Source organism: Nesterenkonia sp. PF2B19, assembly GCF_001758425.2.
GTDB lineage: Bacteria > Actinomycetota > Actinomycetes > Actinomycetales > Micrococcaceae > Nesterenkonia > Nesterenkonia aethiopica.
This window is the reverse complement of the sequence record NZ_MDSS02000024.1, coordinates 1-51,472: the sequence shown is the minus strand read 5'-3', so window position 1 is coordinate 51,472 and position 51,472 is coordinate 1. Positions and strand designations below refer to the sequence as shown.

At 69.8% G+C, this 51,472-nt stretch carries 33 protein-coding genes, 8 tRNA genes, 10 pseudogenes and 1 riboswitch; of the genes and pseudogenes, 42 read left to right on the top strand and 9 right to left on the bottom strand.

The features are described 5' to 3' along the window. From fmt to BCY76_RS08975, 4 genes and pseudogenes are all read right to left on the bottom strand, one after another. A partial coding sequence (gene fmt, locus BCY76_RS08985; protein ID WP_085437544.1) for a methionyl-tRNA formyltransferase occupies window positions 1-1,118 on the bottom strand: 1,118 nt, incomplete at its 3' end. Between the two features lie 14 nt (window positions 1,119-1,132). Further along, window positions 1,133-1,369 carry a peptide deformylase gene (locus BCY76_RS19905; protein ID WP_201791104.1) on the bottom strand — a complete coding sequence of 79 codons (237 nt, stop codon included), beginning with the start codon at window positions 1,367-1,369 and terminating at the stop codon, window positions 1,133-1,135. 77 nt (window positions 1,370-1,446) lie between these two features. After that, a pseudogene (locus BCY76_RS20705) lies at window positions 1,447-1,755 on the bottom strand (peptide deformylase); the annotation flags it as partial. Between the two features lie 50 nt (window positions 1,756-1,805). Then, the gene (locus BCY76_RS08975) at window positions 1,806-2,726 is read right to left on the bottom strand and encodes a cytochrome (protein WP_070162193.1); all 921 of its coding nucleotides are present in this window, start codon (window positions 2,724-2,726) and stop codon (window positions 1,806-1,808) included. A gap of 281 nt (window positions 2,727-3,007) precedes the next feature. On the opposite strand from BCY76_RS08975, the gene BCY76_RS08970 reads away from it, so the two are divergent. From BCY76_RS08970 to BCY76_RS08905, 14 genes and pseudogenes are all read left to right on the top strand, one after another. After that, window positions 3,008-3,081 (top strand) — tRNA-Gly (locus tag BCY76_RS08970). 44 nt (window positions 3,082-3,125) lie between these two features. Beyond that, window positions 3,126-3,196 (top strand) — tRNA-Cys (locus tag BCY76_RS08965). A 35-nt stretch (window positions 3,197-3,231) separates the two neighbouring features. Further along, window positions 3,232-3,303: transfer RNA gene (locus BCY76_RS08960), tRNA-Val, on the top strand. Between the two features lie 26 nt (window positions 3,304-3,329). Then, window positions 3,330-3,403: transfer RNA gene (locus tag BCY76_RS08955), tRNA-Gly, on the top strand. A gap of 72 nt (window positions 3,404-3,475) precedes the next feature. Next, window positions 3,476-3,607, top strand: a riboswitch (FMN riboswitch). 114 nt (window positions 3,608-3,721) lie between these two features. After that, window positions 3,722-4,491 (top strand): annotated as a pseudogene (gene pnuC, locus BCY76_RS08950) (nicotinamide riboside transporter PnuC). After that, window positions 4,484-5,740 (top strand): bifunctional diaminohydroxyphosphoribosylaminopyrimidine deaminase/5-amino-6-(5-phosphoribosylamino)uracil reductase RibD, encoded by a 1,257-nt coding sequence (gene ribD / locus BCY76_RS08945; RefSeq protein ID WP_237090060.1) that lies wholly within the window; start codon window positions 4,484-4,486, stop codon window positions 5,738-5,740. Before pnuC ends, ribD begins: the two are co-directional and overlap by 8 nt. Then, window positions 5,722-7,848, top strand: coding sequence for a 3,4-dihydroxy-2-butanone-4-phosphate synthase (ribB, locus tag BCY76_RS08940; RefSeq protein WP_085437543.1), 2,127 nt, complete (start codon window positions 5,722-5,724; stop codon window positions 7,846-7,848). The genes ribD and ribB overlap by 19 nt, the downstream gene beginning before the upstream one ends. Further along, window positions 7,845-8,345 carry a 6,7-dimethyl-8-ribityllumazine synthase gene (gene ribH / locus BCY76_RS08935; RefSeq protein WP_070162199.1) on the top strand — a complete coding sequence of 167 codons (501 nt, stop codon included), beginning with the start codon at window positions 7,845-7,847 and terminating at the stop codon, window positions 8,343-8,345. The genes ribB and ribH overlap by 4 nt, the downstream gene beginning before the upstream one ends. Window positions 8,346-8,410: 65 nt before the next feature. Then, the gene (locus tag BCY76_RS08930; protein ID WP_070162201.1) at window positions 8,411-8,674 is read left to right on the top strand and encodes a phosphoribosyl-ATP diphosphatase; all 264 of its coding nucleotides are present in this window, start codon (window positions 8,411-8,413) and stop codon (window positions 8,672-8,674) included. A gap of 69 nt (window positions 8,675-8,743) precedes the next feature. Continuing rightward, on the top strand, window positions 8,744-9,595 hold the full coding sequence (gene hisG / locus BCY76_RS08925; protein WP_070162204.1) for an ATP phosphoribosyltransferase: 852 nt from the start codon (window positions 8,744-8,746) through the stop codon (window positions 9,593-9,595). Window positions 9,596-9,613: 18 nt separating this feature from the next. Then, window positions 9,614-10,383: pseudogene (hisF, locus tag BCY76_RS08920) on the top strand (imidazole glycerol phosphate synthase subunit HisF). Window positions 10,384-10,432: 49 nt separating this feature from the next. Further along, window positions 10,433-10,804 carry a phosphoribosyl-AMP cyclohydrolase gene (hisI, locus tag BCY76_RS08915; RefSeq protein ID WP_070162209.1) on the top strand — a complete coding sequence of 124 codons (372 nt, stop codon included), beginning with the start codon at window positions 10,433-10,435 and terminating at the stop codon, window positions 10,802-10,804. Further along, window positions 10,791-12,362, top strand: a complete 1,572-nt coding sequence (locus tag BCY76_RS08910; RefSeq protein WP_070162211.1) for an anthranilate synthase component I — start codon at window positions 10,791-10,793, stop codon at window positions 12,360-12,362. The genes hisI and BCY76_RS08910 overlap by 14 nt, the downstream gene beginning before the upstream one ends. Then, window positions 12,359-12,937: a Trp biosynthesis-associated membrane protein gene (locus BCY76_RS08905; protein ID WP_070162212.1), complete on the top strand. Its 579-nt coding sequence runs from the start codon at window positions 12,359-12,361 to the stop codon at window positions 12,935-12,937. Before BCY76_RS08910 ends, BCY76_RS08905 begins: the two co-directional genes overlap by 4 nt. Window positions 12,938-13,084: 147 nt before the next feature. Here BCY76_RS08905 and BCY76_RS08900 read toward each other — a convergent pair whose 3' ends face one another. Beyond that, window positions 13,085-13,966 (bottom strand): sulfurtransferase, encoded by an 882-nt coding sequence (locus tag BCY76_RS08900; protein ID WP_083277761.1) that lies wholly within the window; start codon window positions 13,964-13,966, stop codon window positions 13,085-13,087. A 153-nt stretch (window positions 13,967-14,119) separates the two neighbouring features. Here BCY76_RS08900 and BCY76_RS08895 point away from each other — a divergent pair, with 153 nt between their 5' ends. The 8 genes and pseudogenes from BCY76_RS08895 (at window position 14,120) to pyk (ending at window position 26,960) form a co-directional block, all read left to right on the top strand. Continuing rightward, a complete protein-coding gene (locus BCY76_RS08895; RefSeq protein ID WP_070162216.1) occupies window positions 14,120-14,350 on the top strand; it encodes an HGxxPAAW family protein in 231 nt (76 codons plus the stop codon). Window positions 14,351-14,556: 206 nt separating this feature from the next. Further along, window positions 14,557-15,350, top strand: a pseudogene (gene trpC / locus BCY76_RS18570) (indole-3-glycerol phosphate synthase TrpC). A gap of 60 nt (window positions 15,351-15,410) precedes the next feature. Next, entirely contained in the window at window positions 15,411-16,721 is a 1,311-nt protein-coding gene (gene trpB, locus BCY76_RS18565) for a tryptophan synthase subunit beta (RefSeq protein WP_201791103.1), read from the top strand. Between the two features lie 2 nt (window positions 16,722-16,723). Continuing rightward, window positions 16,724-17,542: pseudogene (trpA, locus tag BCY76_RS08885) on the top strand (tryptophan synthase subunit alpha); the annotation flags it as partial. 133 nt (window positions 17,543-17,675) lie between these two features. Further along, a complete protein-coding gene (gene lgt, locus BCY76_RS08880) occupies window positions 17,676-18,851 on the top strand; it encodes a prolipoprotein diacylglyceryl transferase (RefSeq protein WP_085437542.1) in 1,176 nt (391 codons plus the stop codon). 357 nt (window positions 18,852-19,208) lie between these two features. Next, a complete protein-coding gene (gene gltB / locus BCY76_RS08875) occupies window positions 19,209-23,867 on the top strand; it encodes a glutamate synthase large subunit (RefSeq protein WP_083277432.1) in 4,659 nt (1,552 codons plus the stop codon). Continuing rightward, window positions 23,860-25,325: pseudogene (locus tag BCY76_RS08870) on the top strand (glutamate synthase subunit beta). Before gltB ends, BCY76_RS08870 begins: the two are co-directional and overlap by 8 nt. A gap of 125 nt (window positions 25,326-25,450) precedes the next feature. Next, window positions 25,451-26,960: pseudogene (gene pyk, locus BCY76_RS08865) on the top strand (pyruvate kinase). 166 nt (window positions 26,961-27,126) lie between these two features. Here pyk and BCY76_RS08860 read toward each other — a convergent pair. After that, window positions 27,127-27,726 carry a hypothetical protein gene (locus BCY76_RS08860; RefSeq protein ID WP_070159506.1) on the bottom strand — a complete coding sequence of 200 codons (600 nt, stop codon included), beginning with the start codon at window positions 27,724-27,726 and terminating at the stop codon, window positions 27,127-27,129. Between the two features lie 56 nt (window positions 27,727-27,782). Continuing rightward, window positions 27,783-28,043 carry a hypothetical protein gene (locus BCY76_RS08855; protein WP_139827706.1) on the bottom strand — a complete coding sequence of 87 codons (261 nt, stop codon included), beginning with the start codon at window positions 28,041-28,043 and terminating at the stop codon, window positions 27,783-27,785. A 195-nt stretch (window positions 28,044-28,238) separates the two neighbouring features. Between BCY76_RS08855 and BCY76_RS08850 the strand changes: the two genes are divergently transcribed. Then, on the top strand, window positions 28,239-28,646 hold the full coding sequence (locus BCY76_RS08850; RefSeq protein WP_070159511.1) for a four-helix bundle copper-binding protein: 408 nt from the start codon (window positions 28,239-28,241) through the stop codon (window positions 28,644-28,646). A gap of 405 nt (window positions 28,647-29,051) precedes the next feature. Beyond that, complete coding sequence (locus BCY76_RS18090; protein WP_170922638.1) at window positions 29,052-29,222, top strand: hypothetical protein; 171 nt, start codon at window positions 29,052-29,054, stop codon at window positions 29,220-29,222. A 276-nt stretch (window positions 29,223-29,498) separates the two neighbouring features. Here the strand turns inward: BCY76_RS18090 and BCY76_RS08845 are convergent. Continuing rightward, a tRNA-Leu gene (locus BCY76_RS08845) sits at window positions 29,499-29,579 on the bottom strand. A gap of 154 nt (window positions 29,580-29,733) precedes the next feature. Between BCY76_RS08845 and BCY76_RS08840 the strand changes: the two genes are divergently transcribed. After that, complete coding sequence (locus tag BCY76_RS08840) at window positions 29,734-30,354, top strand: ANTAR domain-containing response regulator (RefSeq protein ID WP_070159513.1); 621 nt, start codon at window positions 29,734-29,736, stop codon at window positions 30,352-30,354. Between the two features lie 289 nt (window positions 30,355-30,643). Here BCY76_RS08840 and BCY76_RS08835 read toward each other — a convergent pair whose 3' ends face one another. Beyond that, a complete protein-coding gene (locus BCY76_RS08835; protein WP_336582039.1) occupies window positions 30,644-31,888 on the bottom strand; it encodes a LysR substrate-binding domain-containing protein in 1,245 nt (414 codons plus the stop codon). Window positions 31,889-31,982: 94 nt separating this feature from the next. Here BCY76_RS08835 and BCY76_RS08830 point away from each other — a divergent pair, with 94 nt between their 5' ends. The 17 genes and pseudogenes from BCY76_RS08830 to BCY76_RS08750 form a co-directional block, all read left to right on the top strand. After that, the gene (locus BCY76_RS08830; protein ID WP_070159516.1) at window positions 31,983-33,035 is read left to right on the top strand and encodes an EamA family transporter; all 1,053 of its coding nucleotides are present in this window, start codon (window positions 31,983-31,985) and stop codon (window positions 33,033-33,035) included. Then, the gene (gene ilvD / locus BCY76_RS08825) at window positions 33,016-34,764 is read left to right on the top strand and encodes a dihydroxy-acid dehydratase (RefSeq protein WP_070159518.1); all 1,749 of its coding nucleotides are present in this window, start codon (window positions 33,016-33,018) and stop codon (window positions 34,762-34,764) included. The genes BCY76_RS08830 and ilvD overlap by 20 nt, the downstream gene beginning before the upstream one ends. Before the next feature lie 302 nt (window positions 34,765-35,066). Beyond that, a pseudogene (locus BCY76_RS08820) lies at window positions 35,067-36,942 on the top strand (acetolactate synthase large subunit). A 2-nt stretch (window positions 36,943-36,944) separates the two neighbouring features. Then, window positions 36,945-37,478, top strand: a complete 534-nt coding sequence (ilvN, locus tag BCY76_RS08815; protein WP_085437541.1) for an acetolactate synthase small subunit — start codon at window positions 36,945-36,947, stop codon at window positions 37,476-37,478. A 58-nt stretch (window positions 37,479-37,536) separates the two neighbouring features. Then, window positions 37,537-38,562, top strand: coding sequence for a ketol-acid reductoisomerase (gene ilvC, locus BCY76_RS08810; protein WP_070159520.1), 1,026 nt, complete (start codon window positions 37,537-37,539; stop codon window positions 38,560-38,562). Between the two features lie 95 nt (window positions 38,563-38,657). After that, window positions 38,658-40,257: pseudogene (gene serA, locus BCY76_RS08805) on the top strand (phosphoglycerate dehydrogenase). 45 nt (window positions 40,258-40,302) lie between these two features. Then, complete coding sequence (gene metG / locus BCY76_RS08800; RefSeq protein ID WP_070159521.1) at window positions 40,303-41,910, top strand: methionine--tRNA ligase; 1,608 nt, start codon at window positions 40,303-40,305, stop codon at window positions 41,908-41,910. A 108-nt stretch (window positions 41,911-42,018) separates the two neighbouring features. Beyond that, window positions 42,019-43,131, top strand: a complete 1,113-nt coding sequence (locus tag BCY76_RS08795; RefSeq protein ID WP_070159523.1) for a 3-isopropylmalate dehydrogenase — start codon at window positions 42,019-42,021, stop codon at window positions 43,129-43,131. 69 nt (window positions 43,132-43,200) lie between these two features. Next, window positions 43,201-44,273: pseudogene (locus BCY76_RS08790) on the top strand (branched-chain amino acid aminotransferase). Between the two features lie 70 nt (window positions 44,274-44,343). After that, window positions 44,344-45,117, top strand: a complete 774-nt coding sequence (locus BCY76_RS08785; protein ID WP_070159524.1) for a fumarylacetoacetate hydrolase family protein — start codon at window positions 44,344-44,346, stop codon at window positions 45,115-45,117. A 27-nt stretch (window positions 45,118-45,144) separates the two neighbouring features. Beyond that, complete coding sequence (gltX, locus tag BCY76_RS08780) at window positions 45,145-46,653, top strand: glutamate--tRNA ligase (RefSeq protein ID WP_070159526.1); 1,509 nt, start codon at window positions 45,145-45,147, stop codon at window positions 46,651-46,653. Further along, window positions 46,650-47,381: an HAD family hydrolase gene (locus BCY76_RS08775; protein WP_070159528.1), complete on the top strand. Its 732-nt coding sequence runs from the start codon at window positions 46,650-46,652 to the stop codon at window positions 47,379-47,381. Before gltX ends, BCY76_RS08775 begins: the two co-directional genes overlap by 4 nt. Window positions 47,382-47,452: 71 nt before the next feature. Then, a tRNA-Gln gene (locus BCY76_RS08770) sits at window positions 47,453-47,524 on the top strand. Window positions 47,525-47,603: 79 nt separating this feature from the next. Then, a tRNA-Glu gene (locus BCY76_RS08765) sits at window positions 47,604-47,676 on the top strand. A gap of 83 nt (window positions 47,677-47,759) precedes the next feature. Further along, window positions 47,760-47,835, top strand: a tRNA-Glu gene (locus BCY76_RS08760). A gap of 128 nt (window positions 47,836-47,963) precedes the next feature. Beyond that, entirely contained in the window at window positions 47,964-50,498 is a 2,535-nt protein-coding gene (locus BCY76_RS08755; RefSeq protein WP_085437539.1) for a helix-turn-helix transcriptional regulator, read from the top strand. Continuing rightward, window positions 50,495-51,472 (top strand): hypothetical protein (locus tag BCY76_RS08750; RefSeq protein ID WP_139827705.1); only part of this gene is annotated, 978 nt, incomplete at its 3' end. The genes BCY76_RS08755 and BCY76_RS08750, both read left to right, overlap by 4 nt.

The window sequence follows — 51,472 nt, the reverse complement described above, 5'->3', positions numbered from 1 at the left end:
ATCGGTCCTCCCGGGACGTGTCGGTGGGGCGTGTGCTGGTGGTGGGGCCGTCGCGGGTGGGGGCGGCAGCCCCCAGCGTCACGCGGCCACGACAGCCCGCGGAGCCAGTCCGCGGCGGCGATCATCCGCTTGCCCGCAGGCTGGACCGCGCTGAGCACCACGCCCCCGTCGACGGCGCGGAGCTCGACCTCGGGGTGCTGGGGCGTGCGATCCGCCGGGGCGAGCGAGACCTCGCCGGGTCGGGACCGAGCCAGCGGCTCCGGCAGCTCCGCCTCGTACACCCTCGCGGTGCCCAGCTTGAGCCGCTGGTCGTCGTGGAGGGTCCAGGCCCCCGGCTCCGGGATCGTCGCGTTGATGCGTCGGACCACGGCCTCAGCCTCCTGGTGAGGATCCACGTAGGCGTCCTCCCGGGTGAGCTTGCGGGCATGGCTCGGGGCGCCCTCCTGCGGGACCGGCACGGAGGCTCCGGTGAGGAGTTCGGGCAGCAGCGTGGTCAGCAGAGCGCCGCCGAGGCGTGTGAGGTCCTGCAGGACGACGCCGGCGCTGTGCTCGGGCGAGAGAGGGACTTCGCACATGGCATGGATCGGACCGGTGTCCATGCCGGTCTCCAGCTGGAAGACCGTGGCCGCAGCGGTGGCGTCCCCGGCGAGGATCGCATGCTGTACGGGTGCGGCTCCGCGGTGACGCGGCAGCGCAGAGTAATGCAGGTTCACCCAGCCGCGCGGGAGGGCCTCGAGCGCGGGGGCGGGCAGAAGGGCCCCGTAGGCCACGACCACCCCCAGTTCGGCGTCGAGGGCGGTCAGCTCCTCCAGGGTCGCCGCGTCGACTCGGTCAGCCTTGACCACGGGGATGTCGGCGTCTTCGGCGGCCTGCGCGACAGGGGAGGGGGTCAGCCGGCGGCGGCGTCCCACGGGGGCGTCGGGGCGGGTCAGCACGCCCGCCACCTGGACGCCGTCGTCCAGCAGGGAGCGCAGACAGTCGGCAGCGATGGGTGGGGTGCCGGCGAAGATGATGCGGCCCTGACGGGCTCCGGCGCGCAGGTCGGCGGGGTCCACGGCGCCATGGGCCTCGTGGAGGTCGTCCTCGGACAGGATCCGTGGTCTCGGTGCGGGGGTCATGATGTCCTCTCGCCTCAGGTGCGGGGTCCGGCGAAGAAGCTGCTTCCGGAGCCTGCGTCGGGGCGGGACTCCGGCCCGGCCCCGGCGGCTCGGCGCTGTGGCCCCTTCCCGCCCGCGGAGGGCTCACGCAGTGCGCGCATGGCGTGCCGGCGGTCCTCTCCGGTGAGCCTGTCGATGAACAGGCGGCCGTCGAGATGGTCGACCTCGTGCTGGAAGCAGGCCGCGAGGAGTCCGGCGGCCTCGACGTGCACTGCGGCGCCCTCGGGCGCGTCCCGGTGAGGACGACGGTCTGCGACCGGTCGACGGGGGAGTAGACGCCGTCGACCGACAGGCACCCTTCGCGCAGCAGGTTCTCGCCCTCCGCCGGTCGGCTCGGCTCGCGGGGGGTGGGACCGATCGGACCGGTCAGGGAGAGCTCCGGGTTGATGACGGCGCCGCGGGAGCCGGCGGCGTCGAAGGTGAAGATCCTCAGCCCGACTCCGATCTGCGGGGCGGCCAGCCCGATGCCGCCGGCGGCGTCCATCGTCTGGTACATGTCCTCGACGAGCTGGACGATGCGTGCATCCAGCGCGGGGACCTCCTGAGCCGGGGTGCGCAGGACGGGATCGCCGAGGGTGCGGAGCGGGAGAACTGCCATGTCCTCGATCCTACTGCCGCACGGTGCTGGTCGCTCGACGCTCGGCGTGGTCAGGCCGCCGGTGTGACAGGCGGCACCCCGTCGCCTCCGGGGGCTTTCGCCGTCGACGTCGTCGCACCTGCCGACGCCGCTGCGGGCGGGGGTGCGAGCGGGCGCAGCGAGGGCCCGGCCTCAGCAGTCCGGCGTCCGTGCTCCCAGACCTGCCGCAGCGCCCAGAACTTGTGCCAGTGCGCCTTCAGCGCCGCGGGGGTCGCCTGGACGGGGACGACCTCCGTCTCCGAGACGGCCACCGCCATCAGAAGGCAGTCCTGTCCGTGGGGCCAGGGCTCCCAGATGCCGGCCTGCGCGTCGACCAGCCGCTCCTCGGCCTGCATGCCGGCCACCAGCTGCATGACGACGGATTCGCTCAGCGGCTTGGCGCGGCCCCTGCGGTCGAGGCCCTTGGTCTTGAAGTCGATCACGCAGGTCCGCCCGGCGATCTCGGCGATCAGGTCCAGGGTTCCGGCGTAGCCGATCGTGTGGTTCCAGACCGTGACCTCCGCGGCCAGGGGGCGCACCCCGTAGAGGTCCCACCATTCGTCGAAGCGGTCGGCGAAGGCGGTCTCGCCATGCTGGACCAGCGTCGCCCGCGCGGTGTCGACCTCGTGGTCGGTGCCCAGAGCACGCAGCGCGACCTGCTCCGCGTAGTGGTGGACGCGATCACCGCGTTGCGCCGCCGCGTCGCGGAACCGCTCGGCGGCCGAGGCAGCGTGACGGGCCAGGGTCTTCAGCTGGGAGGCGGAGCCGACGGCGGCGGCGAGGCGATCGTCCTGGATCAGTTCCTGGGTGGCCAGGTGGCCTGCCCATCCGGTGAGGTCCTTGTGCTCCTGGCCGATCACCGTGGTGATGGAGGGGACCTCGGGCGCGGAGGTGAGCGAGCGGGAGTACATCCGACCGAACTCGGTGGCGTGGGCGAGAGTGGGCTGTGTCATCGGGTCCAGTCTGCCACGCAGGCGTCTCGGGTCCGCAGGGAGGCCCGGACGCGTGTCCGGCGCTGCCCGCGCGTCGCCTCGGAGCGCGATGCGGCTCACCGGTGAAGCCCGGAACCCCCGGAATGACAGGGATCCGCCAGGTCACAGGCGAGTATGTGAGGGTGGTCACAGGGGCTCGATTGGACGAGGGGCCGAGGGCTGAGCTAGAGTTTCATGTCGTCGGAAAGCGGACAGCACGGACGGTCGAAAGGCCTTCCGGAAAGCCGCGGAGAAGCCGATGTGCGGATGTAGCTCAGCTGGCTAGAGCATCACCTTGCCATGGTGAGGGTCGCGAGTTCGAATCTCGTCATCCGCTCGATGGGCTCGAAGGAGTCGATCCCGAATCCCGGAGACGGGGACGGTGGGGTGGCCGAGTGGCGAGGCAGCGGCCTGCAAAGCCGTATACGCGGGTTCGATTCCCGTCCCCACCTCGCTCGGGCCGCCTGCGGTCCGAACAGTTGAATAGGCGCGATTGGCGCAGCGGTAGCGCGCTTCCCTGACACGGAAGAGGTCACTGGTTCGATCCCAGTATCGCGCACTGAGTGGTCTATACTGATCACTCGTGCGGATGTAGCTCAGCTGGCTAGAGCATCACCTTGCCATGGTGAGGGTCGCGAGTTCGAATCTCGTCATCCGCTCAGCAGAAGGCCCGTAATCCCTCGTGGATTCCGGGCCTTCGTCGTCGGTGTGGCAGACTTGTCCCCGACACACTTCGTGCTCCGGGGTCGGTGAAAGTCCGAACCGGCGGTGAAAGTCCGCGACCCGAGCCGCCTCGGCGGCCTCGGTTGAACCGGTGGAACTCCGGTACCGACAGTCACAGTCTGGATGGGAGAAGCACGAAGGCCGGTCGACGGCGGTGCCTCTGGCGCACCCTCGACGTCTTTCCGGCCGCCGCGCAGGCATCGTCATCCCCGGAGCCGACTCCACCGTCGGGTCTGGGAAGGACGAGCTGCTGAATGGACGCCCTGCGCTGGCTTCTCGAGGCCGAAGTCCTGGTCTTCGGCAGTCCTCTGCTGCTCCGTGAGGTCCTCGGCAATGTCTTCGGCCTGGCCTGCGCCCTCGGCGGCATGCTGCGCCGTGTCTGGGCCTGGCCGGTGGGCATCGCCGGCAACCTGCTTCTGCTGACCGTCTTCCTGGGATCCTTCTTGGGTCTCAGCGATGACCCCGCGCTGCTTGGGCAGGCTGGGCGGCAGGTCATGTTCCTCATCGTCTCGGTCTACGGCTGGCACCAGTGGAGGTCGGCGCGTCGGGCGCAGCAGTCCGGCGGCGGAGTCGCCGCCGTCGCCCCCGCTGGGCGCCCCCGCGTGCCCGGCTCGCCCTGATCCTGGCCCTGGTGCTCGGCACCGCCGCGCTGACGCCCGTGCTGCGTGCCCTCGGCTCCTATGAGCCGGTGTGGGCCGATGCGTGGACCTTCGTGGGATCGCTGCTGGCCACCTACGGCATGGCCCGCCGCTGGGTCGAGTTCTGGCTGCTGTGGATCGCAGTCGACGTCGTCGGAGTGCCGCTGCTGTGGTCGGCCGGCTACTACGCCTCCGCCGGAATGTACGCCGTCTACGGCGTGTTCACGCTGATCGGATTCATCGTCTGGAGCCGAGTCCAGCGATGTCAGACCGCAGACGTCGCGACGACTGGCGTCCGCCACGACGTCGCCGCAGATACCGGGGAGACCCCCGGCGCCCCGGGGGCGTCCCGATCACGGCCTCGGGAGGTGTCCCTCGATGGATGAACCGGTCGACGTCGTCTGCCCACCGGATCCCGCCGGTGCGCATGAGCAGACCATGCGGCTCGCGATCGAGGCCGCGCACCGTGGGCCGCGCGGCGCGAACCCCCTGGTCGGCGCGGTGCTGGTCTCCCCGGAGGGAGAGGTCCTGGCAGTGGGACACCACCGGGGGGCCGGACACCTCCATGCCGAGCGTGACGCGCTGCGTCAGGTCGCGGCGGGCGGTGACCACGGAGCCGTGGATCTCCACGGGGCCACGCTCTACTGCACGCTGGAGCCCTGCCGCCACCACGGCCGTCAGCCCCCGTGCACCGAGGCGATCCTCGAGGCCGGCGTGGGACGTGTCGTCTATGGGGCCGACGACCCGACGCCTGACGCCTCCGGAGGAGCGGCGGTGCTTCGCGCAGCTGGCGTCGAGGTGGTCTCCGGCGTGCTCTCCGGCCCTGCGCTCGCGGTCAACAACCGCTGGGCCCGGGCGCGCCGGGAGGGTCGGCCCTTCGTCACCGTGCACCTCGCCCAGAGCCTCGACGGGCGCATCGCCGCCGCTGACGGCACCAGTCAATGGATCACCTCATCGGCCTCCCGGCTGCACACGCACCGCATCCGGCGTCGCATCGACGCGATCCTGGTGGGCAGCAACACCGCCGAGGTGGACGATCCCCGGCTCACCGCCCGCCTGCCGGACGGGACCCTGGCCGACCGGCAGCCGCTGCGCTGCGTGATGGGGCGGCGACCGCTGGCGGAACGTGCCCGGCTGCGACAGGGGCGGCCCGAGGGAGACGGCTGGGTGCAGCTGCGCACCCACGACCCCCTCGAGGCGCTGCAGCGGCTGGGGGCGATCGAGCATGACGGGCATCCGGTCCGTCATGTGCTGGTCGAAGGCGGCTCCCGGGTGCTCGCCGCGTTCTTCGCCCAGGATCTGGTCGACGAGATCTTCGCGTACCAGGCGCCGCTGATCCTCGGCGCCGGGGCGTCCAGCGTGGGGGACATCGGCGTCACCACGCTGGCCGAGGCGAGGCGCTACACCCGCGATCAGGCGGAGGGCGGAGCAGTCCGGATCCTCGACGACGACGTCTGCGTCCATCTCCAGCCGGCAGAGGGCGCTCTGACCTGGCCGGAGCAGAGCACGGACCCGCTCAGCATCGGGCCGCGCGGCGCATCCGCGCCCACCCATCACGCATCGGACGCGGCGGCCGACCTGGCCGGCGCCGGAGAAGACAGGAGCTGCACAGACCCATGTTCACCGGAATCGTGACAGGCGTCGGCCGGGTGCTCGAACGGCACCCCGACCCGGCCCGCGGGGTGGAACGGCTGACCTTCGAGGCGCCGGGACACGTCGAGGGACTGGCCCTGGGAGGCTCGATCGCCGTCAACGGCGTGTGCGTGAGCGCCACGGCCATCGACGATGAGAACGTCACCGTGGACCTCATCACCGAGACGCTCAAACGCACCACGATGGGACAGCTCGGCGTCGGCGACGCCGTCAACCTCGAACGGTGCCTCCCCTCGGGAGCCCGGCTCGACGGTCACGTCGTCCAGGGCCATGTCGACGGGATGGGCACCCTGGTGGAGCGTGACCTCCACGACGGGCGCCACCGCTTCGCCGTGCCGCGGGATCTGGCGCCCTTCCTGGCGGAGAAGGGCTCCATCGCCGTCGACGGCGTCTCGCTGACCGTCACCGCGGTCTCCGCACCCGGTGCGCTCGAGGCATGGTTCGAGGTGGGCCTGATCCCCACCACGCTCGCCGAGACGACGCTCGGCGGACTCGCAGACGGCGGCCAGGTCAACCTCGAGGTGGACGTGCTGGCCAAGTACACCCGCAGGATGCTCGACCTCGACGCCGAGCGGGCAGCAGCGCACTCGAGCGCGGCGCGGAGGGGCCCGCGCTCGTGGAGCCCGCGCCGGCGGCCTCCGCACCCGGTGCGGCCGTCACGGCCGGCAGTACGCCGTCCCGACACTCCCGCGCCGGTGCTCGACCCTGTGGAGGTCGCCCTGAACCAGCTGGCGAAGGGCCGCCCCGTCGTCGTCGTCGACGATGCCGACCGGGAGAATGAAGGCGACCTCATCTTCCCCGCGGCGGCGGCCACCGAGGAGCTCATGGCCTTCACGGTGCGGCACTCCTCCGGGGTGATCTGCGTGCCGATGAGCCGGGAGCGGGCCGACCATCTGCGCCTGCCTCCCATGGTCACCGACAACCAGGACCCCAAGGGCACCGCCTACACCATCAGCTGCGACGCCGCCTCCGGCATCACCACCGGCATCAGCGCGGCCGACCGCGCCCGCACGGCGGCGCTGCTGGCCGACGCCGCCTCAGGGCCCGAGGACCTCACGCGGCCCGGACATCTGTTCCCGCTCATCGCCGACGACGCCGGCGTGCTGGGTCGGGACGGCCACACCGAAGCCGCCGTCGATCTCTGCCGGCTCTCCGGGCACCCGGAGGTCGGGGTCATCGCCGAGCTGGTCCACGACGACGGGCGCATGATGCGACTGCCGGCGCTGCGCGAGTTCGCCGACGATCACCGGTTGGCGCTGATCTCCATCGCGGACCTCATCGCCTACCGCGGCGGCGAGCCCAGTCCGGAGGCCGTCATGGACGCCGTGCAGGCGTCCTGGGAGCACCCCGAGGAGGAGTCCAGCGCCCTGGTGACCCCCGGCCCCGTGGTGACCCTGCCCACCGACCATGGGATCTTCGCCGCCCAGGTATGGACCGAGCACTCGACCGGTCATGAGCACCTGCTGATCTCCGCCCGGTCCCGCCCGGCCTCCGAGGCCGGTGCCCAGGAGCACCGCCCCCTGATCCGGATGCACTCGGAGTGTGTCACCGGTGATGTGCTGGGCTCCCACCGCTGCGACTGCGGCACCCAGCTGGCCTCCGCCCTGGAGTCGATCCAGCGCGACGGCGGCCACCTGCTGTACCTGCGCGGCCACGAAGGCCGGGGGATCGGTCTGGCCAACAAACTGCGTGCCTACAAGCTCCAGGAGGAGGGCGCGGACACGGTCGAGGCCAATGAGATGCTGGGCCTGGCCGCGGAGCTGCGGAACTACACCGGCGCGGCGGCGATCCTGCACAGCTGCGGCATCACCCGCCTGAGGCTGCTGACCAACAACCCGGACAAGGTCGAATCCCTGCAGAAGGCCGGACTGGACGTCGAGCAGGTGCCGGCCGACGGTGTCGTCCATGACGAGAACCGCCGGTACCTGCGCACCAAGCGGGACCGGATGCGCCACCTGCTGGACCACTTGGGCCTGGAGGATCGTGAGGCCCGTGGCGCAGGGCATGACCTGCCGTCGGAGGAGCTGGTGGCCGACCATGAGGAGCCTGCGGAGCGCACGCGTCCGCTTGACGAACAAGGAGAGAGATGAGCAGCACTGGAACCCCTGAGATCGACGCCACCGAGCTGGAGCAGCTGCGCACCGCGGCCGCCGAGAAGCCCCTCCGTGTGGCCGTGGTGGCCTCCCGCTGGCACACCCCGGTCATGGACGGCCTGATCGCCGGCGCCCGTCGCTTCCTGGACGGCATCGGCATCCATGACGTGACCCTGGTCCGCGCCCCGGGCAGCTTCGAGCTGCCGGTTCTCAGCGCGGCCGCCGCGACGCGCCACGACGTCGTCATCGCCCTCGGCGTGGTCATCCGTGGCGGCACCCCGCACTTCGACTACGTATGCCAGGCGGCCACGGACGGGCTGGGCCGGGTGGCCCTGGACTCCGGCGTCCCGGTCGGCTTCGGCCTGCTGACCTGCGATGACGAGCAGCAGGCCCTGGATCGCGCAGGTCTGGACGGCTCGAAGGAGGACAAGGGCTTCGAGGCGGCGCATGCCGCCGTCTCCGCCGCCGTCGAGGTGGCACGGCTCACGTCATGACGTCCCAGGTGACGCATCCGCGCAGGAAATCGTCCTCGACCCACGGAAAGGCATACCCTGGGACGGTGAAGAACTTCGACCAGCTCTACGCCGAACTCGCCGAGAAGGCCGTCGCCCGCCCCGAGGGGTCCGGCACGGTGGCTGCCCTCGACGCCGGCGTCCACAGCATCGGCAAGAAGATCGTCGAGGAGGCCGCCGAGGTCTGGATGGCCTGCGAGCATGAGACCGACGAGGCCGCCGCCGAGGAGATCTCCCAGCTGCTGTACCACCTGCAGGTGATGATGCTGGCCAAGGGGCTCAGCCTCGAAGACGTCTATCGACATCTCTGAGGGTCGGCCGCAGGCCGACGGCTCCGTGCACCACACCCGAACGACATCCGAACAGGGAACGACACCTCCATGCTGCGTGTAGCTGTACCGAACAAGGGCGCCCTCTCCGAGGCCGCCATGGCCATGCTCTCCGAGGCCGGATACGTCCAGCGCCGTGACAAGCGCGAGCTGGTCATGGTCGACGAGGAGAACGGCGTCGAGTTCTTCTACCTCAGGCCCCGGGACATCGCCGTCTATGTCGGCTCCGGGACCCTCGACGTCGGGATCACCGGACGCGACCTCTTCCAGGACGCGCGGGTGGACCATGGCGCCGAGGAGATCATGGGACTGGGCTTCGGCGGGTCCACGTTCCGGCTGGCCGGACCGGCTGGGCGGTTCCGCTTGGCCGAAGACCTGGCCGGCAAGCGGATCGCCACCAGCTATGACGGTCTGCTCAGTCGGTGGCTCGAGGACCAGGGGCTGGACGACGTGGAGGTCGTCCACCTCGACGGCGCGGTCGAGACCGCGGTGCGTCTGGGAGTGGCCGATGCGATCGCCGACGTCGTGGAGACCGGGAACACGCTCAAGGCCGCGGGCATGGAGACCTTCGGGGAGGCGATCATGCGCTCTGAGGCGATCATGATCTCCCGCCACGGGGAGCGTCCCGCCGGGACCGACCGGGTGACCCGCCGTCTGCAGGGCGTGCTCGTGGCTCGGCAGTACGTGATGATGGACTACGACATCCGTCGTGAGCACCTTCAGGCCGCCAGCGCGATCACCCCCGGACTGGAGTCGCCGACCATCTCTCCGCTGGCCGACGAGAACTGGGTGGCCGTGCGCTCCATGGTTCCGGCGAAGAAGACCAACCAGCTGATGGACGAGCTCTACGAGCTCGGCGCTCGGGCGATCCTGGTCACCTCCATCCACGCCTGCCGGGTCTGAGCAGGGAGGGCACACCACATGTCACTGGCCGTCAGAGTCATCCCGTGCCTCGACGTGGACGCCGGCCGCGTCGTCAAAGGCGTGAACTTCGAGAATCTGCGCGATGCGGGAGATCCGGTGGAGCTGGCGCACCGGTACAACGACGCCGGCGCCGACGAGCTGACGTTCCTGGACGTCACCGCCTCGTCCTCCGACCGGGAGACCACCTATGACGTGGTCACCCGCACCGCGGAGGAGGTCTTCATCCCGCTGACCGTCGGCGGCGGGGTGCGCACCCAGGAGGATGTGGCCACACTGCTGCGCAGCGGGGCGGACAAGGCCTCCATCAATACGGCCGCGGTGAACCGACCGGAGGTCATCGACGAGATCACCGACCGCTTCGGCTCCCAGGTCCTGGTGCTGTCCCTGGACGCCCGCCGCACCGATGACCCGCAGATCGCTTCCGGCTTCGAGGTCACCACCCATGGAGGTCGCCGCGGCACCGGCATCGACGCGATCTCCTGGTGCCGCGAGGCCTCCGCGCGCGGAGTGGGGGAGATCCTGCTGAACTCCATCGACGCCGACGGCACCCAGGCCGGATTCGATGTGGAGATGATCCGTGCGGTCCGCCAGGTGACCTCAGTGCCGGTCATCGCCTCCGGCGGCGCCGGCCGCCCCGAGCACTTCCCGGCCGCCATCGATGCCGCGCCGACGCGGTGCTCGCCGCCTCCATGTTCCACTTCGGCCCGGTGGACATGATCGCCCGCGTCAAGGAGGCCATCCGCGCCGCCGGCCATCCCGTGCGCTGACGCAGCCCCCAGCACACCTCCCGCCCGCCCACCTGCCGAGGACCTCCCCATGACCACGACCCCGCTTCCCGCCGAGATCCGCCAGAAGGTCAGCTTCGACGACGCCGGCCTCGTCCCGGCCATCGCACAGGACGCCGTCAGCGGCGAGGTGCTGATGATGGCCTGGATGGATGAGGAGGCTCTCGCGGCGACGCTGTCCACCGGCCGGGCGACCTACTGGTCCCGGTCCCGCGGTCAGCTCTGGCGCAAGGGGGAGACCTCCGGACATGTGCAGCAGGTCCGCCGTGTGGCCCTCGACTGCGACGGGGACACCGTCCTGCTGACCGTGGACCAGACGGGCCCGGCCTGCCACACCGGCACCCGCACCTGCTTCACCTCGCGGGAGATCACCCTGGAGGGAGGTCGCGATGACCAGGTCTGATCGGCGCTTCGGAGTGGTGTCCCCGAGTGCGGAGGAGTTCTCCGAGCTCGCCTGCGACCACCGGGTCATCCCGGTGACCATGCGCCTGCTGGCCGACGGCCACACGCCGCTGAGCATCTACCGGACGCTGGCTGACGGGCGGCCCGGCAGCTTCCTCATGGAATCCGCCGCTCCCGGCGCTGCGTGGTCCCGGCACTCCTTCATCGGCGTGCGCTCGCAGGCCACCCTCTCCGAGTGTGACGGCCGGGCGGTCTGGCTGGGAGACCCTCCTGCCGGCACCCCGCAGCAGGGCACCACTGCTGAGGTGCTGCGGGCCAGTCTCGACTTCCTGGGCGGCGACAACGGCCGGGCACGCACGGTGGCCCTGCCGCATCTGACCTCCGGGCTGGTCGGGTACATCGGCTGGGAGGTCGTGCGTCACTGGGAGCGGCTGCCGCACCCGCCCGCTGACGACCTGCATGTGCCCGAGATGGCCATGAACCTCGTGAGCGACCTCGTCGTGCACGATAACCGGGACGGCACCGTCACCCTGGTGGCGAACGCCTTCAACCAGGACGGACGCGACTCCGGCGTCGAGCGGGCCTACGCCGATGCGGTGGCCCGGCTGGAGCGGATGCGTGCCGCGCTCGCCGAACCGGTCCTCCCCGGGGTCGCGGTGGCCCCGGCGGACTGGCAGGAGACGGTCGAACGAGATCTCGAGGACCGCGTCGAGCATGCCTGGGACCAGGACGAGTACCTGGCCACGTTGGGCAGGGCCAAGCAGGCGATCATCGACGGCGAAGTCTTCCAGATCGTGGTCTCCCGGCGCTTCCAGGTCGCCACGGAGGTGGACGCGCTGGCGGTCTACCGCATGCTCCGGCTGCTGAACCCCAGCCCCTACATGTACCTGCTGCACTTCGAGACTCCCGATGGGGAGCCCTACCAGGTGGTGGGCGCTTCCCCGGAGGCGCTGGTCACCGTGGAGGATGACACCGTGGTGACACATCCGATCGCCGGCACACGTCCGCGAGGTGACACCCCCGCGGAGGACGAGGCGCTCGCCGATGACCTGCTCGCTGATGAGAAGGAGCGTGCCGAGCACATCATGCTGGTCGACCTGGCCCGCAACGATCTCGCCAAGGTGTGCGTGCCGGGCTCGGTGCAGGTCACGCGGTTCATGGCGGTGGAGCACTTCAGCCATGTGATGCACCTGACCTCGCATGTGCAGGGAGAGCTGGCGCCGGAGGCCTCGTCCTATGACGTCCTGGCGGCGACTTTCCCGGCCGGCACCCTCTCCGGAGCGCCGAAGCCCAGGGCCCTCCAGCTGCTCGACGCCTGGGAGCCGGCTCGACGAGGGGTCTACGGGGGAGTGGTCGGCTATTTTGACCTCTCTGGGCGGATGGATGCGGCCATCGCGATCCGCAGCGCACTGCTCAAGGACGGCCGGGCCTACGTGCAGGCCGGCGGCGGCATCGTCGCGGACAGCGACGACGACGCCGAACGTCAGGAGACGGTGAACAAGGCCGCCGCGCCCCTGCGTGCGGTGCTGGCCGCCGATCGGCTCCAGGAGCAGCCATGAGCCGCCGCGCGGTGGTGCTGGTGGGCCTGGCTGCAGGCGTGCTGCTGCTGGCCTCGGCCACACAGACTTGGGTGACCGCCGTCGGGCTGGGGGACACCTCCGCGGCGGGCCAGGTGGAGATCCCCGGCACCGATGTCTCAGACACGGTGACCGCCATGGCCCTGGTCGGGCTGGCCTCCTCCGTGGCTGTGACGATCGCCCGACGCATCGCTCGACTCATCATCGGCGTCGTGATGCTCGCCGCGGGCGTCTCGGCCGTCGTGACGGTGGCCCGGGTGATCGCTGCGCCCGGGGAGGCCTCGCTGCCCGCCCTGGGGGAGGTCACCGGCACCACGGAGCTCGCCGGTGAGTATGTCCTCGGTCCGGCGGTGTGGGCTGGTCTGACCGGTGCTGTGCTGCTGGCGCTGGCGGCGCTGGCGCTGCTGATCTTCTCGCCGCGCTGGCGGGATCGGTCCTCGCGGCGATACGCCACAGCCCGCGAGGCAGGCGCGGCGCCGCAGGAGGACCCCGATGAGTTCGACCTGTGGGACGGACTCAGCGCCGGGGACGACCCGACCTCCGAGCGTCGAGGCTGAGCCCGGCGGACTCTGTCACCGCCCCCCAGCCTCCTCCTCTGCGCCGAGGGTCGCAGACACGGCCTCTCCCGGTGCGCTCGTCACGCGCTGTCCCGACGGCGGAGTCTGCCGAACCTCGAGAAGGAGGCGCAGATCATGCGGTGGGTCTCATTCGCCGACGGCGACCTCCAGCTCGGCATGCTGAGACCACTGGCTGAAGCTGCCCGGGTACAGCACGGCGTCGAAGCCGGCCAGGTGGGCCGCCAGGGTGGCGTGGGCTGCATTGACGCCGGAGCCGCAGTAGCTCACCACCGGCCGGTGGTCGTCCGCGCCGGCCGCCAGCAGCCGCTCACGCAGCGCCTGGGGCGTCAGGAACCGGCCGGCGGCGTCGACGTTGCCGGCCGTGGGGAGGTTCCGCGCCCCGGGGATGTGGCCGGCCCGCGGATCGATCGGCTCGTGCTCTCCGCGGAACCTCTCCGGTGCGCGGACGTCCAGCAGCACGGCGTCGGCAGGGAGCCCCTGGCTCAGCCGGGAGGAGAGGTCTCGCACGGACTCCAGATCGACGGCCGCCGCGGCAGCCGTGTCGGTGACGTCCCGCTGCGGGTCCTGAAGCCGGATCGTCGACGGCTCCGGGCGCACATCGCCTTCCTCCAGCGGCAGTCCTGCCCGTCGCCAGGCCTCCAACGCCCCGTCGAGCACCCGGACGTCGCGGACTCCGGCCCGGCGCAGCAGCCACCAGGCGCGGGCCGCGGCGAGGTTCCGCAGGTCGTCGTGGACCACCACGGTGCGTCCCGGCAGGAGCCCCCACCGTCGCGCGGCCTGCTGCAGCGTCTCATGCCGCGGGAGCGGGTGACGTCCTGCGACGGCGGGACGCCCATGGTCGCTGAGCTCATGGTCCAGGTCCACGTAGACCGCACCAGGGATGTGGCCGGCGCGGTGGTCGGCGGAGCCGTCCGGCTGGTCGAGCCTCCATCTGACGTCGAGCACATGCGGCGGCTCGGCGGAGCCCAGCAGGCTGTGGAGCTCGTCGGCGGTGATGAGTGTCTGCATGACCACCACCCTGCTCCGAGACCCCTCCGCTGTCCAGCCCGCCGCCACAGCAGGGGAGACCACCTGGTCTGCACGGGAGGAAATCTGGTCGGGCCGCGGGGAGCAGGCATGGCAGAATGGATGCTGAGCTGAAGTGACCGAGAGAGGACTCTGATGACCACCACGCAGCAGCGGACCGTGCGCGATGTCGAGCAGCAGCCGGCCGTCGGCGAGCAGCCGGATGACGCCTTCATCCACTATGACCACATCGGTCACGGGTCGACCCCTGCCGCCTGGACGCTGAGCCTGACGCTGATCGTCGGCTCGATCATCGCCGGCATCGGCTTCGTCGCCGAGATCTGGGTCCTGGCCTACATCGGTGCGGCCTGCGTTCCGCTCGCCTGATCCTGGGCTACGCCCTGAAGAAGGCGGGTCTCGGCGTCGAGATGGACAGCTCGTCGGTGCTGAAGCACGGCGAGGACCCTCGGCGCCACCAGGGGCCCGCCGTGCCGGACAACACCTCCGGCAAGGGCGAGCGCATCCCCGACGCCTCCACCAACTGAGCCGCCGGTGAACACCGAGACACCCGCCTCCGCCGCCGGAACCGGCACGTGCTGGACGGCATCATCGCCGGCGTCCGTGAGGATCTGCAGGTCCGTCGCGCCGAGGTTCCGCTGGCCGAGCTCCGCGCCCGCGTCGCTGACGTCCCGCCGGCCCTCGACGGGCTGGCCGAGCTGCGCGGCGCCGTGACGACGCCGCAGGAGTCCGCATCATCTCCGAGGTGAAGCGGTCCTCGCCGTCGAAGGGCTCCCTGGCCGAGATCCCCGATCCCGCGGAGTTGGCCCGGGCCTACCAGGCCGGCGGAGCCTCCGCCGTGAGCGTTCTGACGGAGCGTCGCCGATTCGCCGGATCGCTGGCGGATCTGGACGCCGTCCGTGCCGCCGTCGACCTTCCCGTCCTGCGCAAGGACTTCATGGTCGACGAGTATCAGTTCCTCGAGGCCCGCGCCCATGGCGCGGACCTGGTCCTGCTCATCGTGGCCGCCCTCGACGACACTCGGCTCCGGGACTTCCTCGCGCTGACCCATGAGCTGGGGATGGAGGCGCTCGTAGAGGCCCATACGGAGGATGAGATCTCCCGCGCCGTCGACGTGGGCGCCCGCATCGTCGGTGTCAACGTGCGCAATCTGAAGACCCTCGACGTCGACGTGGCGCACTACGGCACCATGGCCCGCCATCTTCCCGACGACGTCGTCCGTATCGCGGAGTCCGGCGTGGACGGTCCGGACGTGGTCGCCGACTACGCCTCTCGGGGTGCGGATGCGGTGCTCGTGGGGGAGGCGCTGGTCCGCGACGGCGACCCTGCCGCCGCCCTGGGCCGCTTCCGAGCAGCCAGCCGCTCCTGACTCCGGCTCCCGGCACGGCGTCGCCGAGCGGCACGCACCATCACCTGAACAGGAGAACCCATGACTGCAGAGTCCGACTCCGCGAGCTATCGCGACGCCGCCGGCCCCTACTTCGGCCCCTACGGCGGCCGATGGATGCCCGAGTCCCTGGTCGCTGCGCTCGACGAGGTGGAGAGGACCTTCCTCGAGGCACGCGAGGATGAGGAGTTCATCGCGGAGTTCGAGCGGCTCTGCCGGGACTACACCGGTCGTCCCTCACTGCTGGCCGAGGTCCCGCGGTTCGCCGCCGAGCAGGGTGCGGCCCGTGTGTTCCTCAAGCGGGAGGACCTCAATCACACCGGCTCCCACAAGATCAACAACGTCCTCGGGCAGGCGCTGCTGGCGCGCCGGATGGGCAAGACCCGGCTGATCGCCGAGACCGGGGCAGGCCAGCACGGGGTCGCCACGGCGACGGCGGCGGCGCTGATGGGCATGGAGTGCGTGGTCTACATGGGTGCCGAGGACACTCGGCGTCAGGCGTTGAACGTGGCCCGCATGCGGCTGCTGGGTGCCGAGGTCGTCCCCGTCGAACATGGCGCTCAGACCCTCAAGGACGCGATCAACGAGGCGCTGCGCGACTGGGTCGCCACGGTGGAGAACACCCACTACCTGTTGGGCACCGTGGCCGGTCCGCACCCGTTCCCGGCCATGGTCCGCTGGTTCCATCAGGTCATCGGCGAGGAGGCCCGGCAGCAGATCCTGCAGCAGACGGGGCGTCTGCCTGACGCCGTCTGCGCCTGCGTCGGGGGAGGGTCCAACGCGATGGGCATCTTCCACGGCTTCCTCGACGACGCCGATGTCGCCCTGTACGGCTTCGAAGCCGGGGGCGACGGTGTGGACACGGGTCGGCACGCGGCGGCCATCACGCTGGGCCGTTCCGGAGTGCTCCACGGTGCACGCTCCTACCTCATGCAGGACGAGGATGGGCAGACCGTGGACTCGCACTCCATCTCCGCAGGACTGGACTACCCGTCCGTGGGCCCGGAGCATGCCCACCTGGCCGACGTGGGCCGGGCCGTCTACGAGCCGGTCACCGACGCCGAGTGCATGACCGCCTTCGAGGCGCTCTGTCGCACCGAGGGGATCATCCCGGCCATCGAGTCGGCCCACGCCCTGGCGGGGGCGGCCCGCCTCTCGGCGCGTTGGACGGAGGAGGACGCCGAGGCCGCGGCGCACCGCATCATCATCGTCAACCTCTCCGGGCGCGGCGACAAGGACGTGGCCACCGCCGCCGAATGGTTCCGCCTGCTGCCGGGCCAGGAGGCCGAGGGTGCTGACGGGGAATCCGACGACCATGCCGGCCGCGCGCCGGAGACGGGAGTGCAGGCGTGAGCGTGCAGACCAGCCGCGGGGCAGCTGCTCCGTCGAAGACGGCGACGGCCATCGAGGGCGCCCGTGCCGCAGGACGTTCGGCCTTCGTGGGCTACCTGCCGGCCGGCTTCCCGGACCGTGAGACCTCGATCGCCGCGGCGATCGAGCTGGCCCGCAACGGGGCCGAGGTCATCGAGATCGGCATCCCGTACTCGGACCCGGTCATGGACGGGCCCGTGATCCAGCAGGCCACCACGCAGGTGCTCCGGCGCGGGTTCCGCATCGACGAGGTCTTCGAGATCGTCCGAGCAGTCACCGAAGCCACCGACGCCGCCGTGCTGGTGATGACCTACTACAACCTCATCGACCGCATGGGAGCCGAGGAGTTCGCCCGCCGTCTGGCCGAGGCCGGGGGAGCAGGGGCCATCACGCCGGATCTGATCCCGGACGAGGCCGAGGACTGGATCGCCGCGACCGACGCGTACGGTCTGGACCGCGTGTTCCTCTCCGCGCCCACCTCGTCTGCGGAGCGTGTCGCCAAGATCGTGGAGGCCTCCCGCGGATTCGTCTACGGCGTGTCCCTGATGGGTGTCACCGGAGCTCGCTCGGAGGTCTCGGACGCCGCGGAACGAGTCGTCCGAGCCGCTCATGAGGCCGGGGCGGAGCGGGTCTGCGTCGGACTCGGCGTCTCCACCCGGGCACATGTGGAGGAGATCGGTCGCTACGCCGACGGAGTCATCGTCGGCACTGCGCTGGTGGCCGCTCTGCGTGACGGTGGCCCAGCGGCGGTCGGCCGGCTCGCCGGCGAGCTCTCCGGCGGCCAGCACCGGCCTGAGGCGGGCGCCTCGCCCGTCTGCGGGGCGCGCCCGACGAGTCAGCCTGGTCGCCATGATCAGCCTGACCGCTTAGACTGCACCCGGCCGTCCCGCCACCTCAGGGGCGGTCCAGCCCCACCACCGAGAGGACGACGCGTCAATGACTTCCACTGCAGCGGCGGCCGCGACCGACGGCGACCTGCTGGCGGGATTCCCCGCACCGCCCTCCAGCGGACTCGACCTGGGTCCGCTGACCCTGAACTTCTACGCGCTGTGCATCGTCGCAGGCATCGTCGTGGCGATCCTGCTGACCTCCAAGCTGTGGAAGTCGAGGGGCGGCAGCTCCGAGAACGTCATGGACGCCACCCTGTGGGCGGTGCTGCTGGGCATCGTCGGTGGACGGCTCTACCACGTCTTCTCCTCTCCTGACGCCTACTTCGGTCCGAACTTCGACGGCTCCGGCGATCTCTCGCTGATCCCGCAGATCTGGCGCGGAGGACTCGGCATCTGGGGCGCCATCCTGCTGGGCGCGGTGGGCGTCTGGTTCGCCTGCCGTCGCTACGGCATGAAGTTCGGCGCCTTCGCCGACGCCGTGGTGCCGGGGGTGCTGCTCGCCCAGGCCATCGGGCGCTGGGGCAACTGGTTCAACCAGGAGCTCTACGGCGGACCCACGAACCTGCCCTGGGGGCTCACCGTCGAGCTGGAGCACCGGGTGCCGCAGGTCTCGCACATGAGCGAGTCCACCCTGTTCCACCCGACGTTCCTCTACGAGAGCGTCTGGAACCTGCTGGGTGTGGCCCTCCTGCTGGTCCTCTACCGGCGCTTCCAGGTCAAACAGGGGCTGCTCGCCTGGACCTATGTGGCCTACTACACCTTGGGCCGCTTCTGGATCGAGAGCCTGCGCATCGACGAGCTCGACAAGTCCACCCAGTTCATCAACATCTTCGGGCTGGACTGGCGTCTGAACATGTGGGCCTCCGTGCTCACCTTCCTCGTCGCCGTCGTGATGCTCTACGTGCTGTGGTCCAAGCGGCCTCGCACCGCAGAGCAGCTGGCTGAGGAGCAGGAGGTCTTCCGCGCGGGGCATGGTCCTCGCGCTGAGGGGACCGACGCGGGCGAGGCGGAGCTGGATGAAGCAGAGACTGCGCTGGACGAGGTCGAAGCCGACGAGTCTGAGCTGGACGAAGCCGAAGCCGACGAGTCTGACGAGTCTGACGAGCAGGATGCTGCCGAGCCGGCCGACGCGGAGGACGAGTCCTCCGTGATTCCGGATGCTGAGACACCTGTGGCGGAGGACGGGCCCGATCCTCGGGAGGACTCTCGCAGAGAGAGCTGAACCACTCGGAGGGCCGCCGGCAAGGTCCAGATCGTGAGATGCGATTTGCTTCCGGGGTGCCTGCACGCGGAAGATTGATCTGATCAGCCTGAGACTCAGGCAACACTGGTGTGCCCGTCGACTCGCACCCGTTGGCGACGGGCACCCGATGCTGGCGTCGGCCCATGCCGGAGCGCGCACCCCGCGCTCGGCCTGCGCGCCGCGACGCATGAGACGCATATCGAGGGCCCCCGACCGTCCACCACGCACGACGGCGGCGGTGCGGTCCGTCGGGTCGACCTGCGTCACTCCAGCTCATAAGGGGTCGATGATGTCCCCTCCCATGGAACGTCCGTATGCGGAGGAAGGAACACCGTCATGTCCACACAGGGATTGTCGGCTACGCACAGCTCGGCTCCCGCCGACGTCGCGCCGGGTGCCGACGACGGCGTCGTCAGCCCGTTCGTGCGGTTCTCCGCGTACCCGGAGAAGGCGGGGCTCTACAGCCCCGAGAACGAGCACGAGAACTGCGGGATGGCCGCCATCGCCACGCTGCGCGGTGAGCCCGGTCACGACATCGTCGACCACGCCCTGGTCGCTCTGCGCAACCTCGAGCACCGCGGTGCCGTCGGCAGTGACGTGGGTACCGGCGACGGTGCAGGCCTGCTCACTCAGGTGCCGGACGAATTCTTCCGGGCGGTGGTCGACTTTGAGCTCCCCTCCGCGGGCGAGTACGCAGTCGGCACGGCCTTCCTGCCCCAGTCCGAGTCCGAGCGGGAGCAGATGTGCGCCTCGTTGGAAGATCTGGCGGCGGAGCAGGGGCTGACGGTCATCGGCTGGCGTGAGGTCCCCATCGACGATTCGATGATCGGGACCCTGGCCCGGGAATCGATGCCGCACTTCCGGCAGCTGTTCGTCGCGCTGGCCGAGGAGGACTCTGAGGAGTTCCGCTTCTCCGCCTCCGGCACCCTGGACCAGCGCGCCTGGCGGCTGCGCAAGCGCGGCCAGAACCGGCTGGGCGTCTACTTCCCGTCGCTGTCGTCGAAGACGATCACCTACAAGGGCATGCTCACCACGGCGCAGCTCGAGCCCTTCTTCCCGGACCTCTCCGACGAGCGCTTCAAGACCACCTTGGGCATCGTTCACTCGCGGTTCTCCACCAACACCTTCCCCTCGTGGCCCCTCGCGCAGCCGCTGCGCAATATCGCCCACAACGGGGAGATCAACACCGTCAAGGGCAACCGGAACTGGATGCGTGCCCGCCAGTCCATGATGGCCGGAGAGCTGCTCGGCGAGGACCCTGAGTACCTCTTCCCGATCTGCACGCCGGGGGCCTCCGACTCCACGTCCTTCGACGAGGCCGCTGAGCTGCTGATGCTCTCGGGCCGTCCGCTGGCCCAGGCCATGCGCATGATGGTTCCTGAGGCGTGGGAGGACCACGAGTCCATGGACCCGGACCTGCGGGCCTTCTACCGGTACCACTCCATGCTGATGGAGGCCTGGGACGGTCCGGCGGCCATCGCCTTCACCGACGGTCAGCAGGTCGGCGCGGTCCTGGACCGCAACGGACTGCGCCCGGCGCGCTACTGGGTGACCGACGACGGGCTCGTGGTGATGTCTTCGGAGGTCGGCGTCGTCGACCTCGATCCTTCCACGATCGTGCGCAAGGGGCGTGTGGCTCCCGGCATGATGTTCCTCCTCGACACGGTCGAGGGGCGCATCATCGAGGACGAGGAGATCAAGTCCGGCTTCGCCTCCTCCCAGCCCTGGCAGGAATGGGTCGAGGAGAACCTCATCGAGTTGGAGGACCTCCCGGAGCGGCTGCACGTGCGCCACCCCACCGAGTCGGTCCGCCTGCGTCAACAGACCTTCGGGTACACGCATGAGGAGCTGCGCATCCTGGTCGGTCCCATGGCCTCAACCGGCGCGGAGCCTATCGGTGCCATGGGTACGGACACGCCGATCGCCGTCCTCGCGGACCGACCTCGGCTGCTGTTCGACTACTTCGTGCAGAACTTCGCCCAGGTGACCAACCCGCCGCTGGACGCGATCCGCGAGGAGCTGGTGACCTCCTTGGGGCTGCACATCGGCCCCAACGGCAACGTGCTGACCACGGAGAAGGTCACGGCCAAGCAGGTCGCCCTGGACTTCCCCGTCATCGACAACGACCAGCTCGCCAAGATCGCGAACATCCGCAGCGACGAGGGTCAGAAGATCGCCATGAAGGTGCGCGGTCTCTACCGGGTGGGCAGCTCGGAGGAGGAGTTCCGCCAGCGCATCCGTGACCTGTGCGAGCAGGTCTCCGCGGCGGTCAACCGCGGAGTGGGCTACATCGTGGTCTCCGACCGCGACTCCAATGCCCAGTGGGCCCCGATCCCCTCGCTGCTGCTGCTCTCGGCGATCCACCATCACCTGCTCAAGTCGGCCAACCGGACCCGTGCCTCGCTCATCGTGGAGGCTGGCGACGTCCGCGAGGTCCACCATGTGGCCTGCCTGATCGGCTACGGTGCGGCCGCGGTCAACCCGTATCTCGCCATGGAGTCCGCCGAGGACATGGTCCGGCGCGGGGAGATCACCGGGGTCACCGAGTCCCAGGCGGTGCACAACCTGCTCACCGCCCTCGGCAAGGGCGTACTGAAGATCATGTCCAAGATGGGCATCTCCACGGTCGCCTCCTACTGCGGGGCGCAGACCTTCGAAGCGATCGGTCTGGCGCAGAACGTCGTGGACCAGTACTTCTCCGGCACCCACTCGCCGATGGGCGGGGTCGGTCTGGACGTCATCTCTGCGGAGGCCCTGGCCCGTCACGCCAAGGCCTACCCGCAGGACGGCAACGACCTCGGGCGCGGTGACGAGCTGGAGATCGGGGGAGAGTACCAGTGGCGGCGCGAAGGTCCGCCGCACCTGTTCAACCCCGAGACGGTCTTCAAGCTGCAGCATTCCACGAAGTCGCGTCGCTATGACATCTTCAAGCAGTACACCAAGGCGGTGGACGACCAGTCCCAGGCGCTGATGACCCTGCGCGGTCTCATCCGCTTCACCAGCGGCCGCGCCCCGATCCCGGTCTCCGAGGTCGAGCCGGTCAGTGAGATCGTCAAGCGGTTCAACACCGGGGCGATGAGCTACGGCTCCATCTCCCAGGAGGCTCACGAGACGCTGGCGATCGCCATGAACCGTCTCAAGGCACGGTCCAACACCGGTGAGGGCGGCGAGCACCCGGCCCGCCTGGTGGATCCGGAGCGGCGCAGCGCGATCAAGCAGATCGCCTCCGGCCGGTTCGGCGTCACCAGCCAGTACCTGACCCACGCTGATGACCTGCAGATCAAGATGGCCCAGGGCGCGAAGCCCGGTGAGGGCGGCCAGCTCATGGGGAAGAAGGTCTACCCGTGGGTCGCCGAGACCCGGCACTCCACCCCGGGGGTCTCGCTGGTCTCGCCGCCGCCGCACCATGACATCTACTCGATCGAGGACCTCGCCCAGCTGATCTACGACCTCAAGCGCTCGAACACGGGTGCGCGGGTCCATGTGAAGCTCGTGGCGCTCAACGGTGTAGGCACTGTGGCAGCCGGCGTGACCAAGGCCAAGGCCGACGTCGTGCTGATCTCCGGTCACGACGGCGGCACCGGTGCCTCTCCGCTGAACTCGCTCAAGCACGCCGGGGCGCCCTGGGAGCTCGGCCTGGCCGAGGCTCAGCAGACGCTGATGCTCAACGGTCTGCGCGAGCGCGTCACCGTGCAGGTGGACGGACAGCTCAAGACCGGGCGCGACGTCGTGATCGCCGCGCTGCTGGGTGCCGAGGAGTATGGCTTCGCGACCGCCCCGCTGGTGGTCTCCGGCTGCATCATGATGCGCGTCTGCCATCTGGACACCTGTCCCGTCGGCGTGGCCACGCAGAACCCGGTGCTGCGTGAGCGGTACACGGGTCAGGCGGACCACGTGGTGAACTTCTTCGAATTCGTGGCCCAGGAGGTGCGGGAGTATCTGGCCGAGCTGGGCTTCCGGAGCCTGGACGAGGCGATCGGGCACATCGACGCCCTCGATCTCGACGACGCCAAGCGCCACTGGAAGACCGAGGGCCTGAACCTCGACGCAGTGCTGGGCGGCTACGACCCCGAGGACCCGACCGTCGAGGCCATGCTGCGCCGCACCGGCGGGCAGGACCACGAGCTGGAGAAGCACTTCGACGTCGCGCTGATCGAGCAGGCCCAGCCGGCGATCCGCCACGGACAGCACGTGCGCCTGGAGCGCAAGGTCATCAACACCGATCGGTCGGTGGGCACCATGCTGGGGCACGAGGTCACCAAGGCGCTGGGGCTGAAGACCCTCGACCAGGACACCGTCGAGGTGGACCTGGTGGGGGAGGCCGGCCAGTCGCTGGGAGCATTCCTGCCCCACGGCATCACGCTGCGGCTCTCGGGGGATGCCAACGACTACGTCGGCAAGGGCCTGTCCGGCGGACGCGTCGTCGTCCATCCGGACCCCACGGCACCGCTGCAGGCGGAGTCCAACGTCATCGCCGGCAACGTGATCGGCTACGGTGCGACCTCCGGCGAGCTGTTCCTCCGCGGGCAGGTCGGAGAACGTTTCCTGGTGCGCAACTCGGGGGCCACCGCCGTCGTCGAGGGCATCGGGGACCATGGCTGCGAGTACATGACCGGGGGCCAGGCGCTGATCCTGGGCCCGACCGGACGCAACTTCGGCGCTGGGATGTCCGGAGGCACGGCCTTCGTGCTGGACTTCGACGAGGACCGGATGAACACCCAGGCTCGCTCCGCCGGGGACCTGCTGCTCCTGCCGCCGGACGAGGAGGACCAGCAGATCATCCTCGACCTGCTCCGCCGACACCTGGAGGAGACCGGGTCGACCGTCGCCGAACGGCTCCTGGCCGACCCGGCGGGCGCCTTCGGCCGTATCACGAAGGTGCTGCCCCGCAACTACGACGCCGTGCTTCGTGCCCGTTCCACCGCCCTGGACGAGGGGCTGGATCCGAACGGGGACGAGACCTGGCAGAAGATCCTGGAGGTGACCCGTGGCTGACCCGCGCGGATTCCTGAAGCACCGTGAGCGGCAGGACCGGCCCTCACGCCCCGTGCCCGTGCGCATCATGGACTTCAAGGAGGTCTACGAGCGTCAGCAGAAGGGTGCGGTGCAGACGCAGGCGAGCCGCTGCATGGACTGCGGCATCCCGTTCTGCCACACCGGTTGCCCGTTGGGGAACCTGATCCCGGAGTGGAACGACCTCATCTGGCGGGACCAGATGGAGGAGGCCTCCTCGCGGCTGCACATGACGAACAACTTCCCGGAGTTCACCGGTCGCATCTGCCCGGCTCCGTGTGAGACGTCCTGTGTGCTGGGGATCAACCAGCCCGCGGTGACCATCAAACAGTCCGAGGTCTCCATCGCCGATGAGGCGATCGCCAACGGCTGGGTGGAGCCGGTGCTGCCGCAGCGGCTGACCGGCAAGACCGTGGCCGTGGTGGGCTCAGGACCGGCCGGTCTGGCGGCGGCCCAGCAGCTGACCCGAGCCGGTCACACCGTCGCCGTCTATGAGCGGGACGACCGTCTCGGTGGCCTGCTGCGCTATGGCATTCCGGACTTCAAGATGGAGAAGCACCACATCGACTTCCGCATCGACCAGATGGAGGCCGAGGGGACCCGCTTCTACACCTCCACCGCGATCGGTGAGGACATCACCTGGGACTCGCTGCGCGAGAGCTATGACGCGTGGTGGTGGCCACCGGCGCCATGGTGCCTCGCGATCTGCCCATCCCGGGCCGTGGTCTGGACGGGGTGCACTTCGCGATGGAGTATCTGGTCCAGTCCAACAAGGCTCTTGCCGGAGACGACGTCCCCGAGCAGATCCACGCCGAGGGCAAGCACGTGATCGTGCTCGGCGGCGGCGACACCGGCGCCGACTGCATCGGCACCGCGCATCGCCACGGTGCGGCCTCGGTGACCACGCTGGCGATCGGCACGCAGCCGCCCGAGTCGAGGGCCGCCCACGAGCCGTGGCCCATGGACCCGAAGGTCTTCGAGGTCACCTCGGCCGACGAGGAGGGCGGGGAGCGTCGCTACTTGGCCTCCACCGTGGAGTTCCTCGGGGACGAGAACGGCCACGTGCGTGCGCTGCGCGTCGCAGAGACCCAGTACAACGACGACGGCTCCCGTACGCCGATGCCCGGTACCGAGCGCGAGATCCCCGCGGATCTGGTGCTGCTGGCCCTGGGCTTCACCGGGGCGGAGCAGGAGACGCTGTCCGGTCAGGGATCGGTGGAGTTCGACCGGCGCGGCAATGTCCAGCGTTCGGAGGACTACATGACCTCGGCCGAGGGCGTCTTCGCGGTCGGCGACGCCGGCCGCGGGGCCTCTCTGGTGGTCTGGGCCATCGCGGAGGGCCGGGCGGCCGCCAAGGAGGTGGACGAGTACCTCGAAGGGTCCTCCCGCCTCCCGGCGCCGGTGAAGCCGTCGGATCGGGCGATCTCGCTGAGCGGGTGAGCCCCGAGCCTGAGTGAGATAGGCTCTGTCATGTCGGCGCCCGGAATTCGGTGCGCCCTCCAGCTGGCCCAACGTCGTGCCAGGGGATCAGAAGATCGAACCGTCCTATACGACAAGGGTGAGGCATGAGACACGCGAAGATCGTCGCCACCTTCGGCCCGGCGACCGCCGGCTATGAGAAGACGCGCCAGCTCATCGAGGCAGGTGTCGACGTCGCACGGGTGAACATGAGCCACGGCGACTACACCGTCCATGAGGAGACGTACCGGACCGTCCGCGAGGTGTCCAAAGACCTGCGCCAGGCGGTGGCCATCTTCGCCGACCTCCAGGGCCCCAAGATCCGGCTGGGGCGTTTCATCGAGGGCGAGCACGAGCTTGCCGAGGGCGACCGCTTCACGATCACGGTCGACGACGTCGAGGGGACCAAGGAGCGCTGCTCCACCACGTTCAAGGGTCTGCCTGGTGACGTCAACGTCGGCGACACCCTGCTCATCGACGACGGCAAGGTCTCCCTGCGGGCGGTCGAGGTGACCGACACTGATGTGGTGACCGAGGTCGTCGTGCCGGGCAAGGTGTCCAACAACAAGGGCATCAACCTTCCCGGTGTGGCCGTCTCCGTACCCGCCCTGAGCGAGAAGGACGAGGAAGATCTGCGGTGGGCCCTTCGCATGGGCTTCGACATGATCGCGCTGTCCTTCGTCCGGGATGCCGCCGACATCGAGTCGGTGCACCGGATCATGGACGAGGAGGGCCGGCGCGTGCCGGTCATCGCCAAGGTGGAGAAGCCGCAGGCGGTCGACGCCCTTCAGGACGTCGTCGACGCATTCGACGCGATCATGGTGGCCCGCGGGGACCTCGGCGTGGAGCTTCCGCTGGAGGAGGTCCCGGTGGTGCAGAAGCGCGCCATCGAGCTGGCTCGGCGCTGGGCCAAGCCGGTCATCGTGGCCACCCAGGTCCTGGAGTCCATGATCGACAACCCCCGCCCCACCCGGGCGGAGGCCTCCGACTGCGCCAACGCGGTGCTCGACGGCGCCGACGCGGTCATGCTCTCCGGTGAGACTTCCGTGGGCAAGTACCCGGTCAAGACGGTGGAGACCATGGCCGCGATCATCGAGGCGACCGAGAGCAAGGGCCTGGGACGCATCCCCCCGCTGGGCTCGACTCCGCGGACCCGCGGCGGGGCAGTGACCCGCGCGGCGGCCGAGATGGCCGAGCAGCTGGGAGTGAAGTACCTCGCCACGTTCACGCGGTCCGGCGACTCTGCTCGCCGGCTCTCACGTCTGCGCCGGGAGCAGCCGATCTTCGCCTTCACGCATGTGGAGCACACGCACAACATCATGTGCCTCAGCTGGGGCGTGCAGCCCCGGTGGGTGGAGTTCGCGTCCCACACGGACAAGATGACCGCCCAGGTGGACAAGCTCCTGTTGGAAGAGGGCATCGCCCAGCCGGACGAGCTGGTCATCATCGCGGCCGGTTCGCCCCCCGGGCAGGCCGGGACCACCAACATGGTCAAGGTGCACCGCATCGGCGACATCCCGAGCCGCGGACATCGATTCCTTGCGCCGCGGCGACGCGCCGCCGAACCGCGAGCCGGTCGGCCCGTGGCCGGCCCGGAGCGCAGACAGCGCGCTCTGAGCGGAGCACGGCGGGGCTGATCCCGCTGGTGGACCGTAGACACGACGGAGCCCCGTGACGCCTGGACGTCACGGGGCTCCGGCGTGTCTACGACGTCCGGTCCCAGGCCCACCTGCGCCCCGGTTCCTACGGCCCGGGCGGTTCGGGACATGGAACCGCACCCGGGTCACCCCGGGTACTGCGGAGCCAGGACGAGGAACGCCGTTCCCGCCGCGCCTCCGAGCAGGCTGCCTGTGACGACCTCCAGGGCGCTGTGCCGCCTGAGCGTCAGGCGGGACCAGCAGACCAGCAGCCAGCCAGTTGCGCCCAGGACCCACCAGACGGTCCCGGACAGTCCCGCGGGAATGACGAGGCCGGTCAGGGCGCCGAGCACGGCGTGGACGCTGATCTTCAGCCTGGTGTTCACGATCATGACGATCAGCAGGGTGAGGATTCCGATCGCTGCGGCGAGTCGCACGTCGGCGGTGGTCGGCAGGATCACCAGCAGGGCCATGCCGAGGAGCATGGAGCCCAGCGCCAGGGCGTAGACCAGGTGCCGCTGCTCCCGGTGTCGCACGTGCAGATCCGTGGCGGCGCCCCGACGCACCAGCACCAGAGTGATCGTCCACGGCAGGGCGGCCAGGAACGTCACCGCGATCGTGGAGGACCACCACCAGGCGGGGTCAGTGGCCACCGCCACCCGGACCAACAGTACGGCGATCAGGGGAGAGGGACTCAGGACTTCGGTCACGATCCGGGCGAGACGGAGGAGGGCGCGGCGCGGCATGGTCCCCGATTCTATGCCGGACGGCCATCGCCTCGTGCTGACGCCATGGGGCGCCGTCAGCGCAGCGTGTCCTCAGGCGGCGGCAGCGCCGTCGCCCAGGAGATCCACCCGTCGCGGGCCAGATGACGCTCGGCATCACGGAGGCCTTCGGCGCGGGCGGTGGCCACGGTATCGGTCAGCCACGCGTCGAAGGCGTCGGCGTAGGCCCGGCGGGCGGCGTCGATGTCCTGGCCCGGGCGAGGGCGGTGGTGCTGGAGGCAGCCCTCGGCGAACAGGGCACGGACCTCCTCGGTCGGCATGGGTCGTGTCGGTCCCATGGGTCTCCCCTCATCCTCCGCCTCGGGCCGGCGGACTCTGAGACTACGGCGGACCACTGACAACGGTCTGCGCCGCCGCAGGCACGGCGCTGCGGGGGAGGGCGGGCTGTGGGATCTTGAGCGGTGCGGCGGAGACTCGCTAGCGTCGGCGCAGGGGACGCCGACGGAGTCCGAGACCCTCAGGAGGTTCCACCCATGTCACGGATCACGGAGATCATCGAGAGCCACCCGAACACCCCCGATGGGCTGCACGTGCAGACCCTCTCCGACTGCATCGTCGCCTGCCTCGAATGTGCGCAGGCCTGCACCGCCTGCGCCGACGCCTGCCTCGGGGAGGAGGACGTGGCTCACCTGGCCCAGTGCATCCGCACCGACCTGGACTGCGCCGACGTCTGTACGGCGACCGCCTCGATCCTGAGCAGGAGCACCGGGGGAGGCCTCGCGACGGTCCGCGCTGTGCTCCGGGCCTGCCAGGCGGCCTGCGCCCAGTGTGCGGCGGACTGCGAGGCGCATGCTCAGATGCACGAGCACTGCCGCCTCTGCGCGGAGGCGTGCCGGCGCTGTGAGCAGGCGTGCGCTGATCTTCTGGCCGTCATCGGGTGAGCCCACCGAGGGGGCACCTGGGGCGACAGACGGTGCTCGCGCGGATGCTTCCTGTGTCGCCGAGGTGCGTCCAGCCGACGGTCAGTGGGGCACCGGGCTTCGGTCAGGACAGGGCCTTAGGCTGGTTCTGCCTCATCAAGGTGCGAGTGATTCGGGCCCCCGAGGTCTGGTCGATGCAGCGTCCCCCTCACGCTGGCCAGACCCGGGGGCCTTCTCGCGTCCGAAGCCCACTCGGTCGGCAGGGGCGGCGCGCTGCCCCGTCGCCGGCGACTGCCGGCTCCGACACCGACGGTTCGGCCAGGGGACCCTTCTGGCCGCCAAGGGTGCTCCGACGGGATGGTCACGGTTCGGCATCCGCGAACACCGCACCTGTCCGCCGAGCATGGACACGCGTACATTCGAAGTATGTGGACACTCATCGTGGTATTGCTCATCGCCTGGGCGGTGCTCGCCATCGTGGGGTTCGTCTTTGAGGGCCTCATGTGGCTGGCAGCCGTCGGCATCGTACTCTTTGTCGGCACGTTGATCGTCGGCTTCATCCGCCAGAGGGCTGGACGGGCGAACCCCGCCGTCTGAGTCGGCGCCGCGCGCGTCATGCGTCGACGCACACCGCCTCGGCTCCATGGCGCCCTGTCACAGCTGCGGCACCGGGCCGCGGACTCTCCCGCGGGGTCACCGCCCGAGCCGCCTTCGTGACCTGCTTGACGGAGGGCCTGCCCTTCTCATAGCAGGCGTGGGGCGGACAGATGCCACGGCAGGTACGTCATGTGCCTGCCATGACGTCTCGTTGGCATCTCGCCAACAAATCCGGCTCTTTCGCCACCAATCGGCGTGTGATCCGCGTCATTTCGGTGCCCGAAGCGGGACTCGAACCCGCACACCAGAGGTACCGCATTTTGAGTGCGGCGCGTCTACCAATTCCGCCATTCGGGCTGGTGCCAGCACCGTCGCCGGGCCTGCAAGGACAACGCAGGCGCCTTCGAGGTGCCCCCACAGCATACCGGGCGATACCCTGAGGGGGACAACTGACCCGTCCACCTGTCGTCCGGCGTCGAGCCGGCGGCGACGACCTCATCCAAGGAGAACGGTGACTGAAGAGCAGCAGGCAGCCCAAGGCGCCGACGCCTCGGCAGAGAACGAGGGCCGCCGAGTCCTCGTGGCCGAAGACGAGACCCTCATCCGTCTGGACATCGTGGAGATCCTCACCGGTGCCGGCTATCAGGTGGTCGGAGAGGCCGACAACGGTGAGCAGGCCGTGGAGCTGGCCCGCGAGCATGTGCCCGACCTCGTCGTCATGGATGTGAAGATGCCGAAGATGGACGGCATCACGGCGGCCAAGACGATCGCGGAGGAGCGCCTCGCGCCGGTGGTCATGCTGACGGCCTTCTCCCAGCGGGACCTGGTGGAGTCGGCACGAGAGGCCGGGGCGATGGCGTACGTGGTGAAGCCGTTCACGGAGAACGACCTCATCCCCGCCATCGAGGTCGCGGCGGCTCGGTTCGATGAGATCCGGGCGCTGGAGGAGGAGGTCACCGATCTCGCCGACAAGTTTGAGACGCGCAAGCTGGTGGACCGGGCGAAGTCCCTGCTGACCACCAAGATGGGGCTGAGCGAGCCCGAGGCCTTCCGGTGGATCCAGAAGACCTCGATGGACCGTCGGCTCTCCATGCGGGAGGTCGCGGAGACCGTGGTCGACCAGATGGGCTGAGCTGGGCGGGGAGGGCACCTGGGCGCCATTCCCGCCGACGACGGGGAGCCTCCCGAGCAGTCACGACGGAACCGGTGGAAGCCCCCGTGTCGGAGTGCCTACGAGTGGTTCGGGGAGCGTCTGGAGTGGCAGGTCGAGCAGGACTTCAGGGGCGGCGGCCACGGCCGGGGTGCCGAGGCCAGATTCCTCCGTCCGGGCGGATGAGGGGACCTTCACTCGTCTGCGGGGCCGGCTCATCTGATCCGGCGTGACGGGACCTCCTGGACGACCCGCTGAGCTGGGCGGCACCTCACGGATCAGCGGTGCCGTCCAGGTCGAAGTACGCCGGATGGTGTCGGCCGCAGCCGGGATTGAACCGCGCGGCGCAGGCGGTGCACCGGTCGGTGTCCAGATATTCGGCGATGCTGAATCGGTGTCGACAGACCCCGCACAGCAGCGCCTGGGCCTCTCGTCGGGCCGCGGGCCAGGGCAGCACCGGGTGGTCCTCCGCCTCGGCGTGGCAGTGGAGGCACGGGTACCAGCGTCCACAGCAGTGGAAACGGATCGCGACGACGTCGAGCGGCGACGCATAGTGCGCGCAGCGTGTCTCGTCGTCCACCACGGAACCGCCGACCTGGCCCTGCGGGAGCTCCCTGCGGACGGACTCCAGCTCGGCACCTGCCTCCTGGAGCATGGCCGTCACTGTGCGCACCGCTAGGCGGGCGTGGCGATCGGGTCGGCTCAGCGCCACGATGGTCCGCTGGGCCCGGACGCCGCCGAGCGGACGCAGCACGAGGCCCTCCCGGGGTCTGGTGGTGAAGCCGGGCAGGACGGCGGCGCCCATCCCGGAGACCACCAGGGACTCCACCAGTCGGTTGTCCCGCAGTCGGACCCGGCGGGGGAGAGCGGCTCCGAGCTGGTTCTCCATCGCCACCAGCACCATGTCGAACGGATACCCGTGGGGCACACCGATCCAGTCCAGGCCGGCGGCCTCCTGCGGGCCGATCATCTCGGCCGCCGCCGCGGGATGATCGGCGGGAAGGGCCACCCGGAGGGGTTCACGCGCCAGGACAGTGCAGGTGAGGCCTTCCGCCCCGAGGGGCACGTCACCACTGAGGCTGTGGGCGATGACGAGGTCGGCGTCGTGCGCCCGAGCCGCGTAGTCACCTTCCGCGAGGTCGAAGTCGTCGAGGTCCAGGGTGATGCGGGTCTGATCGATGCGGGCCAGAAGGCCAGACATGAGAGCTTCGCCGGCGCTCGGCAGCGTGCCGAGGGAGACCACGCCGGCCGGCTGGCCGCGGCGCGCGTCGAGCGTGGACTGCAGCTGCGCCATGCGCTCGGCGATCTCCGCCGCCCCGGCGGCCAGCAGCTCTCCCTCCGGGGTGAGCCGCACGGTCCGGGAGCTGGGCTCCACGAGCGGCACCCCCAGGTCACGCTCGGCGCGCCGCAGCTGCTGGGACACCGCCGACGGCGAGCGATGAGTGGCCTCGGCGACGGCCGCCAGCGTGCCGCGGGCGGCGATTTCGCGCAGCAGCTCCAGATGTCTGTGCTCCATGCCGTCATCATCGCATCGATTCTTCAGTTCTGCTTCACCTGACCTGAAGAACTCTTCGCTGGTGCTGATGAGTCGTCGACGGAAGACTGGGGCCATGCCGATCCGTGACGTGGCCCTCGCCCTCGCTGTCGCCGTCCTGTGGGGGCTGAACTTCCTGGCCATCCATCTGAGCCTGGAGCAGTTCCCGCCGCTCTTCCTCGTCGCTCTGCGCTTCGCCCTGCTGGCGATCCCGACGCTGGTGCTCGTGCCGCGGCCCGATGTGCCGCTGCGCTGGCTGATCGGCTATGGCCTCGGGTTCGGGACCCTGCAGTTCTTCGGGCTGTATCTGGGCATGGCGGCTGGGTTCCCCGCCGGCCTGGCGTCCCTGGTGCTGCAGTCCTCGGCTCCGTTCACCGTGCTGCTGGGGGCCCTGCTGCTGCGTGAGCGGCTCAGCGGCCGTCGCATGACCGGGGTGGCGGTGGCCGTGGCCGGTCTCGGGGTCGTCGGACTGGCACGGGGCGGGTTGGACGGTTGGGTCCCGTTCCTGCTGGTCGTCCTGGGCGGGTTCGGTTGGGCACTGGGGAATCTCGCCTCGCGGCAGGCCAAAGCCGAGCGGCCCATGCATCTGGTGCTCTGGATGGCGGTGGTGCCGCCGCTGCCCATGCTGGCGCTCTCCCTCGCCGTCGAGGGACCTGCGCAGATCGGCGACGCGCTGGCGGGCGCGTTCACCGCAGAGGCGCTGCCGGCGTGGCTGGGACTGCTCTACACGATCGTCGCCGGCACGGTCGTCGGCTCAGGCGTCTGGGTGTGGCTGATGGCTCGGCATCCCGCCAGCACGGTGGCACCCTTCTCGATGCTCGTGCCGGTGGTGGGGTTCGTCGCCGCCTGGGCATGGCTCGGAGAGGTCCCGCTGCGGGGCGAGCTCGTCGGCGGCGTGCTCGTGGTCCTGGGGGTGCTGTGGGCCAACGGGCGATCGCGGCGCCGACGCGACGAGGTGTGGGCGACGCCGTCTGCCGCCTCGACGCCTTCCGGCCGACGGCCCGCACCGTCGGGGCCGGTGCTGGACGATGCCGCCGAGCCTGTCTCACATACCAGAACGACGGCGAGGCTCATCCCGGCGCGTCCCCGGGCGGGTATACGATCTGGCTATGGCACAGAGCACCAGTGAGGACACTCCGTTCACCCCGCCGCAGCCGGTCACCGGGCCCTCCAGCGCGGAGAAGCCCCGCAGCTGGCAGGTCACCGACGGCTATACCCGCGCTCCCGCCCGCGGCATGCTCCGCGCCGTCGGCATGGGGGATGAGGACTTCGGCAAGGCCCAGATCGGCATTGCCAGCTCCTGGAACGAGATCACGCCCTGCAACCTGTCGCTGGACCGCCTGGCCCGCGCGTCCAAGGAGGGCGTGCACGCCGGAGGCGGCTACCCGCTGGAGTTCGGCACCATCTCCGTCTCGGACGGGATCTCGATGGGCCACGAGGGCATGCACTACTCGCTGGTCTCTCGCGAAGTCATCGCGGACTCCGTGGAGACCGTCATGCAGGCTGAGCGCCTCGACGGATCCATCCTGCTGGCCGGCTGCGACAAGTCCCTCCCTGGCATGCTCATGGCCGCCGCCCGGCTCGACCTGTCCTCGGTCTTCCTCTACGCCGGCTCGATCATGCCGGGTGTGGCACGGTTCTCCGACGGCACGGAGAAGGAGGTCACTCTGATCGACGCCTTCGAAGGCGTCGGAGCCTGCGCGCGCGGCACCATCAGCGAAGATGATCTCGACGTCATCGAGCGGGCCATCTGCCCGGGCGAGGGCGCCTGCGGCGGCATGTACACCGCCAATACGATGGCCGCGATCGGCGAAGCCCTGGGCATGTCTCTGCCGGGCTCGGCCGCGCCGCCGTCTGCGGACCGGCGCCGGGACAGCTACGCCCACCGCTCGGGCGAAGCCGTGGTGAACCTGCTGCGTCAGGGCATCACCACTCGAGACATCCTCACCAAGCCCGCCTTCGAGAACGCCATCGCCGTGACCATGGCCTTCGGAGGATCCACCAACGCGGTGCTGCACCTGCTGGCCATCGCCCGCGAAGCCGGCGTGGACCTGACCCTGGAGGACTTCAACCGCATCGGGGACAAGGTGCCGCATCTCGGCGACCTCAAGCCGTTCGGCCAGTATGTGATGGCGGACGTGGACCGGGTCGGGGGAGTGCCGGTCGTCATGCGGGCGCTGTTGGACGCCGGACTGCTCAACGGTGACTGCCTGACGGTCACCGGCAGAACTGTGGCGGAGAACCTGGAGGCCATCAACCCGCCGGACATCGACGGCAAGATCATCCGCTCGCTGGACAACCCGATGCACCACAACGGCGGCATCGCAGTGCTGCACGGCTCGTTGGCTCCGGAGGGGGCGGTGGTGAAGTCGGCCGGATTCGACGCCGAGGTCTTCGAAGGGACCGCCCGCGTCTTCGAACGCGAGCAGGCCGCCCTGAAGGCGTTGGAGGAGGGGCACATCCAGTCCGGCGACGTCGTCGTCATCCGCTACGAGGGCCCCAAGGGCGGGCCCGGTATGCGAGAGATGCTGGCGATCACCGGAGCCATCAAGGGCGCAGGACTCGGCAAGGATGTCCTGCTGATCACCGACGGGCGCTTCTCCGGCGGCACCACGGGACTGTGCATCGGCCACATCGCCCCGGAGGCCGTCGACGGCGGCCCCATCGCCTACATCGCGGACGGCGACCCCATCCGAGTGGACATCGCCGGGCGCTCCATCGACCTCGTGGTCGAAGAGGACGAGCTCGAGCGCCGCCGACAGGACTGGACCCCGCTGGAGCCTTACGTGACCACCGGCGTGCTCGGCAAGTACGCCAAGCTGGTCCGCTCGGCCGCCGAGGGAGCCTTCTGCGGCTGACGGTCCACACAGTGAGACGGGGTCATGGTCTGTTGACACCCGCCACACGCCGGGGAAGCATGGGGGCCATGCGTCACCTGCTACGAGTAGCCGTACTCGCCGCCGGGGGAGTCGTGGAGTGATCCACCTCCTCAGGGCGGCCCGAACCCTGCTCGACGAGGGCGGGTCGACGGCCGCATCCTGAGATGACGCGCACGCTCACCCCGGTAGAGAGCCCCAGCAGGGTCGCTTCTCTGTCGGGGTTCCTTCTTTCCGGGTTCCCGCATCACCCGCCCATGGGACAGGACAACAGGAAGTCAACGATGAGCAGAACACCTGCGACGAGCCCCGCGGCGATGGCCGCGAAGAAGCCTCGCCCGAGTCATACGACCTCGGCCGACCGCCGTCTCTACGGCCCCGGCCGTCCGGTGGAGCCTGTGGAGGTCACCGGCTCCGAGTCGATCATCCGCAGCTCGAGTCGCTCGGCGTGACCGATGTGTTCGGGATCCCGGGCGGTGCGATCCTGCCGACCTATGACCCGCTCATGGACTCCTCCACGGTGAACCACATCCTGGTCCGCCACGAACAGGGTGCCGGTCACGCGGCCCAGGGGTACGCCATGGTGACCGGAGAGGTCGGAGTCTGCTTCGCGACGTCCGGGCCCGGCGCCACCAACCTGGTCACACCGCTGGCGGACGCTCACATGGACTCGGTCCCGATGGTGGCCATCACCGGGCAGGTCAACGCCCAGGTGATCGGCACCGACGCCTTCCAGGAGGCCGACATCGTCGGCATCTCCACCCCGATCACCAAACACTCCTTCCTCGTCACCGATGCGGACACGATCCCTCAGGTCATGGCGGAGGCCTTCCACCTGGCCTCCTCGGGCCGACCCGGGCCCGTCCTGGTGGACATCACCAAGTCCGCGCAGACCGCGAAGACCACCTTCTCCTGGCCCCCGAAGATCGAGCTCAACGGCTACCGGCCGGTGACCCGCGGGCACGCCAAGCAGGTCCGTGAGGCCGCCAAGCTCATCCGTGAGGCCCGCCGGCCGGTGTTCTATCTGGGAGGCGGCGTCATCAAGGCCGACGCCTCCGAGGAGTTCCGGCAGCTGGCTGAATCCGTCGGTGCCCCGGTGGTCAACACCCTGATGGCCCGCGGGGCGTTCCCTGACTCTCACGAGCTCAACGTCGGGATGCCCGGGATGCACGGCACCGTGGCCGCCGTCGCGGCCCTGCAGCGCTCGGACCTGCTCATCACCCTCGGCGCCCGCTTCGACGACCGCGTCACCGGTCAGCTGGCCACCTTCGCCCCCGACGCGAAGGTCATCCACGCGGACGTCGACCCCGCGGAGATCTCCAAGAACCGCCTGGCGGACGTGCCGATCGTCGGCTCGCTGAAGGAGATCATCCCCGAGCTCGACGCCGCCGTCGCTGACCTCTTCGAGAAGGAAGGGCCCCGGACCTGGACGGCTGGTGGCGCCAGCTGCGCCGTTTCCAGGAGACCTACCCGCTGGGCTGGACCGAGCCGGAGGACGGCGCGATCGCACCGCAGAAGGTCATCGAACGCATCGGCAAGGCCGCCGGTTCCGAAGCCGTCTATGTGGCCGGCGTCGGGCAGCACCAGATGTGGGCCTCCCAGTTCATCGACTACGAGCGTCCCCGGCAGTGGCTGAACTCCGGAGGGCTGGGCACCATGGGCTACTCAGTGCCGGCAGCCATGGGTGCCCAGGTCGGCAACCCGGACCGAGTCGTCTGGGCCATCGACGGCGACGGCTGCTTCCAGATGACCAACCAGGAGCTGGCCACCTGCGCGATCAACAACATCCCCATCAAGGTGGCCGTGATCAACAACTCCTCGCTCGGCATGGTGCGCCAGTGGCAGACGCTGTTCTATGAGTCCCGCTACTCGAACACCGACCTGAACACCGCCTTGAACCCCTCTGGCGAGGAGGTCGTCCGGATCCCGGACTTCCTGAAGCTGGCCGAGGCCTACGGCTGTGTGGGTCTGCGCTGTGAGCGCGAGGAGGACATCGACGACGTCATCGCGCAGGCCATGGAGGTCACCGACCGTCCGGTGGTCGTCGACTTCGTGGTGAGCCGTGACTCGATGGTGTGGCCCATGGTGCCTGCCGGAGTCTCGAACAGCGACATCCAGGTCGCGCGCAACATGACGCCGGACTGGGACGAGGAGGAGTGACCATGACCAGCCCTCAGCCGAACCCCGGCACGCAGCGCCGCACCCTGTCCGTGCTCGTCGAGGACGTGCCCGGTGTTCTGACCCGCGTCTCGGGCCTCTTTGCTCGCCGCGCGTTCAACATCGACTCCCTGGCCGTCGGCCCTTCCGAGATCGCCGGGCTCTCCCGGATCACGGTCGTCGTCGACGCCGATGCGGAGCTTCTCGAGCAGATCACCAAGCAGCTCAACAAGCTCATCAACGTCATCAAGATCATCGAGCTGGCGCCGGAGAACTCGGTGCAGCGCGACCACCTGCTGATCAAGGTCAAGGCCGACTCCCCGACCCGACTCCAGGTGACCCAGGCGGTGGACCTCTTCCGCGCCAAGATCGTGGACGTCTCCGTGGACTCGCTCACCATCGAGGCCACCGGCGCCCCTGACAAGCTCAACGCCCTCCTGGAGGTGCTCGAGCCCTACGGGGTGCGCGAGATCGTGCGCTCCGGCACCCTGGCCATCAGCCGCGGGTCGAAGTCCATGACCGACCGGGCGCTCCGCTGAGCGACCGGCTCCCATACGACATCCGAACAACTCACCCATCATCCAAGGAGATCTCGACGTGACTGACCTCTACTACGACGACGACGCAGACCTGGCGGTCCTCAGCGACAAGAAGGTGGCCGTGATCGGCTACGGATCCCAGGGGCACGCCCACTCGCTCTCCCTGCGGGACTCCGGCGTGGACGTGCGGGTCGGTCTGAAGGACGGCTCGAAGTCCAAGGCCAAGGCCGAGGAGCAGGGGCTGACCGTCAAGCCGGTGGCCGAGGCCGCCGCCGAGGCTGACATCATCATGATCCTGGTCCCGGACCAGCACCAGGCCGACGTGTACGCCTCAGAGATCGCTCCGCATCTGTCCGCGGGCAACGTGCTGCTGTTCTCGCACGGTTTCAACATCCGCTACGGCTTCATCACGCCGCCGGAGGACGTCGACGTCGCGATGGTCGCCCCCAAGGGCCCGGGCCACGTGGTGCGCCGCGAGTACGAGGCCGGCCGCGGAGTGCCGGCGCTGATCGCCGTGGAGCAGAACCCCTCGGGTCGGGCCAAGGACATCGCGCTGGCCTACGCGAAGGGCATCGGCGGCACGCGTGCCGGCGTCATCGAGACCACCTTCACCGAGGAGACCGAGACCGACCTCTTCGGCGAGCAGGCAGTGCTCTGCGGCGGCGCCTCGCAGCTGGTGCAGTACGGCTTCGAGACCCTCACTGAGGCCGGCTACAAGCCTGAGATCGCCTACTTCGAGGTGCTCCACGAGCTCAAGCTGATCGTGGACCTCATGGTCGAGGGCGGCCTGACCAAGCAGCGCTGGTCCATCTCCGACACTGCCGAGTTCGGCGACTACGTCTCCGGCCCCCGGGTCATCTCCCCGGAGGTCAAGGAGAACATGAAGGCCGTGCTGGCCGACATCCAGGACGGGACCTTCGCGAAGCGCTTCATGGACGACCAGCGCAACGGCGCCTCCGAGTTCGCGGAGCTGCGTAGGAAGAACGAGTCGCACCCGATCGAGTCCACCGGGCGCGAGCTGCGCAAGCTGTTCTCCTGGATCACCCAGGAGGACGACTACACCGAGGGCACCGCGGCCCGCTGAGCGGCTAGAGTGTGTGGGGTCGGGTCGCCGTGCGACCCGGCCCCACATGTCTGACCGCAGAACCCCCGACCATCAGCACCGAGAAGAAGGACACTGTGAGCAGCAACCGCCCCGTCGTCGTACTTGCCGAGGAGCTCTCTCCTGCCACCGTCGAGGCCCTCGGGCCCGACTTCGAGATCCGTCAGTCCGACGGCACCGATCGTCAGCGGCTCTTCGCCGACGTCGCCGACGCTGAGGCGATCATGGTGCGCTCCGCCACCACGGTGGATGCCGAGGTGTTCAGCCACGCCCCTCGGCTCAAGGTCGTCGCCCGCGCGGCGTCGGTCTGGACAACGTGGACATCAAGGCCGCCACGGCCGCCGGCGTCATGGTGGTCAACGCCCCGACGTCGAACATCGTCTCCGCCGCGGAGCTGACCTGTGCCCACATCCTGGGGCTGGCCCGGCACATCGCCCCCGCCACCCAGGCGCTGAAGGGCGGGGAGTGGAAGCGGTCGAAGTACTCCGGCGTGGAGCTGCAGGACAAGGTCCTCGGCGTCATCGGGCTCGGCCGCATCGGCGGGCTGGTGGCCGAGCGGATGAAGGCCTTCGGCATGGAGCTCATCGCCTACGACCCCTACGTCACCTCGGCCCGGGCCCACCAGATCGGGGCCCAGCTGGTGAGCCTCGACGACCTGTTCGCCAAGGCGGACGTCATCACCATCCACATGCCCAAGACCCCTGAGACTCTGGCATGCTCAACCGCGAGGCCTTCGAGAAGATGAAGGACACCGCCTTCGTCGTCAACGTGGCCCGCGGCGGTCTCGTCGACGAGGCGGACCTGGATGCCGCTCTGGCGGAAGGCCTCATCGGCGGCGCGGCCATCGACGTCTTCTCCTCCGAGCCGTCCACGGACCTGCCGTTCTTCGGTCGGGAGAACGTCGTCGTCACCCCTCACCTGGGAGCCTCGACGTCGGAGGCCCAGGAGAAGGCCGGGGTCTCCGTGGCGCGTTCGGTGCGTCTGGCCCTGGCGGGCGAACTGGTGCCCGACGCCGTGAACGTGGCCGGCGGCGCGATCGACGAGCTGGTCCGCCCGGGCATCCCGCTGGTCGAGAAGCTCGGCCGGGTCCTCAACGCGCTCGCCTCCGACGCCTTCACCGACATCGAGACGGAGGCCGCCGGGGAGCTGGCGGAGCACAACGTCGACGCCCTGCAGCTGGCCGCGCTGAAGGGGCTGTTCACTGACGTCGTCTCCGAGCAGGTCTCCTACGTCAACGCGCCCGTTCTCGCCGAGCAGCGCGGCATCGCCACCCGGCTGACGACCACGCCCGACGTCGAGGACTACCGCAACGCCCTCACCGTGCGCGGGGCCACCGCCTCCGGGGTCAACCTGGAGGTCCGCGGCACGCTGACGGGTCCCAAGCAGATCGAGAAGATCGTCGGCGTCAACGGCTACGACCTCGAGATCCCGTTGACCGACCACCTGGTGATCTTCGAGTACGCGGACCGCCCCGGAGTGGTCGGAGCACTCGGCCGCATCCTCGGCGAGGCGGAGGTCAACATCGCCGGAATGCAGGTCTCGCAGGACACCCGGGAGGAGCGGGCCCTGGCCGTGCTGGCCGTCGACGCGGCCCTGCCCGCCGGAGTCCTGGACACCATCGCCCAAGAGGTCGGGGCGGCCCTGGCCGCCGAGGTCGACCTCGAGGACCGCACCTGAGCCTGGACCGCGTCTGACCGGAGAGGAACTGAGGGACCACCTGAGATGTCTCAGCCTGCCTACTACCTGACCACGGCGATCACCTACCCCAACGGTGAGCCGCACATCGGCCATGCCTACGAGTACATCTCGGCGGACGTGATGGCCCGATTCAAACGGCTCGACGGCTACGACGTCCGCTTCCTGACAGGGACCGACGAGCACGGCCAGAAGGTCCAGCAGACCGCGGACCGTGAAGGGATCACCCCGTACGAGCTCGCCACGCGCAACGCTCAGGCCATCAAGAAGGTCGACGACGAGGTCCTCGGCATCTCCTACGACCGGTTCATCAGGACGACCGACGAGGACCACTACGCCGCCTCGCAGGCCATCTGGCGCCGCATGGTCGACGCCGGAGACATCTACCTGGACCGGTACGCCGGCTGGTACTCGGTGCGGGACGAGCGGTTCTTCGCCGAGGACGAGACCGAGGTCCGGGAGGACGGTGGACGCTACGCCGTCGAGACCGGCACTCCGGTGACCTGGACGGAGGAGGAGAGCTACTTCTTCCGGCTCTCCGCGTACCAGGAGAGGCTGCTGGAGCTCTATCGCTCCCACCCCGAGTTCGCCGCTCCGGCGAGCCGCTTCAACGAGGTCATCCGGTTCGTGGAGGGCGGTCTGGAGGACCTGTCGATCTCACGGACCACCTTCGATTGGGGCGTGCCGGTGCCGAAGGACCTCACCGCGGGGGACACGGAGCTGGACCACGTGATGTACGTGTGGGTGGACGCGCTGACCAACTACCTGACCGGTGCGGGCTTCCCGGACACCGACTCCGAGCAGTTCCGTCGTCGCTGGCCCGCCGACCTGCACATCATCGGCAAGGACATCTCCCGGTTCCACTGCATCTTCTGGCCGGCGTTCCTGATGAGTGCAGGGCTGGAGCTGCCACGTCGGGTGATGATCCACGGATTCCTGCACAACGCGGGCGAGAAGATGTCCAAGTCGGTGGGCAACGTGGTCGCGCCCGCCGCCTGGACGGAGACCTATGGGCTCGACGCGGTGCGCTTCTTCCTGCTGCGCGAGTTCCCGTACGGGCAGGACGGCTCCTACACGCATGAGGCCGTCGTCGGGCGCAAGAACTCCGACCTGGCGAACAACCTGGGCAACCTTGCGCAGCGCTCCCTGTCGATGATCGTCAAGAACTGCGACGGCGCACTGCCGAGCCCGGGAGAGCTGACCGTCGAGGACCAGGTGATCCTCGACCAGGCCGCGAGCCTGCTGGAGATCAGCCGGACCGCTTATGAGAAGCAGGACTTCCACAGGGCGTTGGAGCGGACCTGGTACGTGCTGGGGGAGGCCAACGCCTACTTCGCCGAGCAGGCGCCGTGGCAGCTGAAGAAGACCGATGTGGCGCGCATGGGCACCGTCCTGTGGGTGACAGCGGAGGTCCTCCGCCGAGTGGCCCTGCTGATCCAGCCCGTCATGCCGGAATCCGCCACCCGACTCCTCGACGCTCTGGGCGTGGACGCCGGAGGGGACGCCGGGGCCACCAACGCCTCCAACACCGGCCCCCGCAGCTTCTCGGCCTTCGGCGAGCAGCTGATCGGCGGATCACCGATCGACAGGCCCCAGCCGATCTTCCCCCGCCACGAGGAGCCCGCCGCCGTCTGACCCGTCCCCGCGGTCCGGGAGCGGCTCGCCCGGGCCGCGGTCTCAGATGCTGAGAGTCCCGACCTCCGCTCTCGCCGAGGCCCGCAGCGAGCACCTAGCCTGAGTGGCATGGCTGACATCGTTGCAGAGACTGCCGCCGGCGCGTCCGTGGACCCGTCCGGCACCACGTTCGACTTCGCCGTCATCCCCGGCGACGGGATCGGCCCTGAGGTGATCGCCGAGGCACGCCGGATCCTCCAGGCCGTGCTGGACTCCGCCTCCGTCGAGGCCACCTGGACCGAGTACTCGTTGGGCGCCTCCCACTGGAAAGACACCGGGGAGACCCTCTCGGAGGAGACCCTCGAGCGGCTGCGCGGTCACGACGCGATCCTCTTCGGGGCCGTGGGGGCCGACCCGCAGGACACCCGCGTCCCCTCGGGACTCATCGAGCGTGAGCTCCTGCTGAAGCTCCGGTTCAGCCTGGACCACAGCATCAACCTGCGTCCCGCCCGCACCTATCCGGGCACCGCGACGCCGCTGGCCGGGGACCCCGAGATCGACTTCGTCGTGGTCCGGGAGGGCACCGAGGGGCCCTATGTGGGCAACGGGGGCACCATCCGGCGGGGCACCGCCCATGAGCTGGCCACCGAAGTTTCGCTGAACACCGCCCACGGGGTGCGCCGTGTCGTCGCGGACGCCTTCGCCCGGGCCGAGCGGCGCCGCGGCCGACTCACCCTGGTGCACAAGCACAACGTGCTCACCCATGCCGGGGACCTGTGGCGCCGCACCGTCGAGGCGGCGGCCGCCGAGCACCCGGCCGTCAGCTGGGACTACATGCATGTCGACGCCGCGACGATCCACATGGTGCAGGATCCGGGCCGCTTCGACGTGATCGTCACGGACAACCTCTTCGGAGACATCCTCACCGACCTGGCCGCCGCTGTGACCGGAGGGATCGGCCTGGCCGCATCAGGGTCCATCAACGCCGAGGGGACCGCTCCGTCGATGTTCGAGCCCGTCCACGGATCTGCACCCGACATCGCGGGGCAGCAGATCGCCGATCCCACGGCCGCTGTGCTCTCCGGGGCGCTGATGCTGCAGCACCTCGGTCTGACCGAAGCTGCGAGCCGTCTGGAGCAGGCCGTCCACGCCCAGCTGGCCGCCTGGGCGGAGGAGCCGGAGGGCTCCCGAGGGCTGAGCACCGCTCAGCGCGGAGAGGCCATCCTCAGCCGCCTCGGCTGAGGCGCTTCTCAGCGGCTCGGTCGGCGGTAGAGTGGACCGCATTCACAGAACGAGCGAAAGGCTGCTCCCATGAAGTTCGACGTCACGTCACACCCCGAGCCGACGCCGGAGGCCCGTCGCCAGCAGATCCTGGCCGACCCGGGCTTCGGCACGAACTTCACCGACCACACCGCGGTGATCGACTGGACCCAGGACGCCGGCTGGCACTCCGCCCGCATCGAGGCCTACGGCCCCATCACCCTAGATCCCGCCGCCGCCGTGCTGCACTACGCGGAGGAGATCTTCGAGGGGATGAAGGCCTACCGGCACGCAGACGGCGGCATCTACACCTTCCGCCCCTATGCCACGCCCGGCGCATGAACCGCTCGGCCCGTCGGATGGCGATGCCGCAGCTCGACGAGGAGCTGTTCGTCCAGTCCCTGGAGGAGCTGCTGGCCCTGGACGCCGGTTGGGTTCCCTCCGGAGAGGGCGAGGCCCTGTACCTGCGTCCGTTCATGTTCGCCACGGAGGCTTTCCTCGGCGTGCGGCCCGCCCGGGAGTTCACCTACCGGGTGATCGCCTCCCCGGCGGGAAACTACTTCGGCGGCGAGCTCAAGCCCGTGCGCATCTGGGTCTCCCGCGACTTCGCCCGGGCGGCTCCCGGCGGCACCGGCGACGCCAAGACCGGCGGCAACTACGCCGCCTCTCTGGCCGCCCAGGCGCAGGCTTCGGAGCAGGGCTGCGACCAGGTGCTGTTCCTGGACCCGCTGCATGACAACGCCATCGAGGAGCTGGGCGGCATGAACGTCTTCCTCGTCACCTCCGATGGACGCCTGATCACTCCCGAGCTCACCGGCACCATCCTCGAAGGCATCACGCGGGACTCCGTCATCCAGCTCGCCAAGGATCGCGGCATGACGGTCGAGGAGCGGCGTGTGACCCTGGACGAGTGGGACCGAGGGGTCCAGGACGGCACCATCACGGAGGTCTTCGCCTGCGGGACCGCCGCGGTCATCACCCCGATCGGGGAGCTGCGCGACGGTGACCGCACCATCGCCTCCACCGGCACCGGAGACGTCACCCAGGCCATCCGAGACGAGCTGCTGGGCATCCAGACCGGCGTCGTGGAGGATCGCCACGGTTGGATGCACCGGCTCGCCTGAGAGCCCTGCCACACAGGATCCTGCCCGGGGCCTCCGCGAGGACGGGCGCCGGGGCGATAGGGTGGGATGCATGCGCATCGCACGTTTCGTCACCGACGCTGAGCCCGCCTTCGGAGTCGTCGCCGGAGAGCCCGGGCAGGAGACCATCTCCGAACTCATCGGGGATCCTTTCTACCAGGGCATCCAGCAGACCCAGAACACCCATGACCTGCAGGATGTGCGGCTGGTCGCGCCGATCATCCCTCGCAGCAAGGCCATCGGGGTGGGCCGCAACTACGCGGACCACGCCAAGGAGATGGGCAATGAGCTGCCGGTCTCTCCGCTGCTGTTCCTGATCCCCAACACCGCGGTGTCCGGGCCGAACGAGCCCGTGACGCTGCCCTCCTTCTCCGAGGAGGTCAGCTACGAGGTCGAGCTGGCCGTGGTGATCGGCCGGATCTGCAAGGACGTGCCCGTCGAACGCGTCGACGACGTGATCTTCGGCTACACCGTCGGCAACGACGTCACCGCGCGCGACGCCCAGCGCAGCGACGGCCAGTGGGCCCGGGCCAAGGGATTCGACGGCTCGATGCCGCTGGGGCCCTGGATCGAGACCGAACTGGATCCCGAGGGCCTGCGCATCACCGGTCGCCTCAACGGGGAGACGGTCCAGGACGGCACGACCTCGGACATGGTCTTCGGCGTCCCCGAGCTCGTCTCCCACATCTCGCAGGCCTTCACCCTGCTGCCCGGTGATGTGATCCTCACCGGCACCCCCGCCGGCGTCGGGCTGGTCTCCTCCGGGGACCGCTTCGACGCCGAGATCGAGGGGATCGGCACCCTCGTCACCCATTTCCGTCGTTAGACCATCCACAGGAGCCACCACACCGTTATGAGCATCCCCGTCGTCGACGCCTCCACCCCGGTCCGCGTGAGATTCTGCCCCTCGCCGACCGGCACGCCCCATGTGGGCCTCATCCGCACCGCGCTGTTCAACTGGGCCTATGCCCGGCACACCGGCGGCAAGCTGATCTTCCGCATCGAGGACACCGACGCCGCCCGGGACTCGGAGGAGTCCTACCAGCAGCTTCTGGAGGCGCTGCGCTGGCTGGGCCTGGACTGGGACGAAGGCGTCGAGGCCGGGGGAGACCATGGCCCCTACCGGCAGTCCCAGCGGGGCGAGATCTACGCGGACGTCCTGAAGCGGCTCCAGGACGCCGGGCATGTCTACGAGTCCTTCTCCACGCCGGAGGAGGTCGAGGCTCGGCACCGGGCGGCCGGACGTGACCCGAAGCTGGGCTATGACAACGCCGACCGCGACCTGACCGATGAGCAGATCGCCGCCTACCGCGCCGAGGGACGTGAGCCGGTGCTGCGACTGCGGATGCCGGACGATGACCTCACCTTCACCGACCTGGTGCGCGGGGAGATCACGTTCTCCGCCGGCTCCACGCCGGACTTCGTGGTGGCTCGGGCCAACGGCAAGCCGCTCTACACCCTGGTGAATCCCGTGGACGACGCGCTGATGGAGATCACCCATGTCCTCCGGGGCGAGGACCTGCTGTCCTCCACGCCGCGTCAGATCGCGCTGTACCGCGCACTCCACGACGTCGGGGTGGCCCGGCACATGCCGCTGTTCGGGCACCTGCCCTATGTGATGGGGGAGGGGAACAAGAAGCTCTCCAAGCGGGACCCGGAGTCGAACCTGTTCCACCACCGGGACCGTGGCTTCATCCGTGAGGGGCTCCTGAACTACCTGGCGCTGCTGGGCTGGTCGCTGTCGGCGGATGAGGACATCTTCACCGTCGAGGAGCTGGTCGAGCACTTCGACGTCGCCGATGTGCTGGCCAACCCGGCGCGCTTCGACACGAAGAAGGCCGAGGCGATCAACGGCACCCACATCCGCCGCCTCGAGCCCGGCGACTTCCGGGACCGCCTGGTGCCCTACCTGCAGGCGCTCGGTCTGGTCGGTGACGAGCTGACGGCCCGGGAGGCACGGATTCTCGACGGCGCGGCCCCGCTGGTCCAGGAACGGATCGCGCTGCTGGGCGAGGGGGCGGACATGATGGCTTTCCTCTTCGTGGCGGACGCAGAGCTCGTCATCGAGCCGAAGGCCTTCAGCGGTTTGGGGGAGGACGTGCTCGGCACCGTCGACGCCGCCGTCGCCGCTCTCGACGCACTGAACGACGACGCCTGGACGACGGAGGCCATCGAGGAGGCGCTGCGCACCGCACTGGTCGACGGCCTCGGGCTGAAGCCGCGCAAGGCGTTCGGCGCCGTGCGCTCGGCGGTGTCCGGTCGGAAGGTCTCCCCACCGCTGTTCGAGTCGATGGAGCTGCTGGGTCGGGAGTCCTCGCTGGCGCGTCTGGCCCGCTTCCGCGCCGAGGTCGCCGCCCGATGAACGCCTGCGGGGTGCTCTTCGACGTCGACGACACGCTTGTGGACCTCGAGAGCGCGATGCGCGCGGCGTTCCGCGACCTGGCCTCGGCGCATCTTCTCCAGGAGGGGACGGTGTGGGAGGACGCGGCCTGGGAGGCTGCGCTGGGCACCTTCTGCGAGGACGCCGGGGGCCAGTACGCGCGCTATCTGGCGGGTGACCTGAGCTTCCTGGAGCAGCGGATCGCCCGCGTCCGGGACGCCTACCGGGCGGCGGGAGCGCCCGTGCCGGACCCGCAGAGCCTGCTGCGGTGGGAGGACGAGTACGAGCAGGTGGTCCGTCGCCGGTGGCGTCCGTTCGACGACGTGCCGCAGGCGCTGGACCGCCTGCGGCACGCGGGTGTGGCGGTCGGTGCGGTGACGAACAACGTGGCGGACTATCAGCGGGAGAAGCTGCGCATCGCCGGTCTGGAGAGCATCGAGGTCGTCGTGGGCACCGACACTGTCGGCGCGGTCAAGCCCGATGCGGCGATCTTCCATGAGGGGGCGCGACAGCTCGGGCTGGCTCCTGAGCGGTGTGCCTATGTGGGGGACAACCCCGTCGTCGACGGCGCGGGCGCGCGGGAAGCCGGACTGGTCTCCGTCCTGGTAGATCGGCGGGACCTCGTCGACGCTCCTGCCGGTGTGACGAAGGTCTCCACGCTCGAGGCCGCCGTCGATTTTGTGCTCGGGGCACCTGCTCGTGTAGAGTAGTTTCCCGTTGCGGGGCGCACGGAAACCTCGAAGGAGCGATCCTCAAGGGCCGAATGTCCGGCAGACGCCGATGGGCTATGGTGTAATCGGCAACACAGCGGTTTCTGGTACCGTCGTTCTAGGTTCGAGTCCTAGTAGCCCAGCTCGATCCGTTCTGCGGATCGAAAATCCAGTGGAGACACTGGTTCGGCCCTCGGAGACGAGGGCCGAACAATGACATAGGGCCCCATCGTATAGCGGCCTAGTACGCCGCCCTCTCACGGCGGTAACGCGGGTTCGAATCCCGCTGGGGTCACGGTTGGTGGTCTCTCATCCCTGCGGGGGTCGGAGACCATCTCTCCGTCAGCTGTCTGCGCAGGCGGCTGGAAAAGTGAATATGGCCCCATCGTATAGCGGCCTAGTACGCCGCCCTCTCACGGCGGTAACGCGGGTTCGAATCCCGCTGGGGTCACCATATTCGGAAATGCCTCGGATCTTCGGATCCGGGGCATTTCTCGTCGGTGGACATGGCAGAAGGCGGCGACCTCTTCCCGACAGCGAGGACTTCCCTAGGATGCATGATGTATCGCTGAAAGGTGGTCCATGTCCCGCGCAGGCTCGGCCATTGTGCCAGGCGGCGCCTCACTCAGCTCCTGGGAGGCCCAGCGCCGGCAGGCACAGGAGCACTGGCAGTCATGCCCGGCACCCGCACTTCTGGTCGAGGGAGAGCATGGGCTGGCCCCGGAACGGATGGTCCACCAGATCGCCCGACGCACCGAGACGCACCTGGTGGAGATCCACGACCTCCACCGCCTGCCACGGCTCGGTGACCTGAGCGACCTGGGTGACCTGGGCGACTTGGAGGGCCTCCAGCACGTCGGCGACCTGGCCGACGCCGAGGCGGCCCGCGCAGAGGCCCCGACGACGGCGCTGCTGCTTCGTGACATCACTCGTCAACCTCCTGCCCACCTCGAGGCCGTCGACGCCGTGCTCAGAGCCGGCGCCGTCCCGGTGGCGGTCACCGCCCGCCCAGGGCCTGAGTACGGGCACCGGTTCGTCCGCGCAGCCGGTCAGGGCAGAGGGCTGCGCCTGAGGATACGTCCGCAGACCTTCCACGACACGGCGAGGACGCTGGCGGAGATGCTCGGGGCCCCTCCCACCGCCGCGCTGGCCCGCCTGATGCACCAGCATTCCCAGGGACGGATCCTCGAGCTGGAGAACCTCGTGGCGATCGGTACAGCCGAGGGCTGGATCGTCGACTCAGCCGGACGAGCGGCGGTCGCGCGGCTGCCTGCCTGGACGGATCGACGCACCAGGTCGCTCGTGGTCGACCGGCTCGCCGCGGCTGTCGGAAGTGACGGTCTGGAGGTGATGCGGCGGCTCGCCCGACGGGGCCCCCGTGAGCTGGAGGAGCTTCTGCACGGCGACCAGCCCCCTGAGGCGGTCTTCGCCCTGGAGGCCGAGGGCCTGGTCCGCCTGACGGGACGCACTGCGTCGCTGACGCACGCTCTGCATCGGCATGCCCTGCGGGAGCCGGGGGCGTCCGCGGGGAACCCCACTGGACGGGACGTCGCTGGACCCGGCGGCACCGCACAGGACGAGGGCCACGACGCCCTCGTCGCGGCCGCGGCTCTGCTGGGCGCCGGAGAGATCACCGCGATGCACGTCGCGCTGCTCAGTGCCGACGGATCGGGGACCGGCGAGCCCTGCCCGCCAGAGCCCGGTGCGGGGCGTCCTCCGGGCATGGTGGCCGAGGCGCTGGACTCCCGAGTGCGCTGTCTCTCCGCTGCCGCGCTGGCGGCCACCGGAGAGATGCACGCCGCGTTGGCGCTGCTGGGCCCGCCGCACGCCGACGTGCGGTCCGCGAGCCTGCCCGGGACCCTGCATGCCTTCATCCGATGGGGCCTGCTCCAGGACAGGATGGGACGCCCCCATCACCTCGGGACGGGTTCTGAGACCGGACTCGCCGGACGACTGCGGTCCTTCCACGATGGGGGTCCGCGGGAGTGCCTGCGCCGATTCTCGCCACCGGCGCGGCGCCCCGCGGAGGACTCGTCCCGCGGAGGAGAGCAGATCCTCCCCGATCTGGACGCCCGCCGTCTCGAACGCTGTGTCGCCCTGGCCTTGGAGGCCTACGCGGCGGCCCAACTGGATGAATGCGCGCGGGCCCGGGAGTCGCTGGCGGAACTGGAGGCGATCGGCGAGCCGAGCGTCCCGGTGGTGTGTCTGTCCTGGGTGACAGACCGGATGGGCGTCGCCCGCACTCTGCTGGACCTCAGCCTGCCGACGGTCCCCGGGGCCTTCCGGGACCGGCAGCCTCCTGAGCGGATGCTCCTCACAGCCCAGGCCGCCGGTGCGGTGGAGCTCTTCGCGGAGGTCGCCCGCGGCACCCCTCCTGAGGAGCTGCGGGAGCGCCTGGACGACCTGTGGAGCCAGTTCGAGGCCGAGGGGCCGATCGGGCATGTGACGCGTAAGCATCTGGAGGCCCTGGACTTCCTCGTCGACGGCGACAGGTCCCGTCAGCTCCAGGGCCCGCCCGGAGCGTCGGTGGCGCTCGTCGGAGAGAGTCTCGCGGATCCGTGGGTGACGGTGATCGTCGAACTCGCCCGACTCCTGCATGCCCCGGTCGAGGAGCTGACGGCGACGCTTCGCGCTCGCGGAAGACGGACCGAGGCGCTGCCAGGGGTGCGCAGGCTCATGGTTCGCTGTGTGGCGCTGCGCCGAGGCCATGACCTGCCGAGGACCGCGCTGGTGGAACTGAGGCGAGCGTGCCGACGTCTGGACGTCGAGACCGAGCTCGTCGATCTGCTGACCGCGCATCTGGCGGATGATGATGCGGCGAAGGACGAGGCCGAGGAACACCTGCGACGCCGACGTCCGCACCTGCGGCCGAGGCTGGAGGGCTCCGGCCTCGGCCCGGGTGGTCCCGTGTGGACCCAGGCGCGCATGCTGCTCTCGCCCAGGGAGCAGGAGATCGTCGAGCTGCTGCTCCGGGGGCTCTCTTCGGCCGATGTCGCCGATCGGGCCGGGATCAGCGTCAGGACGGTGCAGACGCATGTGCGGCATGTGTATCGCAAGCTGCGGGTGACCTCCCGCACTGAGCTTCGGGCGCGGCTGATCAGCAGGAGCACGCCATGATGCTGCCCTCTCCGCTGCTCGTCGACGCCCCAGACCTCCGCCCAGACCGCGCGATCGCGGATGCGGTGCTGGGGTCGCACCCGCGTGATGTGGTGCTGGCGCTGATGCCTGCCCTGTGGGGAGCCGAGGAGCTGGTCCTGCGGCTCGGCGAGCGGGCACCGCTGCATCGACTCCACGACGCGACCGCGGGCATCCCGCCCGGGCACCCGACAGGCGGGCTGCTCGTGCTGGACGAGCCCGCGGGCCAGGACCCGTCCGCCCTGGAGGCCCTCATCGCGTCCGCCGCGCAGGCCCGTCACCGGCTGGTGATCCCCCTCCGGAGCGACCTCGACGTCCCCGCACCCGTCAGGGCCCACGGGGGGACGGGGAGGGTCGTCCTCGCGGGCGTGCGCAGCCTTCGTCCCGAACAGGTGGTCGAGGCGATGGTCCGTCACCTGGAGGGGCCAGTGACGTCTTCAGCGGCGCGCCGTGTCGTGATGCTCAGCGACGGACAGCCGCAGGCGGTCCGGATGGTGCTGGAGCGCGCTCGACGGACGGGTGTCCTCCACGCCGTCGACGGGGCATGGCGGTGGCGGTCCCAGGACCAGTCCTTCCGGTGGGCCTTGGCCGAAGGGCTGCCCGAGCTGCTGGCGGGCCTCGACGCGGCCGAGCATGAGCTGCTGCGCGTCATCTCCTGCGCTTGGAGGCTTCCGGAGTCCTGGGCGGTGGGGCGTTTCGGCGTCGAGGTGGTGGACAGCCTCCTGGCGCAGGGCCTGATCTCCGCGACGGACGGCACCCCGCTCGGTCCCACCGTGCTCGCGGTGAGGTCGGGGATGCTGGGTCTCGGGCTGAGCACGGAGCTGCGGCCGGCAGAGGACGCTCGGCTCTGGTACACGGCCGGGTCCGCCGTCCACCAGGAGGCGGTCGGTGCCGCCGCCCAGGCCGGGATCGCCTGGTGGGCCGCTCGAGTGGGTCGGTCGATCCCGGCCGGAGAG

Excerpts from the sequence above, each read along its gene's own strand:
- BCY76_RS08975 (WP_070162193.1), bottom strand. The coding sequence starts at position 2,726 with ATGACACAGCCCACTCTCGCCCACGCCACCGAGTTCGGTCGGATGTAC.
- ribD (WP_237090060.1), top strand. The coding sequence starts at position 4,484 with ATGGATGAACCGGTCGACGTCGTCTGCCCACCGGATCCCGCCGGTGCG.
- ribB (WP_085437543.1), top strand. The coding sequence starts at position 5,722 with ATGTTCACCGGAATCGTGACAGGCGTCGGCCGGGTGCTCGAACGGCAC.
- ribH (WP_070162199.1), top strand. The coding sequence starts at position 7,845 with ATGAGCAGCACTGGAACCCCTGAGATCGACGCCACCGAGCTGGAGCAG.
- hisG (WP_070162204.1), top strand. The coding sequence starts at position 8,744 with ATGCTGCGTGTAGCTGTACCGAACAAGGGCGCCCTCTCCGAGGCCGCC.
- hisI (WP_070162209.1), top strand. The coding sequence starts at position 10,433 with ATGACCACGACCCCGCTTCCCGCCGAGATCCGCCAGAAGGTCAGCTTC.
- BCY76_RS08910 (WP_070162211.1), top strand. The coding sequence starts at position 10,791 with ATGACCAGGTCTGATCGGCGCTTCGGAGTGGTGTCCCCGAGTGCGGAG.
- BCY76_RS08905 (WP_070162212.1), top strand. The coding sequence starts at position 12,359 with ATGAGCCGCCGCGCGGTGGTGCTGGTGGGCCTGGCTGCAGGCGTGCTG.
- BCY76_RS08900 (WP_083277761.1), bottom strand. The coding sequence starts at position 13,966 with ATGCAGACACTCATCACCGCCGACGAGCTCCACAGCCTGCTGGGCTCC.
- BCY76_RS08895 (WP_070162216.1), top strand. The coding sequence starts at position 14,120 with ATGACCACCACGCAGCAGCGGACCGTGCGCGATGTCGAGCAGCAGCCG.
- trpB (WP_201791103.1), top strand. The coding sequence starts at position 15,411 with ATGACTGCAGAGTCCGACTCCGCGAGCTATCGCGACGCCGCCGGCCCC.
- lgt (WP_085437542.1), top strand. The coding sequence starts at position 17,676 with ATGACTTCCACTGCAGCGGCGGCCGCGACCGACGGCGACCTGCTGGCG.
- gltB (WP_083277432.1), top strand. The coding sequence starts at position 19,209 with ATGTCCACACAGGGATTGTCGGCTACGCACAGCTCGGCTCCCGCCGAC.
- BCY76_RS08860 (WP_070159506.1), bottom strand. The coding sequence starts at position 27,726 with ATGCCGCGCCGCGCCCTCCTCCGTCTCGCCCGGATCGTGACCGAAGTC.
- BCY76_RS08855 (WP_139827706.1), bottom strand. The coding sequence starts at position 28,043 with ATGGGACCGACACGACCCATGCCGACCGAGGAGGTCCGTGCCCTGTTC.
- BCY76_RS08850 (WP_070159511.1), top strand. The coding sequence starts at position 28,239 with ATGTCACGGATCACGGAGATCATCGAGAGCCACCCGAACACCCCCGAT.
- BCY76_RS18090 (WP_170922638.1), top strand. The coding sequence starts at position 29,052 with ATGTGGACACTCATCGTGGTATTGCTCATCGCCTGGGCGGTGCTCGCC.
- BCY76_RS08835 (WP_336582039.1), bottom strand. The coding sequence starts at position 31,888 with ATGGAGCACAGACATCTGGAGCTGCTGCGCGAAATCGCCGCCCGCGGC.
- BCY76_RS08830 (WP_070159516.1), top strand. The coding sequence starts at position 31,983 with ATGCCGATCCGTGACGTGGCCCTCGCCCTCGCTGTCGCCGTCCTGTGG.
- ilvD (WP_070159518.1), top strand. The coding sequence starts at position 33,016 with ATGGCACAGAGCACCAGTGAGGACACTCCGTTCACCCCGCCGCAGCCG.
- ilvN (WP_085437541.1), top strand. The coding sequence starts at position 36,945 with ATGACCAGCCCTCAGCCGAACCCCGGCACGCAGCGCCGCACCCTGTCC.
- metG (WP_070159521.1), top strand. The coding sequence starts at position 40,303 with ATGTCTCAGCCTGCCTACTACCTGACCACGGCGATCACCTACCCCAAC.
- BCY76_RS08795 (WP_070159523.1), top strand. The coding sequence starts at position 42,019 with ATGGCTGACATCGTTGCAGAGACTGCCGCCGGCGCGTCCGTGGACCCG.
- BCY76_RS08785 (WP_070159524.1), top strand. The coding sequence starts at position 44,344 with ATGCGCATCGCACGTTTCGTCACCGACGCTGAGCCCGCCTTCGGAGTC.
- gltX (WP_070159526.1), top strand. The coding sequence starts at position 45,145 with ATGAGCATCCCCGTCGTCGACGCCTCCACCCCGGTCCGCGTGAGATTC.
- BCY76_RS08775 (WP_070159528.1), top strand. The coding sequence starts at position 46,650 with ATGAACGCCTGCGGGGTGCTCTTCGACGTCGACGACACGCTTGTGGAC.
- BCY76_RS08755 (WP_085437539.1), top strand. The coding sequence starts at position 47,964 with ATGTCCCGCGCAGGCTCGGCCATTGTGCCAGGCGGCGCCTCACTCAGC.